The sequence below is a fragment of the Rhodococcus sp. 14-2496-1d genome (genome assembly GCF_002259365.1).
In the GTDB taxonomy this organism is placed as follows: domain Bacteria; phylum Actinomycetota; class Actinomycetes; order Mycobacteriales; family Mycobacteriaceae; genus Rhodococcoides.
In genome coordinates this window covers 1-57,449 of sequence record NZ_NPFV01000027.1, presented here as the reverse complement: position 1 = coordinate 57,449, position 57,449 = coordinate 1, and the positions used below count along the sequence as shown (strand labels likewise).

Below are 57,449 nucleotides of genomic sequence, written 5' to 3'. Positions count from 1 at the left end.
CAATTGTCCAACTGAACCAGGTGGTGGCCGAGATCGAACCGGGTAGGTCGTCGCCGACTGCATCGGTGAGATACACCGAGAACACGAACGTGAGAACAACGGCGTTGAACGCCGCCGAGCCCCAGTCCCAGAACCCCCAGGCGGTGACCTGCTTGCGCGTTGTAGCGACTCCGACGACAGCGGCCTCCGGCTGGGTTCCCATGTTTGCCAACACTAGTCCGCGTCGGACTCGCGCCCAGGTGCACCTAGTTGCATAAGCACCGCGTTGCATACATACTCTCGGGTGTGGCTTTGGAACACGCGATCCTGGTTTCCCTGACCGAGCTCAGCGGCTCGGGATACGAGCTCGCCCGTCGCTTCGACAAGTCCATCGGGTTCTTCTGGAGCGCAACGCATCAGCAGATCTATCGGACTCTGACGAGAATGGACGGGGCCGGGTGGATCACCGGCGAGGCGGTCGCGCAGGACGGCAGGCCGGACAAGAAGGTGTACTCCGTCAGCACTGCGGGCCGGGCCGAACTCGACCGCTGGATCGCCGCGCCGACCGACCCCTCGCAATTACGCGAGGAGCTGGCCGTCAAGATCCGCGGTGCGGCCAACGGCGACATCGAGGCTCTCAAGGTCGAGGTCGCCCGCCATCGCGATGTACATGCCACCCGCCTCGACGTCTATCGACTGATCGAGAAACAGGATTTTCCGGCTCCCGCTGCCCTCACCGGCACCGCGCTGCATCAATATCTGGTGCTGCGCGGCGGAATTCGCGTCGAAGAAGGATTCACCGAGTGGTGCACCGAGGTATTGGAGAAGCTGTGACGATCGAGCAGACCGCTGGCCCGTATCCGATTCTGTTGTCGCCGTTGGATGTCGGCGCAACCACGCTGAAGAACCGCGTGATCATGGGATCGATTCACACCGGCCTCGAAGATCGCGCCCGCGACACCGGCCGATTGGCGGCCTACTTCGCCGAGCGTGCCCGCGGCGGAGTCGCACTCATCATCACCGGGGGTTATGCCCCCAATCGCACCGGCTGGCTGTTGCCGTTCGGGGCCAAGCTGACCAATCGCATCGAAGCCCGCCGACATCGACGGATCACCGCTGCCGTGCACCGCGAGGGCGGCAAGATCGCACTGCAGATCCTCCATGCCGGGCGCTATTCCTATCAGCCGCTGAGCGTCTCGGCGTCGTCGATCAAGGCCCCCATCAACCCTTTTCGGCCCAGGCGACTGACCTCGCGGGGCGTCCGCTGGCAGATCCGCAACTTCGTGCGCTGCGCTCGGCTCGCCCAGAGCGCCGGATACGACGGCGTCGAGATCATGGGCGGTGAAGGCTACTTCATCAACCAGTTCCTCTCCGAGCGCACCAACAAGCGACGAGACGAGTGGGGCGGTTCGGCGGAGAACCGCCGGCGAATGGCCGTGGAGATCGTGCGGCAGACGAGGGCAGCCGTGGGCCCGGACTTCCTCATCGTGTTCCGGCTGTCGATGGCCGATCTGGTGGAGCAGGGCCAGAGTTGGAACGACATCGTCGCACTGGCGCAGGACGTCGAAGCCGCGGGTGCGAACATCATCAACACCGACATCGGCTGGCACGAGTCGCGAGTGCCGACCATCGTCACCTCGGTACCACGGGCTGCATTCGCGGACATCACCGGCAAGCTCGAGAAGCACGTGGCCATCCCCGTCGCCGCGTCCAATCGCATCAACATGCCCGAGATCGCCGAGAACATCCTCGCCCGCGGCGACGCACAGTTGATCGCAATGGCCAGGCCGATGCTCGCAGATCCGTTCTGGGTCGAGAAGGCCGCGACCGACTCGGCGGACCGGATCAACACCTGCATTGCCTGCAATCAGGCCTGCCTCGACCACGCGTTCGTCCACAAGAAGGTCTCCTGCCTGGTCAATCCTCGTGCCGGACGTGAGATCGACCTGCAGCTGCTGCCGACGAAGAAGACCAAGAAGGTCGCGGTCGTCGGAGCCGGACCCGCAGGCCTGGCTGCCGCACTCAATCTCGCGCAACGCGGACATGCCGTCAGCTTGTTCGAGGCCAGAAGCGAGATCGGTGGACAGTTCGGTATCGCGCGGCTCATTCCCGGCAAGGAGGAATTCGCCGAGACCATCCGGTATTTCTCGAGCGCACTGCGCTCCGCCGACGTCGCAGTGCACCTCGACACCAGGGTCACCGCCGCAGAACTGATCGCGGGCGAGTTCGACGAGGTGGTACTCGCCACCGGCGTCACTCCCCGGATTCCGAACATCCCCGGCATCGAGCATCCGTCGGTGCTGTCGTACGCAGAACTGGTGCGCGACGGCAGGCCCATCGGCGATCGGGTCGCGGTCATCGGTGCCGGCGGTATCGGTATCGACATCTCCGAGTTCCTCACCACCGACGCCTCCCCCACGTTGGATCTGAAGGAATGGAAGCAGGAATGGGGCGTCACCGAGCCCGAGGCCGCGCCGGGGGCGTTGACGACTCCGGTGCCCGCACCGTCTCCGCGTGAGGTGTACCTACTGCAACGCAAGCCGGGACGCATCGGGGCCGGGCTGGCGAAGACGACCGGTTGGGTCCATCGCGCTGCGCTGAAAGCCAAAGGTGTGCATCAGCTCTCGGGCGTCAACTACGAGAAGATCGACGACGCGGGGCTGCACATCTCCTTCGGTGACAAGCACGAACGGTCGCGCGTTCTCGAGGTCGACACCATCGTGATCTGCGCGGGCCAGGAGTCGGTACGCGACCTGGTCGACGAACTGAAGGCCGCGGGGACCACCACACACGTCATCGGCGGTGCGGACGTCGCAGCGGAGCTCGACGCCAAGAGGGCCATCGAGCAAGGCACCCGGCTCGCGGCCACGATCTGATCTTTTCCGCTAGCCTGTCTCACCGTGAGCCTGCCCAAGCCCAGTCCAGATGCCCGCGCCGTCGTCACCGGAGCCTCCTCCGGAATCGGTGAAGCCCTGGCCACCGAACTCGCCGCCCGTGGACATTCCCTGATCGTGGTGGCCCGACGCGGCGAGCTGCTCGAGGCATTGGCTGCCAAGCTCACAGCCGAGCACGGCGTGACCGTCGAGGTGCGTCAGTCGGATCTGTCGAATCGTCAGCAGCGACAGGAACTGGTCACCGAGCTGGCCGAGCGCGAGATCTCGATCCTGTGCAACAACGCGGGTATCGCGACGTTCGGACCGGTGGCCGGTCTCGATCCAGCGCACGAGCGTGATCAGGTCGAGCTCAATGCCGTTGCGGTACACGACCTCACGTTGGCCGTCATGCCCGGCATGATCGGCCGCGGAGCAGGTGGAATCCTCATCACCGGTTCGGCGGCAGGCAACATGGCCATCCCCAACAATGCGACGTACGCCGCGACCAAGGCCTTCGTCAACACGTTCTCCGAATCGCTCCGCGGTGAGCTCGCGGGCACCGGCGTCAACGTCACCCTGCTGGCTCCGGGACCGGTCCGCACCGAGACACCCGATCCGGCCGAGGCCTCGATCGTGGACAAGATGGTTCCCGACTTTCTGTGGATCGACAGCGCCTACACCGCGAAGCTGTCCCTCGACGGCCTGGCGAAGAACAAGATGCGCGTCGTACCGGGCCTGCTCAGCAAGGGCATGTCGGCGGCCGGGCAGTACAGCCCGCGTAGCATCTCCGCTCCGATCATCGGCAGCTTCTACAAGAAGCTGGGCAACTGATCTCAGCGCCTGCGGCGACGTCCGGTCCCGAAGATGCTGCGCGAAATTTCCCGCCCGGCAGCCGAGGCGGCCGAGCGGAGAAAGCTCTTGACGGCAGGGTTGCCCATGATGCGCTCGGCAGCCGACGGGCCGTCCGGCTCGCTCGGCGGTAGATCCGGCAGATCGGCCGGCAGCGGCGGGATGTCGAACTTCTCGGCCGGAGCGGGCGCGTTGGCCACGCGAGCGTTCATCCGCTCGTAGGCCGACTCACGTTCGACCGTTTCCCGGTACTTCGCGGACAGTGTGCTCGACGACGCGGCCGCCGCGATGGCGTCGTTGCCGATGGTGTCCATCAACGAGCGCGGCGGGCGAATCTTGGTCCAGGCCACGGGCGTCGGGGCACCTTTCTCCGAAAGCACCGTCACGATGGCCTCGCCGGTACCCAAGGACGTCAGTGCCTTCTCGAGGTCGTAGGCGTCGGTCTTGGGGTACGTGCGCACCGTCTTGTTCAACGCCTTCTGATCATCGGGTGTGAAGGCGCGCAGTGCGTGCTGAATTCGCGCTCCCAACTGGGAGAGAACGTCGTTGGGGACGTCGGTGGGTAGCTGCGTGCAGAAGAAGACGCCGACCCCCTTCGAGCGGATGAGCTTGACGGTCTGCTCCACCTGCTGCAGAAATGCTTTCGACGCGTCGGCGAACAGCAGGTGCGCCTCGTCGAAGATGAAGACCAGCTTGGGTTTGTCGACATCGCCCACCTCGGGCAGAGTCTGGAACAGGTCGGCCAGCACCCACATCAGGAAGGTGGAGAACATCACCGGCCGTGCTGCCTGCGCTCCGAGCTCGAACAGCGTGATGACGCCCCGTCCGTCCGGCCCGACTCGCAGCAGGTCCTCGGTCTCGAGCTCGGGCTCGCCGAAGAAGGTGTCGCCGCCGTCTGCTTCGAGGTTGACCAGCGCGCGCAGAATGACGCCTGCGGTTGCCGAGGAGACGCCGCCGATGCCTTTCAGGTCGGCCTTGCCCTCGTCGCTGGTCAGGTGCATGATCACCGATCGCAGGTCCTTGAGATCGAGCAGGGCGAGCCCCTGAGAATCGGCCCAGTGGAAGATCAAGCCCAGGGTGGATTCCTGAGTGGTGTTCAGCCCCAACACTTTACTGAGCAGAATCGGCCCGAAGGCGGTGATGGTGGCGCGGACCGGTACCCCGATTCCCTCGGTGCCGAGCGAGAGAAACTCCACCGGATGGCCGGTGGGAGCCCAGTCCGCAATACCGGTGTCCGCTGCTCGGCTGCGAATCTTCTCGTTGTCCGCTCCTGGCTTCGACAGGCCCGACAGGTCACCTTTGACGTCGGCCATGACCACGGGGACGCCTGCGGCGCACAGCTGTTCGGCAATACCCTGCAACGTCTTGGTCTTTCCGGTTCCGGTGGCTCCTGCCACGAGGCCGTGTCTGTTCAACGTGGCCAACGGGATTCGGATGCGGGCAGACGGATCGGTGACGCCGTCCAGCACCACGGTTCCCAATTCCAACGCGGCACCCTCCGAGGCGTATCCGGCGGCGATCTCGGCGGCTCTGCCGGTCGATGCCTGCGGCTGCCCCTTTTCCGCAGCCAGCGCTTCGGCTTCGGCGGCGTCGGCGGCGGCCAGCGCTTCGGCTGCGACCCGTGCTGCTTCGACGGCAGCGGCTTTGGCTGCCTTCGCCTTCTCTGCCGGGCTGAGCGTAGGTTCCGGCTGCGTCGGGTCGACTGTCATGTCCGCGTCCTCCATGAACGTGTGCTGATGCTGATCTGGCTCGATCGCCACCGCAAACCCTAGTGGCATCGCAGCTCGCACTAGTGTGGTGCGAGTGCAGGACAAACTCGTGTGGATCGATTGTGAAATGACCGGCTTGGACCTGAGCAAGGACAAGCTGATCGAAATTGCGGCGCTGGTGACCGACAGTGAGCTCAACATCCTCGGGGAGGGTGTCGACATCGTCATCCACGCCGACGACGACGCGTTGGCGAACATGCCTGCCGTCGTCACCGATATGCACGCCAAGTCGGGCTTGACCGACGAGGTGCGGGCGTCGACGGTGACGCTGGAGGAAGCCGAGCAGCGCGTTCTGGCGTACATCAAGGAGCATGTCCCGGTGGCCGGGACCGTTCCACTCGCAGGAAACTCGATCGCGACCGATCGCGGATTCATCTCCCGCGACATGACCGCGCTCGACACCTACCTCCACTACCGCATGATCGACGTGAGCTCCATCAAGGAACTCTCCCGCCGGTGGTACCCGCGGATCTACTACGGACAGCCTCCCAAGGGCCTTGCCCACCGGGCTCTGGCAGACATCAAGGAGTCGATCAAAGAGCTGAAGTACTACCGCCGCACGGCATTCGTGGCGCAGCCAGGGCCCTCTACCAGCGATATCGCCGCAGTCGTTCACGATCTCGACACGCAAGCAGGGGCGGATTAGCAACCCGGGATTCAACCCGCTAGTATTGTCGACGCTGCTGATGGAGAGCCCGAAACGGTTCTGCTGATGCGCATATGGTGGGTGTAGTTCAGCTGGTAGAGCACCAGGTTGTGATCCTGGGTGTCGCGGGTTCGAGTCCCGTCACTCACCCCATACGAACAAGGCCGGTCTCCTCGCGAGACCGGCCTTTTTCGTGCGTCCATCACCCAGCCCAGAGGGCCGCCCCGTCACCCCCACATCCACCCTGACCTCGAATTACGTTGTTGTAATTCAACTTTCAGGTTTCCTGTGGGGTTAATGTGACGTACGGTTACCAATGGCACTTTTGGGGAAGAAAAGTACCAATGTGATTCATGTGTTTTTTGCTACGTGAGTTCAGCGTGCCCCGAAGCGTCACCGAACATGTTCTTACGTCCTGCGCGCACCCATCCGACGGTGCGCGGAGGACGCAGACGAGGAGGCTTTTCGTGGGTCGCAGAATGCACAGAGTCATAGCGGGTTCGATCTTGTCGGCAGCACTGTGCATCGGCACAACCGGCGTGCTCAGCCCGGCGGTGGCCACCGCTCAACCCACGATCGAACTACCTCAGATCCCCATACCGCAGCCCGATGCGCAGCAACGGGCCGCCATTCTCGCTGCCGTTCTCGACGCCACCGGCGTGCTCATCAATCAGGTCGCAGCCATCGTTCTGGACAGCGACGTTCTCTCTGCACCCGACGTCGCCGACGCACCGTCCACGGCAGACCTGCCCGAGATCGAACTCCCGACCGCGCCCCCGACCGTAGGGCTCGGCGGGGCGGTGCTCCCCATCGACGCGGGCAAGTACCGCATCAGTTCGGGCTACGGCGGACGCAACAACCCGACCGGTAACGGAGCGCAGTACCACCAGGGCGTGGACTTCGCCGCAGACAGCGGAACGCCCATCCACGCGGTGACCGGCGGAACCGTCGTTCAGGCCGGAGACGCAGGCGACGGCTACGGCAAGCTCGTCCGAGTCAAGAGCGGCAACACCGAGACCTACTACGGCCACCAGTCCAGCATCGCCGTCGCCGTCGGAGACGAAGTGGCACCGGGCGACGTACTCGGCGCAGTCGGCAGTACCGGAAATTCGACCGGACCGCATCTGCACTTCGAGGTACGCAACAACGGTTCGAGCATCGAACCGGTGGCGTACCTGAAGACCCTGGGTATCGACCCGTCGTTGTACCAGACTCGCGACCGTAGCTGATCCGGCCGGGCCGGGTTCGAGATCAGACGGTGGTGGCGTTCCCGGCTTTCCACTCGTCCCACGGGATATTCCAGTCACCGAGGCCGTCGGTACCCGACAACGTTCCGCCGACGGTGTTCTTGACGACGACGATGTCCCCGCGCTTGGTGTTGTCGTAGACCCACTTCGCGTTGGTGGGACTCAGGTTCAGGCACCCGTGCGACGCGTTGGAATAACCCTGCTGTCCCACCGACCACGGTGCGGAGTGGAAGAAGATGCCGCTGTAGGACATTCGCGTCGCCCAGTCGACCGGAGTGCGGTATCCGCTGGACGAATTCACCGGCACGCCGTAGGTCGACGAATCCATCACGAGATGCTCGAAGCGGTCGCCGATGATGTAGACCCCGTTGTCGGTGGGGGTGCTGTCCTTGCCCATCGACGTCGGCATGGTGATGACGTCCTGGCCGTTGACGTTGAACGTCACCTGCTTGGTGTTGTCGTCGGCGGTGGCGATGACGGCGTCACCGATCGTGAACGACGTCGTGGCGTTCTCCTGGCCGAAGATGTCGTCACCGAGATCGCGCCCGTACACGTTCACCGCCACGTCGACCTTGGTGCCCGGTGCCCAGTAGTTCTGCGGACGCCAGCGAACTTCTTTGTTGTTGACCCAGTAGAACGCGCCCTCGACGGCGGGCGTGGTGGTGACGGTGATCGCGTTCTGCGCAGCGATCTTGTCGGTGATCGGTTCGTCGAACTGAACCGCGACGGGCTGCCCGATACCCACGACGTCGCCGGGGTTCGGCAATACGTAGGGCTTGGTGAAGTTACCGGGTTGGCTGGTGGTGAAGCTCGATACGGTGCTCGACGCTCCCCCGAGTCCGTATGCGTCGGCCTGAACGCGGTATTCGCGGTCGTAGCCGAGCGGTTCGGTGTTGGTCCACGACAATCCGTCGGGCGAGATCGCACCCGAGACCGGCTCGCCCTCCGGGTTGAGCATGGTCACCGAGGACAATTTGCCGTCGGCGACCGAAACGGTCACCGGGTCCGCCGGCGAGAATCCGACGGCACCGTCGAGAACGCTGGAGGTCAGCTTCGGCTTCATCAGCTCGGTCATCGGGTTGGAATCGATCGGCACCGACGGTTCGGAGATGTCCGAAGAGGAACTACATCCCGACAGGACTGCCACCGAAGCAACCACTCCCACCGCGGCGATGACGAATCCGCGATACACCCTCATGAACCACACCACTTCCCACTTCGTGCCCGACCGGGACGATTGTGCCAGCGAAGAATCGGACACTCCACTCGACAGCCCGTTCGATGAGTAACGTTCGAGTACCAATCGCAGACCGGGAAGTTCGTGTTACCTCACGTCCGCTTCCTGCGTTCCTCGGGCGCGCATCACCGCCTTCGGCGGAGCATGGTGAGGACAACGTCATATCCGGCTAACTGAGGTGTAATGACGGCGCACCCTGGGCCGGGCACTGTGGAATGCATGGTCACCACGGTGAAGACACTCTGCGCGTACTGCGGCGTGGGATGCGGCATGGTGCTCGAGGTCGGCGGCCCATCCCTGACCTCCGATACCACCGCGACCAGGCCTGTCGTCACCAAATCCGTCGGCGACAAGTCTCACCCGGCCAACTTCGGCCGGCTGTGCACCAAGGGAACCACCACCGCGGACATGCTCGCCGGACCCGGACGGCTCGAGAAGGCTCGAATTCGGCACCGCCGCGGCGAGCGCCCGGAGAGCACGGACACTTCGGTGGCGATCAACGACACCGCCCGGCGGCTGCGAGCGATCATCGACGAACACGGTCCCGATGCGCTCGCGCTGTACGTCTCGGGGCAGATGTCGATCGAGGCCCAGTACCTGTCGAACAAATTGGCCAAGGGTTTCATCGGCACCAACCAGATCGAGTCCAATTCCCGACTCTGCATGGCGAGCGCGGGAACCGGATACAAACAGTCGCTCGGTGCCGACGGCCCGCCTGGATCCTACGAGGACTTCGACCACGCCGACGTCTTCTTCGTCATCGGCTCCAACATGGCCGACTGTCACCCCATTCTCTTTCTGCGGATGATGGACCGAGTCAAGGCAGGCGCGAAGCTGATCGTCGTCGACCCCCGTCGCACCGCCACCGCGGACAAGGCCCACCTGCACCTGCAACTCGAACCGGGTTCGGACCTCGCGCTGCTCAACGGTCTGCTCGCGCTCATCGTCGAGAACGGCGACATCGACCCCGAGTTCATCGCGGAGTTCACCGACGGGTGGGACGCCATGCCGGAGTTCCTCCGCGACTACACCCCGGAGAAGGTTTGCGCCGCAACCGGTCTCGCTGAGCAAGACCTGCGGGCCGCCGCCGCGATGATCGGCGGCGCAGAGAACTGGATGAGCTGCTGGACTATGGGCCTGAACCAGTCGACGCACGGAACCTGGAACACCAATGCGCTGTGCAACCTCCATCTGGCGACCGGTGCCATCTGCAGGACCGGTAGCGGCCCGTTCTCACTGACCGGTCAACCGAACGCCATGGGCGGACGGGAAATGGGATACATGGGCCCGGGGCTGCCGGGACAGCGAGCGGTGGTCAACGACGCCGACCGCGAATTCGTCGAGGATCGATGGGGCGTTCCGCGTGGAACTCTGCGCACCGACGTCGGCGGCGGAACCATCGAGATGTTCGCCAAGCTCGCTGCCGGTGAGATCAAGGCCTGCTGGATCATCTGCACCAATCCGGTTGCCTCGGTGGCCAACAGAACGACGGTGATCGACGGTCTCGAGCGCGCCGAGCTGGTCATCACTCAGGATGCCTTCGCCGATACCGAAACCAACGAGTACGCCGATGTGATGCTGCCCGCTGCGTTGTGGACGGAAGCGCACGGAGTGATGGTCAACTCCGAACGCAACCTCACACTGTTCCAACCGGCGCTCGAGGCACCGGGCGGTGCGCTGCCGGACTGGAAGATCATCGCCGACATGGCGTGCGCGCTGGGGTACTCCGATGCCTTCACGTATGCGAGCGCCGAGGAGGTGTTCGAGGAGATCAAGCAGTTCTGGAATCCGAACACCGGCTACGACATTCGCGGAGTCACCTACGATCGCCTGCGCGAAAGTCCCATCCAGTGGCCGTGTCCGCCCGACGCGTCGACCACCCGGCACCCGATCCGTTACCTCAACGACGGGGTCAGCCAACGACGACGGGTGGCCGAGGACGGTTCGATCCCCGCGTTGTCCTTCCCCACCCCGAGCGGTCGGGCTCAGTTCTTCGCCAGGCCCAGCATGATGCCTGCCGAGATGCCCGACGACGACTACCCGTTTCTGCTCAACACCGGGCGCCTGCCGCACCAGTGGCACACCATGACCAAGACCGGCAAGGTCGCCAAACTGAACAAACTCGATTCCGGGCCCTTCGTCGAGGTGCACCCACACGACGCCGATCGGCTCGGTCTGATCGACGGCGACAGCGTCGAGGTCGCGTCCCGCCGAGGCCGAGCCGTCCTCCCTGCCGTCGTCACCGATCGAGTGCTCCCGGGCAGCTGCTTCGCACCCTTCCACTGGAACGACGAATTCGGTGAGTATCTCGCCATCAATGCCGTCACCAACGACGCCATCGATCCGTATTCTCAACAACCCGAGTTCAAGGCGTGCGCTGTCACGCTCACGAGAGTTGTTGCAGCCCGATCACCCTCACCCGCGGACGACGAGCATTCCCACGATCCGGTCGATGCACTCGCCACGATCGTCGGCCGCCCTGCGCGCCCTTCGGAACCCCTGACCACAATCGAGCAGCGTTACATCGCAGGACTTCTCGACGGTCTGGGCAGTGAGGCGGGCCGCAGCGCCGCCGGAACGCCCACCCTGCCGTCGCAGACTCCCCTGTCCCCCGAGACCCACGCATGGCTCGACGGCGTTCTCGCAGGACTGTTCTCGCGTAGGCCCGACACCGACGGTGCTGTCTCCGGCGTATCGGCCGATACTGCTGATCCAGGCGGTCGCCCGGTGCTGCTGCTCTGGGCCTCGCAGACCGGCACCGCCGAGGAGTACGCCCAGTCCTGCCTGGCCCACCTGCGGGGAGCCGGTCTGACGATAGCCGAACACTCGATGGATACGTTCACCGTCGATCGTGTGCCCGCCGAGGCCGATGTGCTGATCGTCAGCAGTACCACCGGTGACGGCGAAGCGCCCGACAACGGTGCGACGTTCTGGGACAGCCTCGCCGCCGAGTCCGCGGCGACGCTTCCGGGAATCCGTTATGCCGTACTCGCTTTCGGGGACTCGAGCTATGCGGACTTCTGCGGCCACGGACGCAGGATCGACGAGCGTCTCGCCGAGCTGGGTGGCCGGCGACTGCTCGAGCGCGTCGACTGCGAGCCCGACTACGAGAGCGAGGCGGCGGCGTGGCTCGATGCGGTGGTCGATCTGCTTCGGCGCGATGACGACACCACCATCGAGGAAGCACGGGTGGAGTCTGCCCGCACCGTTCCGCAGACCCGCGCGGAGCCGGAGCGGTACAGCAAGAAGTCACCGCTGGTGACGACTCTCGTACGAAATCGGGTACTGACCGCACGCGGATCGGTCAAGGATGTCCGTCAGTTCGGATTCCATCTGCCCGACGGCACGCTCGAGTACGAGGTAGGCGACGCGCTCGGAGTGTGGCCGCGAAACAGCGATGCCTATGTCGACGAGTGGCTCGACGCCACCGGCCTGGACAGCGATGCAGCCGTCGACCTCGCCGGACACGGCTCGATGTCGCTGCGCACGGCGCTGAGCCGCCACCTCGAGATCGCCCGTGCAACACCGGATCTGCTGAAGTTCGTCCATCGACGGACTGCGGACGACGATCTCGAGGCGATGCTGCATCCCGACAACAAGCATGCACTGTCCGACTGGATGTGGGGTCGTCAATCGATCGACGTGCTTGCTGCACACCCGGTTCGAGCCTCGGTGGACGACTGGCTGGGAGTTCTGAAACCGTTGCAGCCACGGCTGTACTCGATCTCGTCGAGTCCGAAGGAGAACCCCAACGAGGTACAGGTGACGGTCTCGGCGGTGCGGTACAACGTGCACGGAGTTCCGCGACGTGGCGTGTGCTCGACCTACCTCGCTGACCATGCGTCGAATCACGATGTGGGAATCTTCGTGCAGAAGACCTCGCACTTCAAGCCGCCGGACGACCCCACCACCCCGATGATCATGGTGGGCCCGGGTACCGGCGTCGCCCCGTTCCGCGCCTTCCTGCACGAGCGTCGCGCACTCGGGCACACCGGCCACAACTGGCTGTTCTTCGGTGAACAGCACGCCGACACGGACTTCTACTATCGCGACGAACTGACTGCGATGCTGAGCGACGGGTCGCTGAACCGCCTGGACGTCGCCTTCTCGCGTGATCAGAAGGACAAGGTCTACGTCCAGGATCGGATGCGCGAGCACGGGGCCGAGCTGTGGAACTGGATTCACCGCGGTGCCCACTTCTACGTGTGCGGCGATGCGTCCAGAATGGCGAAAGACGTGGACGCCGCGCTGAAGGGCGTGGTGGCACAACACGGCAAACTCGCTCCCAGCAGTGCCGAGGCCTACGTCAAAGCCCTTGCCGCAGAGAAGCGATACGTACGCGACGTCTACTGAGTCGGTGGAACCGTGCGGGTGAGGAACTCGATCTGATCAGCCACCACTCGCTCGAACGCCTCACCCAGGTAGATCTCGAAGTGACCGGCGTCGTAGGTCTTGATCTCGCCCTGCGGTGCCGTACGCGCGTAACGCAGAGTGGCCTTCGCCGGCGCAACCGAGTCCGTTTCGCAGACGACGAACAGGATGGGGCACCGAACGTCCTTGGCCCGACGCCCGGGCCGGTGCCGCACGATATGCAGCGCAACTCTGGCTGCGACTCGGTTGTGAAAGGTCTCGTCGGCGTCCGGCGCGAGTGCCAGGTAACCGTCGTAGCTGTCGGGTGAGGTCATCAGCGCGGTCGTCCCGGGTCGTCCGGCCGTGTTCACCATCAGCGGCGGTCGACCGATCACCGAACCTGCCAGGTCACCCAGTGCCCGGCCGGACAGCTTCATCGATGTCCAGGTGTTCGACGCGAGTCCCGAGGCAATTCCGTCGGTGAACGGACACTGCGAGATCACTGCCGCGACCTGCTGGTCTCGGGCGGCGGCGACGATGACGTGACCACCGCCGAACGACGAGCCCCACAACACGATTCGGGAGTTGTCCACATCTGCACGTGAGCGGGCATGAGCGATCGCCGAGGCCCAGTCCTGCAATTGCGCGTCGATGTCGAGCAGCTGTCGTGGCTCGCCGCCGCTGGCCCCGAAGTAGCGATAGTCGAACACCAGGCAGGCGTATCCCGCGGCGCGAAAGCGCTCGGCATAGGCGTCGAGCCGCATCTCCCGAGTTCCGCCGAGGCCGTGCCCCATCACGATCACCGGAGCCGGGCCGGTGTCCCTCGGAAGATAGAGCCACGCCGCGCAGGCGTCACCGTGAGAATCGAACGTGACATCGATGCGATCTGGGATCGAGCCCCCCGGCTGCGAATTCATGCGCAGACAATAGCTCACCAGGTCGAAGCAATGGCCGAGAGTCGGTCGATCAGCGTCCGGAGTGCTCGGCGGCGTAGGCGTCGACGCGTCCGTAGGCGATCTTGGGCGTCCAGTCGCGCTGCACCAAGCCGAAGTTCTGCTCGGTGTCTGCTGTATCGGTGCCGGCGTCGCGCAGGCTGTACACGTAGGCCGGTCCGAGCCAGTCGTTGCCGAGGACGGCATCGAGAACGATCCCTATGCTGTCCGCTTGCACCTGCTCGCTGACACTGTTGGGTGCGGTCCCGGTTGGCGCTCCGAACTCGGTGATCCAGATCTGTTTGCCGCTGTCGCCGCCTGCGATCATGGTGTCTCGCATGGACCACATCTTCATGGCGGTGTTCCACGACGCCGTGTCCGGGTCGTTGGGTAGGTACGGCCACGTGTAGGGGTGAACGTTGAAGGCGTCGAAGTACTTGTTGGATCCTTGCGCGTACATCTTCGACAGGAACGTCGTACCCGCGATGTTGCCGTCCTTGTCCTCGGAGGGTGCCATCCCGCCTGCGAGCACGGTGGAATCGGGTTGTACTTGCTTTATCGCCGTGTAGGTCGCTCGAAGCAGCGCCGAATAGGCCGCCACATCGGGAACGGGCTTGAAGAACGTCACGATGTTCGGCTCGTTCCACACTTCCCATATCTTGATTCGGCTCTGGTACCGCTGAACCACGGTCTTGGCGAACGCAGCGAAGGTCGCAGGGTTCGCAGGACGGGAGTGCGAATCGTTGACGGCACCGGCTACACGTGCCCATCGCGGTGTGTACGCGACGATGCCGTGCACGCACATCCCGTGGGCCACAACGGCATCGATCACCCGATCCGTTCGGCTCCAGTCGAACCTGCCCCGCGTCGACTCGATGGCAGACCAATCGATGTCGAGACGAACCGCGAAGGACCCCGCGTCGCGGGCGAGCGTCAGTTCTCGATCCAGATCCGTCGGAGACAGCGCACCTATCGAAGCGCCCGGTGACACTCCGATCCGAACGGCATCCGACTGCCGCGAACACGGCGGATTGTCCCCCGGTACCTGTTGCTCCCGCAGGACGGATGCGGCCGCCGGCATCGACCCGGCAGCCAGGGACAACAACACGACTACAAGCGCGGTTGCCGCTCGCCGCGGTGAACTCGGTTTCATCGGCAGATGTTAGCAACCTCGGTGAATTCGAAATCGAATACCGGCAATATTGCTTCGCAGCTGGGTTTGTCTCGGTCCTCGGCCGCAGAACCACGCCGAAAACCGAATTATGGAATGCAGTGACTCGGGCGTCGGTGAGACGTCACGGCCTGTACTACCATCTGGACAATGACAACAGGATTTCCCGGTTTCGACGACCGCCTGAACGAGTTGCTGGCCACACAAGCGGAGAAGTCGGGTCTGTCCCCCGAGGCATACATTCGACGCGCTGTGGTCGATCAGATCGTGCGAGAGCTGACCGAGGATCCCGATTCCGAGGTCGGTGCGCTGCTTCGAGTTCTACAGGAGGGCGTGGACAACGGTGTCGACCCGATCGAGGCCACCCGAGTGTTCGGCACCCCGATCGACGACCCGGACAGGCTTGCCGCAGTGACCCGAACGGGCTTGATGGACACCGACTCCGACGCCGGGTACGACCGGGTCGTCGCCATGGTGGCCGATGCCCTCAGCGTTCCGTCGGCTGCGTTCTCGCTGCTCGACGACAAACGTCAGTACTTCAAGAGCGCTCTCGGGCTGCCTGCGGAACTCGGTGGCGCGCAGGAGGTTCCTCTCGACGGATCGATCTGCCGCTACGCGATCGACCTCGGACAACCACTCGTCGTCGAGGACGCACGGCTCAACGACATGCTCAAGGATCACCCGTCGGTGCAGGGCAACCTGCTCGTGTCCTACCTCGGAGTCCCGCTCACCGACGACGAGGGCCATTCAGTCGGAACCCTCTGTGTATGGGATCAGCAGCCCCGTCAATGGACTACCGGCCACGTACAGATACTGCAGGATTTGGCGTGGATCATTCGCGAGCGAATTTTCGAATAACCGGCGAAATACCCATCGGGTATTAGCATTTTTCGGCCCACAACCGACTTCGAGTTTTTTTGACAAGTCGACCGGGTTGCCTCTTTCGTCCCGGTATACATTAAAAGGGATATTCGGGACCACCGATCCGAACTAGCCACCGGAAGTAGATGTGCCCAAAACCCTGGATTCATTGCGCACCAGCTCTCGGGCTGCCGAGGCGGACACAGTCGTAGACTCTCGAACACTCGTGGATCGACTCCGAGTCGATCCGTGGCACTCGGCGATCACCGTGGCCGTCGACGTCCTCGCTGCTGTCGTGGCCGTGGTTGCAGCACTGCTGTGGTATTCGGGGAGTCTCACCGAGACCGGCTGGCTGCCATGGCTTTTCCTGCCGCTCCTCGTCGGCATCCTCGCCGCCAAGTCGATGTATCGCCGCGGACTCCGGCGCAACTTCCTCGACGAGATCGGGCCGGCCGAAACCGCCGTCGCATTCGCATCACTGGCGTTGATGGTCTCGATGTTCGTGGCCGACACCGACTATCGGCCGAGTGCCGTCGTACTGCGAATCTGGGTGGCGAGTGCCGCGACGATCGCCGTTGCTCGCTTGATCCGTGTCGTCGTGCAGCGGTTGATTCGAACCAGGTACGGCTCCGCCGCACCGACCATCGTGTTGGGCAACGATCCGATTGCCCACCAACTCGTTTCACGGACACGGCAATTCCCGGAGTACGGTCTGCTTCCGGTCGGTTACGTGGGCGAGGCACCGGTCACCGACCTGTCCTCGGCGGGCGACCCGGCCGATCTGCCTCACCTCGGAGTTCCGAGCAACTTCGAGACCATCGCTCGCAGAACGGCAGCAGAAGAACTGATCGTCGCGTTCGCACCGACGGAGGATCGGGAGCTCCTCGGTGCCATAAGGACAGCGCATCGACTCGGCATGCGAGTGTGGGTGGTGCCGAGGCTGTACGACGCAGTAGGTGTCAATGCCCGCGTCGAGCACATCGGCGGTCTGCCGTTGATGGTGCTACCGCACGTGAACCCCAAGGGGTGGCAGTTCGCACTCAAGGGAGTTCTCGATCGGGTTCTGACCGCGCTCGGCCTACTGCTGCTCTCCCCCGTCTTCCTGACGCTGATGCTGCTCGTGCGCCTGAGTTCCCCTGGACCGATCTTCTTCAAGCAGGAGCGAATCGGGCGCGACGGATTGCCGTTCGATTGCCTGAAGTTCCGTTCCATGCGGCCTCCCCGTGCCTCCGACGCCGAGTTCGAGCGGAAGGCCGGTGACGCGCCCGGCGGCGTCGAAGGTGTCGATCGACGAACGCGCGTGGGAAAGATCATGCGACAGACCTCGATGGACGAACTTCCGCAGCTGCTCAACGTCCTTCGCGGCGACATGAGTTTGGTCGGTCCGCGGCCGGAGCGCCCCGAGTACGTCGACCTGTTCGAGATGCAGATCCGTCGGTACGGAGAGAGGCATCGCGTGAAGGCAGGTGTTACGGGATGGGCACAGGTGCACGGCCTTCGCGGACAGACGTCCATCGCCGACCGCGCCGAGTGGGACAACTACTACATCGAGAACTGGTCGGTGTGGCTCGATGTCAAGATCCTGTTTCTCACGGTTCTCGCCGTTCTGAAGCGCGCCGAGGACTGATCGTGGTCTACGCCGAACACGACCGCGTTCGGGGCACCGCGTGATCACGTACGTCGCGCTCGGTGTCGGCGCAGCGCTGGTGCTCGCGCTGGGCTGTGCGGTGGCCTCGGCGATCTACCGTCGGCCACAGCGCGGGGTTCTCCTGCTGGCCGGACTTGTTCCACTGCACGGACTTCTGGTTCTCGTTCCCCTCCCCGGGATCGTATCGGGCTGGAAGGAGGGTCTCGTCGTCTTCACGGTCCTGTGCGCGTGGTTGCGTCGACCACGGCACGTCCGCGGCTCGTCGCCTCGAGTGTTCGTGCCGTGGTGGCCGGCCGCTGCGGTCTTCGTCGTGTTCGGCAGCGTGTCGGCGTTCGCCACGTACGGAGTCGTGGGCGTGTTCGGCATCAAAGTCACCTTCTTCTACATCCTGCTGGTGGTCGTCATGTGGCTCGCACCGTTCGACGCCACCGATCGGGACCACCTCGTCTCCGTTCTCATGGGCATGGGCGTGTTCACGTCGGCGGTCGGCATAGCGCAACTGGTGGCCGGTCCCGCCGCACTGGTGTCGCTGGGGTACGAATACGGCACGCAGGTCCGAACATCGGGCGGACTGCTGCGTACGTTCAGCACGTTCAATCTGCCGTTCCCCTTCGGCCTGTACGTGATGTTGGCGTTGCTGGTCGGAGGTGCGGTAGCGCTGGCCGATCCGCGTCGGCGGCGAAACCTGTTGTTCCTCTGCGCGACTCCGATGATGGTGATCGCGATGTCCAGCTCGATCGTGCGAGGCGCGATCCTCGGACTCGCCGTCGGGGCCGTCTACTTGATCGCCGTGCGTTTCCGCTACCTCGCCGCGCCGTTCGCGCTGGCGGCAGTGGCCGTCGCCGTCACGGTCCCCTTCGTACCCAAGATCACGTCGGTCTTCTTCTCGTCGAGCAGCCTGGGTCAACGCGGCGACGGCTGGGCCAACATCATCGCCAGCATTCTGGTTCATCCAGTCGGGACGGGGCTGGGATCGAGTGGGTCTGCAGCAGACCGCATTTCCACCGCAGAGGGTCAGGCGTTCACTCGATCCGGACTGTCGACCAACTATCAACCGGACAACTACTACGTCAAGGCGCTGCTCGAACTGGGGCCGATCGGCCTCTGGGCCGTCGTGGCGCTGTTGGTGACGTCGTTGCTGTGGTGCACCCGCCTGTCCCGGGCACTACCGGGTAGCGACGGTGCGCTCGCCCTCGGAGTCGGTGCGTCGATCGTCGCCGCGATGTTCGCCAGTCTCGTCTCCACGTATTTCGAGATCTTTCCGATCGATGTCTATTTCTGGCTCTTGTTAGGAGTGGTGGGATGCGCAGCAGCGCAACACGAATCGTTTTCGGGGCGCTCGCCCTCCGACCGGGCGGAAGCGGCGTACAGACCTACATTCGCGAACTCCTGAACGAGCTCCCACATTGCCTACCGGGTACCGATCTCGCCGCGTGCGTGCAGCGCGACGCCGTCGGCGATCTGCCACCCTCGGTCGCGGCGATGGAGAGGCCGGTCACCAGCGGTGCGGCTCGCGCTGTGCTCGGTGCCCTCCCCGTCGGTCGTTGCGATGTGGTGCACGGCCTCGACGTCGACCTGCCGTTCCTCACCAAGGCCTTCACCGTTGCGACGGTGCACGACCTCTCGGTCATCGACATGCCGTCGGCTTCGAGTCGATTTCGCGCACTGGGTGAGCAGAGACTGGTACGGCGCGCACTGCGTCGCGCAGATCTGCTCATCGCGGTCTCGCAGTTCACCGCCGATCGAATCAAGGCGGTCAGCGGGCGCGACGCCACGGTGGTCGGCCTGGCACCCGCAGCGTGGGCTCGCGTCCCCAGCGAGGGCCGCGTGGACGCCGTTCGACGCAAGTACGACCTGCCGGACCGTTTCGTCATGCAGGTCGGAACGGTGGAGCCTCGCAAGAACGTTCAGCTGGTGGCGGACGCAGCGGAGAGTCTCGGACTACCGTGCCTGCTGGCCGGGGCCGGCTCCACCGGCCCCCACGCCCCCCGCAATTCCCAGGGGCTCGGGTACGTGGACGTCGAGGATCTGCCCGGCCTCTACGCCGCCGCGACCATCACTGCGTACGCCTCTCGGTACGAGGGCTACGGACTCCCGCCCGTCGAGGCTATGGCCTCGGGCGGCGCGGTCGTCGCCAGTGCCGTCGGTGCCCTCCCCGATGTCGTCGGCGACGGTGCCGTTCTCGTCGAATCGGAGAACGTGAACGACTGGGTACAGGCGATGAAACCCATCGCTTTCGACGGAGATACCCGCGCAGCCCTCGTCGACGCGGCAGCCGTGGCAACCCGCGAGATCAGCTGGCGTCGAACGGCAGAGCTCACCGCCGGCGCATATCGAGCCGCAGGCGTGGTCTGATGGCCGAGGACCTCGCACTCGACGGCACCGAGCAACCTCCCGACTACCGTGCAGTGGCCGCGGATCCGAAGGCCGCTGCCAAGGCCACGATTGCCGTCCTGATCAGCCGAGTGATCATCGCAGCCCTGGGATGGGCAGGCAGCGTCGTGGTCGCGCGGTCCCTCGGACCGGACGATTGGGGTCAGTTCAGCTTCGTCTTCGCGCTGCTCGGCTTGATGTCCGTCGTCACCGATCTGGGTGTCGGACGCGTCGTGCTGGCGAAGTTGATGGACGACGATCCCGAGGAAATCGGTCGAACGGCATCGTCGTTCCTGGCTCTGCGGACCGTCCTCGGGCTGCTGGGGTACGTGCTGGCCGTCGCATACGTTCTCCTGCTGCAGTATCCGAGCGAAGTGGTTCTCGCCACGGTCGTGGGTGGACTGGTTGTCGTGTTCGCCACGCCTGGCCACGCCCTGAGCGTCCTCTTCCAGAGCCGTCATCGCCTGGTCCTGGTGGCCGTCGCCGAAAGCGCAGGCCAAGCACTCCAATTGGCCTTGACCGTCCTGGCGGCCGTGCTTGCCCCCACCCTGCTGATCTTCGTTCTCCCGGCCGTGGCCAACGAAGTGTTCAAGTTGGTGACCAAGGGCTTCGGCATCGGCAACCGTTCCATGGGTCTGCGACCGTCACGGCACATCGAAATCCGTCGCTGGGGGCCCTATCTGAAAGAGGCCGTACCACTGGCGATCGGCTTCGCTCTCACCATCGCCATGCTCAAGATCGACATGTTGATGCTGAGCCTGCTCGACACGTTCGAGGCCGTGGGACTGTACTCCATCGGCTACAAATTCTCGGACATGATCGACACCTTCGTGTTGGCCGCGGTGGCACCGATCAGCACCCTGCTCGTCGCGTCGTGGCCCCACGACACGACAGCATTTCGAGCGCGCACACGTTCGGCTGCACTGCTGTTCGCACTGTTCGGGGCGATGGCTGTCGCGGCGTTCGTACCGTCCGCCGAGCCGCTGATCGGCTTGCTGTACGGCGACCGTTTCGTCGACGGAGCTCACGCAGCCCGTCTGCTCGTGATCGGCGCTGCGCTGATGTCGTTGGTGATGCTGGGCATTTTCGTGCTCGCATCGGCCGGAATGCAGCGACACTACCCCGTGGTGGCGTTGGTCGGCCTGGCCCTGAACGTCGGGTTGAACCTCGTTCTGATCCCGCGAATGTCGTACGACGGAGCTGCAATCTCCACGGTAGCGACGATCGGAACCACGCTCGTCCTGCTGTGGGCAGTGATCGCGCGGAGTATGCCGATTTCCAAACTGTTTCCTGTGCGGTCGATTTCGGTCGTCGTCGTGATCGCGGCAGCTGCAACGGTCGGCGGCTGGTTCCTGGTGCAGTACCACCCCGGCCTGTGGCTGCTCGTCTCCTCTGCGGCGGCGCTGCTGGTCGCGATAGTGCTCTACGCGCTCGTTGCGATCGGACTCGTCGAGTCACCACTGCCGGGAGCGGCAGAGAAAGGACGGCACCGTGCGCGATCCGAGTGAGAACCACGGAAACAACGGACACATCGCCCGATTCGGGCAGCTCGGTCCGGACTCGAAGTTCGGTTTCGCGATCGCAACAAATCACCGTGCTTGTTATTCCAATGTTGTTGATGTGCAATTTCATTCACGGGCGGCACGGCTACGCGACCGACACCCGACCCCGGCTATCATCGAGCCCGTCGGCTCCACGAATCGCCGAAGCGGTACATCCGCTCGCATCAACGACGGAAGGATATGCGGTTGATGTCCGTCCACGATGCCGTACACCGAGGCGACGTACCCCCACCCATCGACCTGGCCGGCCACATGCGTGAGCTGGGCCGAGCATTTCTGCCAGCCCTCGTCATCGCGCTGCTGGTCGGTGCAGGGGTGTTCTACCTCAGGACCGAACTCACCGACAAGCAGTACGCCGCGTCGGTCGTCACCGAGATCGAACCGGCCCAGACTCTTGTCCCCGGTGACGCGTTCATCGAGCAGATGCGCGCGCCGTTCATGGAACTGGCAACCGATCGCAGTGTTCTCGACGAGGTACTCGCTCAGGTCGATCCCGGTATGGACGCAGCGGAACTCGCCTCGAGCGTGGAGCTCTCCCCCGGCACCTCGCCTGCACTGCTCATCGTGACAGTGACAACCCGATCTCCCGAACTCGCCGCGGATCTGGCCGAGGCGATGGTGTCGACCATGGCAAGCACCAGCACTGCCAATGCAATTCGCGACTCCGGCGATCGTACGAGCGATGCACAGTCCGCAGTCGACGCGCAACAGGCTCGAATCGATGCCCTGGCACCCGACGATCCGAGTCGGCCCGCGGCCGTCTCCGAGCTGGCCGATCTGCGCGCCCGCCTGAGCGAGGTTCAGGCCACAGCGGGCGGAGATCGACTCGTCGTGCTGTCGAACCCCGACCAGAGCACCACTCCGGTATCGCCGAAACCGGTCTCGGAGGCACTCGTCGCAGCGCTCGCTGCTCTCATCGTCGCGGCCGAACTGATCGTGCTGCTCCGAGGACGCCTCGGACGCAAGCCCTCTCGCTCCTGGGCCCGTCGGGTCTCGCGCAAGTACGGTGCACACTTCGACCCGAAGTCGGGCGATACGGTGCCGCCTGCCGTAGCTGCGCGGATCGCTGCGCTCGAACGCGGCGACCGGACTGCCTCGAGAGGCGCTCGACACGCTGCTCCCAAGGGCGAGAGCGTGATCGTCCTGTTGGTCGGCGAGGGTGCCGTGTCGGAGTCGGATCACGATCAGGACCGGACAACCGAACCTCGCCGAGCCACCGCAGAATTCGGCGTATCGGACCAGTGGTGGCAGCACCTCGACGTGGGTGACGTCGAGACCGTGGTGGTGCTGGTTTCGAAACGCGGACGAGACAAGAAGGCGGCAACCGCCGCACTGCGGCTGCTCGACGACTTCGACATCCCCGTACATCTGGTCCTGCAGAGCGGTAAGTCGACCCGACGGGTGGAACGGACCGCACAGACGATCGCGCCGGAAGGCCAGAGACATGCCAGCTGACAGAATTGCCGTCGTACACGAAAGATTCACCGAGATCGCCGGATCCGAGCACGTCATCGAACAACTTGCTCTGCACTGGCCTGCGGCCGAGGTGTTCGCGCCGATCTCTCGGCCGTCAGGGGTACCGGCCGGAATCAGTCGCGAGCCGCACACGACCGGCCTCAATCGGGTGTACAACGCGTTGGGCCAACGGTCGTACGCGCCCGTTCTTCCGCTGATGCCGCTGGCCTTCCGCCGAATGCCGCTCACCGGTTTCGATGCCGTGGTCGTCAGCCACCATGCCTTCGCTACCCAGGCCGTGTTCGCCACCGACTCCCCGGTGATCGCCTATGTACACAGCCCGGCACGGTGGGCCTGGGACCCCGAGTTGCGCGCAGGCGAGGGTGGCGGTCGAGCCGGAGCGGCGATACTGACGGCATTGTCGGCCGTCGCACGTCGATGCGAGATAGCCGCCGCACCGAAACTGACCACCGTGGTGGCCAATTCGAGTGCAGTTGCGCGTCGTATCGACAACTGGTGGGGACGCGACGACGCAGTGGTTGTCCATCCTCCCGTCGACACCGAGGGATTCACACCGGATCCGTCCGTCGAGCGAGAGAACTTCTTCCTGCTCGCGGGACGCCTTGTCCCCTACAAGCGTCCGGACATCGCTGTCCGCGCTGCCGCCGAAGCCGACGTTCCCCTCGTGGTGGCAGGAGACGGTCGCGCAATGAACGCCTGCCGAGAACTCGCCGGACCCAAAACGACCTTCTTGGGACGAGTTTCACACGAGAAGCTTCTCGAACTGCACCGCACGACGCGAGCCCTTCTGATGCCGGGCGTAGAGGACTTCGGGATCGTCCCCGTCGAGTCCATGGCAACCGGAACACCCGTCATCGCCCTGGGCGACGGCGGTGCGATGGACTCGGTGGTACCCGGGAAGACCGGGGTGCACGTATCTCCAGGCTCCGACGACGACGTGATCGCCGGATTCGCCGAGGCCATGCGCTCCTTCGACCCTGCGGACTACGACCGCGCCGCCATCCGTACGTGGGCGGAAGGCTTTTCTCGCTCCAACTTCCGCAGTCGAATGCAGGAGGTCGTCGATGCCGTCCGCTGAGCACCGCTACCGCGCGACTGCGCTGGATCGAGTGTTCGCCGACACCCGAATAATCACCGCTGTCGGTCCGGTTCGTGGTCTCGACGTCGGACGTACGAGACGAACGCTCACGGCCGCCGAACAGGCCGATGCCGAGGCACACCTCGCACTGGAACCGCGGTCGGACACTCGGCATTGGCGCTACCGCACCGACATCGCAGGTGACAACGTCACCGCGAGTAGCGGCCCCGCGGACGACCTGGGTCGGATGCTCACCGAGATTCGATCCCGAGACGGCAAGCGCAGCCCGCTCGACGTGATCGTGTTCGACGACCATCTCGCCATCGACTACTCGCACGGAATCGGAGATGGCCAGATCGGCGTGATGATGTTGGCGGCATTCTGCGACGATGCCGACGGGACACTGGTTCCCGGGCTCGCGTCAGGATTGCCCGCGAGTTCGACGTGGAAAGCGTTGTGGCGTCACTATTCTCGGAACCCCAAGACCATCTTGGACTTCCGTAGGCTGCGCGGACGCCATAGACCCGAGGTCGACGACGGGTCTGCTCCCCGCCGAAGAATCGAGAACTGGGAAACCGCGAAAGTCAGCCGTGCCGGGTACATGAGCCGAGCACGGGTGGACGAACTCAAGCACTGGACGGCCGAGAACATGCCGGGTGCGACAGCCGCGTCGATCTCGATCGCGCTGTGGAGCGCGGCACTGCGCGCAGAGGGCGTCGACGTCGCCGAGCACATCATGGTCTTGTTCAACAGTCGACGCTACCTCGATCCCGCACAACAGAATTCGCACGGGAACTTCGCCGTCGGTATTCCACTTCACTTGCCGTCGGGCACGACACCCGTCGCTATCGCTACGACGATGCGTGAGGTGATCGAATCCGGTTGGCCCATAGCGGTACTGGGGATGTCGCAGCTCCGCGACATCGCAACGCGAGTTCGGTCGTCCGCTGGACCGCAGGTCGACGATTCGGTCGTCGACGTTCCTGGGACATTGAGGTTGGCCGTCAGCGACCTCGGGCGAGTGCGAGTGTTCGATCACCTCGACTGGGTCGACGACGGCAGGCCACCGCAGATGGCCGCATCACTCGAGCCGGACGGCCCGGACGGCTGCACGATGCTCATTGCCGAAATTGCCGGTGGGCGGACCTACACGGCATCGTTCTGCAGCAAGATGATCGACGTCGCGGTCGTCGATTCAGCGCTGCAGAGGATGTGCGGAGACCCCGTCGCTCTACTGCACCATGCCTGACGAGTCACGAGTTCGCTTTCGCGAACCACCCTTGCCACACAGACAGGCCAACACATGACCGACGAGTCGACCGTGCTCTTTCTGGCCCACACCGGACAGGTTTCCGGTGCGGAGAAGGTGCTGCTCAATTTGATCGACGAGGCCGAGCGCCGCGGCCACAGAACTGTGATCGCCTGCCCCGCGGGACCATTGGCGCGTCGCCTGCCGAGCGGAACCCGGCACATTCGGATCGACGAACTCGGTCTCGGGGGTGAGCACGGTGCCGCACGCGGTATCGCCGCGCTGCGCCTGCTCGGAAGGTGGATCGGTGCCGCACGCGCAGTGCGCTCCGTCGTGCGCGCGCCCGACACGACAACTGTCGTCAATTCCCTGTTCGCGCTCCCGGTCGCACGATTGTGCCGGCCGACTCGCGGTGCGTCCTGGCTCGTTCACGACACCATGAACTCTCTCAAGCAGCGCGTGGTGGTTCGATTCTCCCGCCCGGCAATTCGGGTCGCGGTGTCGGTCTCGGAAGCAACGGCCGTTCCGCTCCGCGCGGCAGGCCTTCCGGTGGTGGTGGCACACAACGGAGTGCCGTGGCCGGTGACCCGTTTCGGCGGCGAACTTCACACCCCACCGGTGGTCGGCATGTTGGCGTTGCTGACACCCTGGAAGGGGCACCGAGTTCTCCTCGATGCCGTCGCCACACTCCCCGACATCCGAGTCGAGTTGGCCGGCGGAAGCTTTCCCGGCGATCGCGACTACGTATCGGAGCTCCACGAACGTGCCGCCGAATCGGACCTCGCCGGCAGGGTGGAGTTTCTCGGGCACACCGATGCAGAGTCCGCACTCCGCAGGTGGGATGTCGTGATTTCGGCCAGTACGTCCCCGGAGGCCGGACCGTTGTCGGTACTCGAGGCAATGTCGCACGGGCTGCCGGTGATCGGAACGGATCACGGCGGTACCCACGAATTTCTCTCCGACGGCGCGGGGGTACTGGTCGAACCCGGTGACTCCGCGGCTCTGGCCGAGGCGATCTCGACCGTCATCGGTGACGCGGATCGACGGCGCCGACTCGGTGACAGCGCTCGCTACCGCGTGGCCAGTCGCCACGACATCGGCGAAACGCTTCCCGAACTGTTACACCGGCTGATCGGCTGAACGCCGCTTCGATCGCCGGACGCATCAGCTGGTGAAGTGCAGAAACATGATCCTCGTCACGGTCGCGTGTGATTGAATCCTGAAGCGGTCGACGGAAGGGGACACACGTGACACGCGCTTCGTACCGGCCGAACGAGCACTATCACTGGGGTGTCGGAGTAATGGCCTCCCTCGCGCTGACCACGGGGGTCAAACGGGTCGTCTCGGCTGCGAGTCTGGCCATGGCCGTCGTGGTGACCCTCGAGATGGCATTCGGTTACGGTGCCACCACCCCGATCCCGTCGATAGTGCAGTGGACGTGCATGATCGCCGCGTACATCATGGGCGCATTCTGGTGGTTCGGTCCATGGCCGACGCTCCGGCAGGCCTTCGCGTTCGTCGTCATCGCCGATATAGCGATTTTCGGGGCCACCATCACCGCGGACTTCGAGCCCGAGGTGACACTCGGAAAGTGCACGTTTCTCATACCCCTCGGCATGCTGGCCGGTTTCCTCTTCGACAAATGGAGGCTGGCTGCACACATAGCGCTGTGTGTGCTGGCTACCTCCATCGTCGCGGTGTACATCGTGGTGGACAGAGGTGTCGACACGTTCGTCGCCGTCGTCCTGTGGGCACCGATCGTGGTGACTCTCACCGGCTTCGTGCTCATCTTGCAGATGACGAGTCAATCCATGCGACTCGAGTTCGAGTAGTCGAGCTCTGTTCGATCAGAACGTCAGTACGACCTTGCTCGAACGCGATGCATCCGCCGCCAGCGCGAATGCGTCGAGCGCCTCGGTGACGGGATATTCGGCCGTGACGACCGCTCCGACGTCGAGGGAACCGTCGGCCAATGCCTCGATGACGTCGTCCATCTCGTCGTTGAAACGGAAGGAACCGACGAGGTCGATCTCACGCGTGATCGCCAACGACACCGGGACCGGCTGATCACCGGCCGGGGGTAGCCCCACCATCACGACGCGGCCGCCGCGCATGGTGCCGTTGATCGCCGACGCCAGACCGCGGTGATTACCTGAGCACTCGAACGTGACGTCTGCCTCGACGGAGGCGATCGCCACGCCGTCGCGAGCATCGATCGTCCGGTGCGCACCGAGTGCACGTGCCACTTCGAGCGAGTAATCCTGCAGGTCGACCGCGACGATGTTCGCCGCACCCGCCCGCGCGGCCACCGCCACGATGAGGGCACCGATCGGACCGGTACCGACGACGAGGACAGTTGCGCCCCGAACGGTTCCGGCGCGTTCGACAGCGTGCCAGGCCACGCTCGCGGGCTCGGCCAGCGCCGCGATTCTCAGATCGAGTCCTGCCGGCAGGGCTCGGAGCATTCGCGTCGGGACGGCGACGTGTCCGATGAACAGCCCGTCGTTGTGCGGTACCTGTGCCGCGCTGCCCATGTACCGACAGCCGGGCGACAGGTTGGGGCGATCGGCCGGGTATTTCGCGCCCGTTCCGCCGGGCGTGGCCGGATGAACGGTCACCGGGGTGCCTTCGGCGGGACCGCTGCCGTCCTCGGCACGACGAACCACCGTTCCCGACGCCTCGTGGCCCAACCGCATCGGCGCTTTCAACACCGACTGACCCGCAGCACCGTGCTGCCAGTAGTGCAGATCCGATCCGCAGATCCCGCCGTAGGCGATGGCGATGATTGCTTCGTCCGGTGCCGCGGGTGTCACAGCGACGGTGTCGAGACGCAGATCGTCGGCGGCATGGGCGACCAGGGCGACGGTCTTCTCGGGAATGCGCGGTACTTCGGTCATGGTGGTACTCGTCCGTCCGTTCTCGTTCATCGGGTGACAGCCTCCTCCGAGGTGAGCAGGTCGAGCTCGTCTCGGCGCGGCATACCCTCCCAGTCGCCGGGGACCGTGCACGCGAAGGCACCCACGGTCGTCGCCGTTCGCAGCCGCTGGTCGATCGGTGCATCGACGAGCCGTTCGGACAGATAGCCGGCCACGAAACCGTCCCCTGCGCCGACCGAGTCGACCACGTCCACCGGCACTGCAGCGCAGACGTATTCGGTGCCTCGGGCCCGTACCAGTGCACCGCGATCGCCGAGCTTGATGACGGCCTCGTCCGTGCCGAGCTCGCACAAACGTTCCGCCAACTCGGAGGCAGTGCCGTCACCGACGGCGATGGCTGCCTCCTCGGTACCGGCGAACACGATGTCGGCCCGCTCGATGATCTGCCGATACACCGGTGCCGCTTCGGTTCTCGTCCACAGTGCCCGGCGATAGTTCAGGTCGAAAGACACCGCGATGCCGCGCTCGCGGGCTCGCTCGACGTAGAACAGCGTCGCTTTGCACGCCGTATCCGACAACGCCGGGGTGATTCCCGTGACGTGCAGCGCCCTGACTCCGTCCCAGAGTGTCTCCGGGATGTCACCGATACGGAAGCGTGAGCCTGCACTCCCCACTCGGTAATACCAGACCCGAGTCGAAGTGGAAGTACGGCGTTCCTTCACCATCAGGCCGGTGGGTGCATCGGGGTCTCGAACGACGTGTGCGTCGAGTCGTTCGGCGTGCAGTTCCCTGGCCACCCGGTCACCCAGGCTGTCCGAACCCACTCGGCCCACCCAGGTGACCGGAACTCCCAACCGCCGCAGTGCTATTGCGAAATTCGTCTCGGCTCCTCCGATACCCAGCCGCATCGTCGAGACGTGTGCGAGTGGACCGGGGTCCTGGGCGGTGGTCAAAGCCATGGTTTCGCCGAAGGTCAGTACCGACACTGCAGATCAAGCCTTGACGAGTACAGGATCGGTGGCGTTGGCCGGATCGGTCAGGTCTCTGTCGCGGGTTTCCGGAGCGAACGACGCGGCCACGAGTACCGAGATCGCCATGATCATCATGTACACGGCGACGGGAACCCAGGAGCCGGAGAACGCGGTGATCAGAGCCGCGCACAGCAGCGGAGCGATGCCGCCGCCGAACACCGAGGCGAACTCGCGACCCAATGTCACCCCGGCGTAACGGTATCGGGCACCGAACATCTCCGGGAAGTAGCTCATCGTGACGCCGACTGCTCCCTGGCATGCCAGGATGAATCCGATGATCATCACCAGGGTGATCAACGTGTGCGAGCCCGTGTTGAGCGCCATGAAGGTCGGGACCGGCAGAACGACGAGCAGGCTGACGATGCCGATGTACACCGGCTTGCGACCCACCTTGTCCGAGAGCCATCCGAAGCCCCAGGCCGCGATGCCGCCACAGATAGCTCCGATCAGCAACACCTTCGGGATGAACGTGGGGTCCACGCCGACGTCGTTCTTCATGTACGAGGCCATGAACACCTGGTACGTGTAGGACTGTGCACTGATGCCGACGGTCATGAACATGACGATGAACAGCGGCCGCTTTCCGTTGGCGAACACTTCCTTCACCGGTGCCTTCGGGCGCTCCTGGGCCGCTTTGAGCTCCTGGAAGACCGGAGACTCGTTGAGCTTGCGCCTGATGATGAACGCGGCAACGGTGACCAGAATGCTGCTGAGAAACACCATTCGCCAGCCCCAGGACATCAGTTGGTCATCGGGGAGCAACTGGGCCAGAATCCAGGCGATGGCTCCGAGCGCGGTGCCGAGTGCTGCTCCGGTCATGACGAGGGCAGCCAATCGGCCACGTTTGCCGATTTCCGCAGTCTCGGTGAGAAGTGTTGCGCCACCGGACTGTTCGGCTCCCGCTCCGAAGCCTTGGAAGAACCGACACAGTACCAGCAAGACCGGGGCAAGTAGGCCAACCTGTTCGAATGTCGGCAGCAGCCCGATGGCCATCGTCGCTCCTCCCATCAACATCAGGGTCGCCACGAGCACCCATTTGCGACCGAGCCGGTCACCGTAGCGAGAGAAGAACAGCCCGCCCAGCGGACGAGCAAGGAACCCGACGGCGTACGCGCTGAAACTGGCGATGATGCCCGCGGCCGGAGAGATGTTGGGAAAGAACAGTTTGTTGAAGATCAGCGCAGATGCCGTGCCGTAGATGACGAAATCGTACTGTTCGAGCGTGGTGCCGATGAGGCCGGCCCACGCCGCGCGTCGTACCGCGGTCGGATCATGCTTGGCCGGAGCGATTCTCGGAGAATCCGACGGTTCTGTGGTCGTGTCCATGGTTGTCCTCGGGTGAAGTTACGGCCTGAGCCGAACGAAGGAAGAAGGAAGGAGTCAGTCGAGTGTGGTCCGGGATGCTGTGACGACAGGGCGGGGCGAAGAACTCCCCGCTTCGACGGCTGCTGCCATCGGACCATGACGGACAACAGTATTCATCAAATCCGCTGTGCGTGTGATGAATTCGGGATATTCGGCCAGTTCGACGGGGAGGATGTCGCCACGTTCGAGAACCGATCGAACGACATCTTCACTGGACGCTGCCGAGGCGGCAAGTCCTGCCAATCGCGCACGTGCTGGGTCGGCCATCGCACGTGCGTGCGGGCCGGGATCGAAACCTTCGGGAGGGCATACGCAGCAGAGATACGCGGCCAGGGTCAACGAGAGATGTTGCGGTACAACGCCGTTGCGCAGGTGATACAGCACGGGGGTCGGGATTCTCTGCGCCAGCTTCGCCGAGCCGTCGGAACCGACCTGTGCCGTTCGATGGCCCAGAGCGGAATTGGACCACCGTACGAACAGCTGAGCGATGTAGTCCTCGATGTCCACGTCGTCCGGAACGGGCACGGTGGGGAGGTATTCGTCGACGAGTACCGCTCGCGCCGCGGCCTCGACGAACGGCCGTCCGATCGAATCCGGGATGGTCGCGCGACCGTCCAGAGCGCCGAGATAAGCAATGAGAGAGTGCGTTCCGTTGAGCAGCCGCACCTTCATCAGCTCGTAGGGTTCGACGTGCCGAGCGAATACGGCACCGCCGGCCTCCCACCGCGGACGACCTGCGACGAAGTTGTCCTCCATCACCCACATCGTGAACGGCTCGGCCGGGACGGCGATGGTGTCCACTGCACCCAATCGGGCACTGGACTCTGCGTCGTACGACTCGCTGCTGGACGGGACGATGCGATCGACCATGGAGTTGGGGAACGTCACCGACGTCGCCAACCAATCGATCACGTCGTCGGCACCGCAGCGGGTGAGGAACTGGCGCACGAGAGCCGCCGTGCGGTCCCCGTTACCCAGCAGGTTGTCGCAGCTGGCCACCGTGATCGGAGTTCCGTGACTTCGAGCCCGCACCGACAACGCTCGCGCGAGCTGTCCCACGGTCGTCGTCGGCGTGTCCGGCCGGGCCAGATCCTGCTGCACTGCAGTCGATTCGAGATCCAGTTCACCGGTCAGGGGCGAGAACGTGTAGCCGAGCTCGGTGACGGTGATCGTGACGATCCTGACGTCCGGGTCGGCAATGGCTCGGACGACGGCCGCGGGGTCGTGCGCGGCAACCATGACTCCGGTATGCGCTCCCGGCACACTCACGCGCGAGCCGGACGGAGAGATCTCTACGACCCCGTAGAGCAGGTCCTGCGCGAGCATGGCATCCGTGATCGCCCGAGATCTGTTGGCCACACCCAGAATTCCCCAGCGTCCGCCGTCCTGCGCCAGCGCGGCCGCGGTGTACACGGCCTGGTGTGCGCGGTGGAAGTTCCCCAGTCCCAGGTGCACGATTCCGGTTCCGTCCGGCCGCGTGGGGGCGAGCCCCGAGCCGGCGAGTGCGGAACGGGACAGTCTCGCTTCACTCATCTCGTCACCAATCCGTCATGGAACCGTCGAGGCGACGCGCAACCGGTAGATACGCGGGTTCGTACGGATAGCTCGCCGCCAACGATTCGTCCATGTCCACGCCGAGGCCAGGCGCATCACCCGGGGTGAGATAGCCATCTGCGAACGACCATGCGTGTGGAAACACTTCGTCGACCAGCGGGTCGTAGCCCATGAATTCCTGAATTCCGAAGTTGGGCGTCGCCATGCCCAGGTGCACACTCGCGGCGAGGGTGATCGGCGAGACATCGGACGGTCCGTGCGGCCCGCAGCGAACCTGGTGCACCTCGGCGAGCGAGAAGATCTTGCGCACATGACTGATGCCGCCGGCATGCGCGATGGCGACGCGAATGAAGTCGATCAGCTTCTCGGAGATCAGCTGCTGGCAGTCCCAGATGGTATTGAACACTTCACCGATGGCGAGCGGAGTCGTGGTGTGTTGGCGCACCAGCCGCAGGGCGCTCTGGTCCTCGGCGGTGGTGACGTCCTCGAGCCAGAACAGATCGACGTCCTCGAGCGACTTGCCCAGTCGCGCAGCCTGTTGCGGAGTCAATCGATGGTGCGCGTCGTGCAACAGTTTCAGTTCGGATCCGACGTGTTCACGTACCGCTGCCAGTACGCCGGGGACATGATTGAGGTAGGCGTCGGTATCCCACACTTCCTCGACCGGAAATGCACCGCGCCCAGCAGGTTCGTATCCCTGCGCCCCTCGGTGCACGCCGTACACCGAGTCGAGACCGGGAACTCCCGACTGGGCACGCACGGCGCGAAAGCCCTGTGCCCGACGCCGGTCGACCGAGTCGATCAGTTCCGCGGTGTCCCATCCGGTGGCATGGGTGTACGAGAGGATGCGATCCCGGACGGCTCCGCCCAGAAGTTGGAAGACCGGCTGCCCCAGCGATTTTCCCTTGATGTCCCACAGTGCGAGGTCGACTGCCCCGATCGCGGCCATCGTCACCGGTCCGCGTCGCCAGTAGACACCGCGGTAGAGGTACTGCCAGGTATCCTCGATGCGCGCCGGATCTCGGCCGATCAGCAAAGGCGCGACGTGATCGCGTAGGTACGACGCCACCGCGAGTTCCCGGCCGTTCAACGTTGCGTCGCCGTAGCCCACGACGCCGTCCGCGGTGGTCACCTTGAGGGTGACGAAGTTGCGGGTGGGGCTGCAGACGATCACGTCGGCAGCGATGATCCTGTCGGTCACGAGATCACTGCCTCTGCCATGAAGTTCTTGCCGGCAACGATATTGATCAGTGGTTCGTGCGCTGCGAGTCGACCGATGTTGGCGGTGATGTCGTCGACTCGGCCTTCGAAGGTTTCGCCGGTGATGCCGGACGAGTGGGGTGTCATCAGGATGTTCGGCAACGTGTGGAACGGATGCGGCGATGGTGCACCGACACCGTCCGCCGACGGGTAGTCGTACCAGACGTCGATGGCGGCTCCCCCGAGCGAACCGGTCGACAACGCCTCGAACAGCGCATCCTGTTGGACGAGTGGTCCGCGTCCGACGTTGATCAGGACCCCCTCGGCTCCCAGGGCCGCAAGTTCCGTGGAGCCGATCATTCCGGTGGTGCGCTCGTTCAGTGGTGCGGATACCACCACGACGTCGGCCTCGGTCATCAGGTCGGAGAGGCGGTCCGTCGAGGCAGCCCAGGTCAATCCGTTCTCAGCGGCGTCGACCGAACCGCTGCCCGTGACCGCGATACCGGTGCAGCCGAATGCGCGCAGCAGTGCCCAGGACTGCGCGCCGATGTGGCCGAAGCCCACGAATCCGACGGTCGCCGAACCCAGTGAGCTGGACTGCCGAAGCGTCCGGTCGTAGACCGGCGACGCCCATCGGTCTTCCCGCAGTTGCCGGTCCTGTTCGAGGAATCGGCGGCGTAGCACAACCGCGGTGGCGGCAACGTACTCCGCGATCGACCGCTCGTGGTGAAAGGTGTTGGCCACCAGTGTCTGCGGGCTCAGAGCATCGAAGGCCACGCCGTCGGTGCCGGCTCCGGCGACGTGCACCAACCGCAGCTTGGGCGATGCTTCGGCCAGCGCGGCCGGGAACTTTCCGCCGACGTACACGGTCGCGTCGGCGACGTCGGCGGCAATCGCATCGACGTCGAAGTTCTCGTGCCACGACAGGGCGACGTCGGAGGAAATCCGATCCTCGAATCGGGCGCGATGGGGCAGCAGGTTCGAATCTGCGATGACGACCTTCACTTCGATTCGTCCTTTCCCGGAACGAGAGTGCGTGTGTGGACGGGGCCGGACGAGGCACGGACCACGAGTTGGGTGGGGAGATGGATGGTGCGCGCGGGCGAATCGGGCTCGGCTGCGCGTTGGAAGACCAGGTCGGAGCTGACGAGACCGGCGCGACCCATCGGCACGCTGATGCTCGTCAGAGCAGGATGCGCCAGTTCGGCAAGAGGTGAGTCGTCGATGCCGACGACGCTGAGATCCTCGGGAACCGCCAGGCCCATCGACCGGACTCCGTTCATGACTCCGATGGCCATGGGATCGTTGTGGGTCATGACCGCGGTGGCCCCCGTCGCGACGACGCTGGCGGCGGCGGCGTGACCACCCGCAAGGGTTTCCTGCTGCCAGCCCAGCACGTCCAGCACGATTCCTCGTGCGGCACAGAACTGTTCGACGGCGTCGACACGTCGCGCGTTGGACCAGGATTGTGGCGATCCCTGGACGTACGCGAGGTGCGAGTGCCCCAGAGCTGCCAGGTAGTCCACGGCTTGCCGAATTCCGTCCTCCGAATCGGCGACGACGCAATCACATTCGTCCGAGGACCGGTTGACGAGCACGAGCGGGGTGTCGCCCGCCAACTGAACGATGTCCTCTGCGGGCAGGCGCGGCGCACAGACGATCAATGCGTCGACTCGCCCCTGCAACTCCCCGATCACCTCACGCTCACGGTCGGCGCTTCCGTCGGTGTCGGTCAGGACGATGGTCTGCCTGCGATGCCAGCCCTGGGCCTGGGCAGACTTGACGAAGCTTGCGAAGACGGTGTGGCCGATGTCGGGTACCACGACCGCGACGGTGGTCGCCGCAATGCGAGTGTCCGACGATCGACCCGAGGCGGCGACGTAGCCGATGTCGTCGGCGACCGCGATGATCCGGGCGAGTGTGTCGGCACCGATACGGTCGGGATTGCTGAACGCGCGCGATGCCGTCGACAGGGATACGCCTGCTTGCTGTGCCACCTGCGTGAGCGTTGGTGCCATGGTTCACCTCGGGGGTTCGTTGTGATGCTGAGCACAACGATTGCAGATGTTGCACAAACTTGTCAATACCTTGCACAAGCCCTTCCGTGTCGACCGCGCGGCGGACTTTGACAGACTCCATGGACCGCTTCGTCGACGAGCAGGAGATTTCACGGTGCGTACATTCCCCCTCCCCCACACCGGAACAGAAGTCTCGAGCATCGTGCTGGGGTTCATGCGCATCACCGACGTGGACGACGACCGGATCAGGAGGTTGGTGGACACTGCCCTCGATGTGGGCGTGACGGTGTTCGATCACGCGGATATCTACGGCGGTGCCCCGCACACATGCGAGAAGCGATTCGGCGACGCGGTGACACTGACCCCGTCGCAGCGTGAGGCCATCAGCATTCAGAGCAAGGTCGGTATCCGCGACGGCTGGTTCGACTTCTCCGAAGAACACATCGTCACCACGGTCGAGGCGTCACTCGCGGCCCTCGGTGTCGATCACCTGGACACACTTCTGCTGCACCGACCGGACGCCCTCGTCGAGCCGGAGGAGGTCGCAGCAGCGTTCGATCACCTGCACGAGTCGGGCAAGGTCCTGGGCTTCGGCGTCTCCAATCACACACCCGGCCAGATCGAGTTGCTGAAAACCGCTGTGAAACAACCGATTCTCTTCGATCAAGTACAGCTGAGCATCGTGCACTCGCCGTTGATCGCGTCGGGGCTGACCGCCAACATGGGCACCGAGGATCAGTCGATCGACCGCGACAACGGTCTGCTGGACTACGCGAGAACGCGCGGCATCACCCTGCAGGCATGGTCACCGTTCCAGAGCGGGACGTCCTCCGGTGTGTTCGTGGGTGACCGCGAGAACTACCCCGAACTCAACGTGGCGCTCGACGAGATCGCCGACGTACACGGCTCCACCCCGTCGGCAGTGGCAACGGCCTGGATCACCCGGCACCCGGCCGACATCCAGGTCGTGCTCGGCACCACGAACCCCGATCGAGTCGTCGAGGCCGCCGGAGGTTCCGATCTACGCCTGACCAGGCAGGAGTGGTACCGCCTGTTCCGGACGGCAGGCCACACACTGCCCTGAACGATGCTCAGCGCCGTCACATCTGCCGTTACCTCTTCGTTACCGACTAGCTATCGATCCGTGATGATCAGTCTTCGATTCGGTGACGTTGCGCTGTCAGGATTACTGCACGGCATGCAACGGAACCTGTAGCCCTCGGGTTCCACCCAGCGCATGTCGGTCGTTAGGCCATCCGAACTGAGAGGTTCGCACCGTGACTGTCACCGACCACTTCGATTCCCGCTTCGCAACCGCCGAGACCGCCGATGCTCGCTTCTCGATCGGTATCGAGTCCTACTCGCCTCGCCTGACGGTGGTTCGTGCCGGCGGCGAACTCGATTTGACATCGCGCTCCAGCTTGGCTGGGGAACTCGACGAGGCGCTGCGCGGCGAATCGGTTGTGCTGCTGGACTTGTCGGCGGTGTCGTTCATGTACTCGGGCGCAGCGAGCGTGATCATCGACGCTGCCGCTCGCGCGGCAGACCGCCTCGAGATCTTCGCTCCGACGCGGCCCGCACGCATGGTCCTCGACGCGCTGGGTTTGGCGACGATCGTCGACGATCCTCGCGCAGCCTGACCTGTCGAGGTTTACCAGTTCGTCGTTTCGGTGACCCTGGGCTGACATGGACTCACAAACGGCTGCGGCCGTGAGTCGTCTCCACTGAACCGAAGCGGCTCGTTCGACTTGCCGCGTGGAGCATTTCACGCACACCGAGGCAAGGATCGACAATGTCCGACCAGTTCAGCAAGTCCGACCCGACCACCGCATTTTCGATGCCCGACCGGGCCGAGCAAGCTCGCCTCGAGCACCCGGGACTGACCCGCGACATGGTCTCCACTCCCGATCACGGCGAGAACTCCTACCGTGGATCGGATCGACTGCACGGCCGCAAAGCACTGATCACCGGCGGCGACTCGGGCATCGGCCGTGCTGTTGCACTGGCATTCGCACGCGAGGGTGCCGACGTGGTCATCGCACACCTCGAATCCGAAGGTCCGGACGCGCAGACCACTGTCGACCTCATCGAAGGAGCGGGGCGCGCCGGTAGAGCCATCGCCTGTGATCTCACCGACGAGTCCCAGTGCGTGCAGCTGGTCGACACCGCCTCCGAGGTCCTCGGCGGGCTCGACATCGTCGTCAACAACGCCGCTTTCCAGATGGCTCAGTTGGGCGGCATCGCCGATATCACCACCGAGCAGTTCGATCGGGTACTCAAGACCAACCTGTACGCCTTGTTCTGGATCTCCAAACGCGCTGCCGAAATCATGGACGCAGGATCGACGATCATCAACACGACCTCGATTCAGGCATCGAATCCCTCTCCGGAACTGCTGGACTACGCGACGACCAAGGCAGGAATCGTGGCCTTCACCAAAGGCCTCGCCGGCGATCTTGCAGAGCGTGGCATCCGTGTCAATGCTGTTGCACCCGGACCGATCTGGACGCCGCTCATTCCCGCGACGATGCCGGCCGAGAAGTACGAGAAGTTCGGTGAGACCGTACCGCTCGGACGCCCGGGCCAGCCCGCGGAGTTGGCTCCGTCCTATGTGTTCCTGGCATCGAACGAGTCGAGCTACATCACCGGCGAGACCATCGCCGTCACCGGCGGAACGCCGTTCAACTGACCCCGTCGGCGTCCTTGGATGCACGCCACGCCAGAAGCACACCGCTCCCCTCGGGGCGTCGCCACGGCAGGAACAGCGCAACAGCGATCGCGCACGTCATCGCAGCCGCGACGGTGACAAACGACGCGAGCTGGAAGCCCTCCAACGAGGCCGCCTTCATCGCGTGGATCAGGTCGGCCTTCTGCGTCGCAAAGATCGGGTTCGTGGATGCCTTCACGATCTCGATGACGCTCACGACGGTCTCGCGAGCGAACGCCTTCTGATACGGCTCCATGATCGCGTCGGGAATCGCATCGATCTTCGGACTCACCTGTGCGGTGTAGACCGATGCGACGATCGACCCGAGCACGGCAACTCCGAGAGTTCCGCCGATCTCGCGGGTGGTGTCGTTCACCGCGGATCCTGCACCTGCCTCGTCGAGCGTCACCGAGGACATGATCGACTCGGTGGCAGGGCCCTGCACGATCGCCAAGCCGAGGCCCATCAGAACCATCGAGACGAGAACCGGCCCCAGATAGGGCGTTTCGACCTTCACCTGCCCTGCGATGAACATGCCGATGCTCATCACCACCAAACCGAAGACGATCACGGCCGTGGTTCCGATGCGTTGGGCGATGATCGTCGCCAGCGGCGCACCGATTGCGATGGATATCGCGAAGGGCAGCGAGTGGACACCGAACTGCAGTGGGGTCAACTCCATCACACCCTGGAAATACTGGGTGATCATGAACAGGAAGCCGAACATACTGAAGTACGCCACGGCAATTGCCAAGGCGGGCAGTGAGAATCGCCGGTTCCGAAACAGGTTCAGATCCAGCACCGGAGACGGTGTTCGCAGCTCCCACCAGACGAATGCGACGATGGCAGCCGATCCTGCCAGGTAGGCTCCGATGCTCGTAGCAGACAACCAACCGTTGTGTGGCGCTTCGATGATCGCCCAGACCAACACCGTGATGCCCGCCAACGACAGCGCGATGCCCAGAGGATCGTACTTACCGACGTGCTCTGCTTTCGACTCCGGCACGCAAGCCAGCGCAGCCACCAGAACGAGCAGTGCCACAGGGACATTGATCCAGAACACCGAGTGCCACGAGAAATGCTCTAGCAGGAATCCGCCCGCCGTCGGGCCGATGGCGATGGCAAACCCGGCCATGGCAGTCCAGGCCGCGATGGCCAGCGCTCGCTCCTTGGCGTCGGTGAAGATGTTGATGATAAGGGCAAGGGTCGCCGGAAACACCGCGGCCGCACACACACCCATAGCTGCTCGGGCCGCGACCACCTGCCCGAGATCGGCGGCCACGGCACCGCCCACCGACATCACCGCGATACCGGCCAGCCCGACCACCATGATCTTCTTCCGACCGTAGCGATCACCGAGATGCCCGAACGCAAGCAGCAATCCCGCGAACGTGAGCGTGTAGGCGTCGACCACCCACTGCAACCCACTGATGTCGGCACGCAGCTGCAGCCCCATCGAGGGCAGGGCGACATTGACGACGGTGTTGTCCAGCACGACGAGCAGCTCGGCCGCGCAGATGACGATCAGCGCGAGGTATCGCCGTCGAAATTGCGGCACATCCGCCAGATGACGGGAGGTGGTAAGAGACGACATCTGATTTCCTTCCACTATGACGATCGGCATAGTTATTGAAGGAAAGTTAGCTGTAACTGTCAGTTATAGCAATACCGGCCGCCCATCCTGACCGACGTCAGCGGCCGGCCGACGCCTCCAGTACCGCCTCCAGCAGGGCCGACAGCTCCCCCTCGGTCCGATCCAACGCCGCCGTGGAGCGCTGCGCCTTGGCCATGATCAGCGCACCTTCGATGGCGGCGATCGCGAATGTCGCCAACGAGTACGATCGCTCGCGAGTCAATCCGCGCTGCCACAGCGACGCCGCGATCACGTCCTCCCAGGACGAGAAGGACTCACCTGCCGCGGCCACCGCCTGCGGCGCATGCAACCCCTCGAGCGCAGCAGGCGCGACAGGACAGCCCGCCACGAAATCCGTGGCCAGCAGTTCGCCGCGGAATCCGTCCAGAATCGCCCGCGCGGTCGCAGACGGACCGGCCGAAGCCAGGCCGGCCGAGATCATGGCGCTCATCGCGGCGCCCGCAGTACGGGTCGCCTCTTCCACCAACTGAGGTTTGCCGCCCGGAAAGTGGTGATAGATCGAGCCGCGCGGTGCGCCCGCGTGATCGATGACGTCCGCCAGCGAGGTCGCCTCCACACCGCGTCGACGAAACAGGTGTGCGGCGCTGCGCAACATGTCGTCCCGAGCACTGCTTCGATTCGCCATCCCAACCCCTCCCGAGGACGCCACAATGATTGACGTGACGACTCGTTACATCTACAGTCCCTCTGTAGCTATGTTGTCCATCATAGCTGGAGCCGCAGTCCAGGAACCGGAGCAACGCCATGTCCCCTGACACCGACGTGATCGACCTGAGCAGCCCGCTCACCCTCGCCTGCGGGCAGATCCTGCCGAATCGCGTGATGAAGGCAGCTCTCAGCGAAGGACTGTCCACCGCCGAGCACGGCCCGGACTCGCGCCTCGAAACGCTGTACCGCCGGTGGGGTGCCGGCGGCTACGGCCTGGTGGTGACCGGCAACGTGATGGTCGACCGGTCCCATCTCGGCGAACCGGGCAATGTCGTCATCGAAGACGACCGCGACCGCGATGCGCTGGCCCGCTGGGCGAAAGCGACGTCCGACGGCGGTGCACCCATCTGGATGCAGCTCAATCACCCCGGTCGACAGGCCAATCCGCTCGTCACCCGCACCAAGCCCGTTGCGCCATCTGCCATCGCACCCAACATTCCGGGGATTCCGGCACCTCGGGCGTTGAGCGAGAACGAGATCCACGACATCATCGGTCGATTCGCCACCGCGGCGGCTGTGGCCGAGACGGCCGGCTTCGACGGCGTCCAGATCCACGGGGCGCACGGCTACCTGGTGTCGCAGTTCCTGTCGCCACTGTCCAATCGACGCGACGACGCCTGGGGCGGCGACCTCGACGGACGGATGCGATTCGTGCTCGAAGTCGTCCGCGCAATCAGAGCGGCGGTGTCGCCGAGTTTCGCAGTGGGAATCAAGCTGAATTCGGCGGACTTCCAACGCGGCGGGTTCAGCGAGGAAGAATCACGCATCACCGTCGAGCATCTCGTTCGGGAATCCATAGATCTCATCGAAATCAGCGGTGGCAGTTACGAATCACCGGCGATGATGGGCACCGCGAGCACCCGCGATCGCGAGGCGTACTTCCTGGAGTACGCGCGGACGGTGCGAGACGCGGCCGCAAGCGTGCCACTGGCGGTCACCGGCGGCTTCCGTACCCGCTCGGTGATGAATGCGGCAGTGCAATCGGGTGAGTGCGACATGGTGGGCCTCGGCCGTCCGACCGCCCTCACCCCTGCCGTCGCGAACTCTCTGGTCGACGGCACTCTCGACCGGGTCGAATCGCCGCGCGTGGCTCTGCGCGTCCCGTCGAAATCCAGTGCGTACAAGCAGATCAACGGCGCTCTCGATCTGCAGTGGCACACCGACCAGTTACAGCTCATCGGTGCTGGGCGGCAACCGAATTCGAGCCGTCCGGCATGGAAGACTGCGGCTACGATGATGCAGCGCAACGGCTGGGACGCGTTCCGCAATCGCCGGGGCTCCGCTCGGGTCGAGACATCTGCTGCCGCGACGAAGTTTCGCCGCGAGCGCTGGATCGGCAAGCACATCGCGAATCCGGTCGTCAACGGACTCACGTCGATCGGCGTCCGAACCTCCCTGGTCACCGATATCGAGACCGTCGGCCGCAAGTCCGGCCTGCGCAGGCAGGTACCCGTGTCGGCAGTGTTCGACGAGACCGGAGCCTGGCTGATCTCCCAGCACGGAACCCGATCCGGTTGGGGAGCCAACATCACCGACGAACCCAGAATCAGAATTCGTGTGGGCAGCCGATGGCGTACCGGCACAGCAACGTTCGTTCCCGACGACGACGTCGCGCTCCGAGCGCGATCCTTCTCAAACAATCCGGTGCTCGGACGCCTCATCGGCGCGGGCTTCCGAGCGCTCCAGACCGACCCGGTGTCGGTGCGAGTCGAGTACGACGATTGAGTTCGTCGTCCGACACCCGTCGGACGGCACCGCTTGCACTTCCTCCATACGACAAGTGACACAGGACACAATTGTGCCGACTATGGGTTCATGACCAATTTCCCCACTCTCGACCCCGAACTCGCCGCAGCCGTCACGATGCTCCCGAGTGTCGATTTCGGCGACCTTCCCGCAGCACGATCGACCTTCACCGCACTTGTCGACGCCATGCTCGCCGACCTGTCCATGGACGGAGTTTCCCTGCGCGAGCTCGCCGTCCCTGGACTCGACGGTGCACCGGACGTTGTCGTTCGATTCTTCACACCGGAGCACGTCGACGGACCGTTGCCCGTGCTGGTGTGGATCCACGGCGGCGGATTCGCCATCGGGACAGCCGCGTCCAGCGATCCCTACTGCGTGGACGTCGTCCGTGAACTCGGTTTCGCAGTAGCCAACGTCGAGTACCGGCTCGCCCCCGAGACGCCGTTCCCCGGGCCGCTCGACGACTGCTACGCGGCGGTGGCGTACATCCACTCTCATGCGGACGAACTGGGCGTGGACCCGGACAGAATCGCGGTGGGCGGTCAGAGCGCCGGTGGCGGCCTGGCGGCAGGAACGGTGCTGCGGGCTCGAGACGAGGGCGTGGTGCCGGTGGCGTTCCAATTGCTCGAGATTCCCGAACTCGACGACCGACTGCACACCGTGTCGATGACGGAATTCGTCGACACACCGATGTGGCACCGGCCCAACGCGATTCTGTCGTGGCAGTACTACCTGGGCGAGTCGTACAGCGGACCGGACGACCCGAACGTCTCGATCTACGCCGCTCCCGCTCGTGCCACCGATCTGGCCGGACTCCCACCGACGTACGTCTCGACCATGGAGCTCGATCCGCTTCGTGACGAGGGCATCGACTACGCGGTGCGGTTGCTGCAGGCAGGCGTGAGCGTCGAATTGCATTCTTTCCCCGGCACTTTCCACGGATCCGCGCTATTGGCGACAGCAGAGGTGAGCAAGCGCGGACATGCGGAAGCGTTGGACGCCCTGCGTAGGGGCTTGCGCCTTCGCGTACCCGCCTCGTAGCGTCGCTTCATGCAAGGACTGATGTACCGGCTCGCGGAGCTCGATGCCGACTCCGCGGGCCTGGTGCGCGTGATCGACTATTTCGACGCACTGATCAGACACGGCGCCGACACCACCGCGATGCTCCGCGCCAGCGCTGCTCTCGCCGATTGCGTGGTCGGAATCGACGTCGTCGGGACGTCCGGCGGACACCGCCAGCGTGCGCGGTGCGATCCGAAGGGCCGCTGGCTGACTCAGGCCGCGGGCGAGCGGTCGGCAGCCAAAGACGTTGTCGTCGACGACGTCGTGATGGGCTCGGTGTGGATCGAGCGCGCAGGTCCCGCGCTCGCTCTCGACGACATGCTCGTCGATCGAATGGCCCTGACCGCAGCCGTCATTCTGGTACCACGGCACAGTCCGTCCGCTGCCGAACACACCCGTTCGGTGTTGTTCCCTGTGGACGACATCGCACTGCTGAGCTCGCTGACCGCCTTGCACATCGAACCGACCGACCGAGTGAGAGTGGCCATGGCAGCCGCGGACTCACCGCCGGGACCTGCCTCGCCGACGGCCGGTCGGTCGGTGCCGATCACGGTCGACGACCACGTCCTCTACCTCCTGACGGACGAACCGCCCGCACCGCCGGTCGGCTGCTGCCATCTGGGTGTCTCCCTTGCCCTGCGCGCCGACGATCTCCATCGACACCTCGGGAATGCTCGATTCGCCCTGGCGCAGGCAAGTGAGTACCGACCCGTCGTGATCGCTGATCGGCTCGGTGCACTGAACCTGCTGGACAGGGGAAGTTCGTTGACACTCCGCGACGTTCCCGACCTCGTGCGCGCGAACGAACTGCGCGCCACGCCTCACGGCCGGGAGTTGCTCGGCACGCTTCGCGCGTACCTGGGATCCGGAAGCCTTCGGGCGACAGCAGACCGAACGCACCTGCACCACAGCAGCGTGGCGCACCGACTTGCGAAGGTCTCCGAAGCAGTGGGGTACCCGGTCGATTCGATCGAACACCGTGCCCGCGCGACCGCAATGATGATGGTGCTCGACGGCAGCGACACCGCAGTCGCATAATCAGTCGATGGAACCGACGCCCACGGGCACGCTGCGCAGCACCGACACCGGCTTCGCTCTCGAGCTGACCAGGACCATCGCCGCTCCGCGCGAGGACGTGTGGGCCAGCATCACCGAATCGTCGCGAACGGCAAGGTGGTTCGGGCCGTGGGAGCGCATCTCGGAGAACACCGTTCGCGTCACGATGCGGTTCGAGGAGGGCGAGCCTGCATCGGACATGGCGATCGAAGCGTGCGAGCCGCCCGGCCGGCTGGCCGTGCGAACGCTCGACGTGATGCAGTGGCCGCTCGAGGTTCGCCTCGACGACAGGGACGGCTCGACGGTCGTCGTTCTGGTGCACAGTTGCGAGAGCACGGACGGTCTGGGCGACATCGGTCCCGGCTGGGAGTACTACCTGGATATGCTCGTCGCATCCAGGGACGACGCCCCGCTGCCGAGTTTCGACGACTACTACCCGTCGCTGCAGGAGTACTACGCGTCGCTTCGCCCGCAGTGAATCAGTGACTGCGTAGCGCGTCGATGAGCTCTTCCTTGTTCAGCTTCGAGTAGCCCTCGAGACCCAATTCCCTGGCTCGGTCGGTCAATTCGTCGACCGTCCAGTCCTCGTAGGATCCGGATTCTCCGCCCTTCTTGCCGACCTGGTCTCGCCCCTTATTCGCTGCGGCATTCGAGATGCGGGCGGCTTTCTCCTTCGAGTTTCCGTCCTCGCGCAATTTCTCGTAGAGATCCTGGTCCTTGAGCTGTGGTTGATCGTCGTTGGTCGGCATACCGGCCCTCCGTTCCGTCGATAGTGCTCGTACAGCTACCCGCTTCGCCCCCGGGCAAACACGGACGCTTCCCTCGTTGTGAGCTAGAACAACAGAAAATGGGTACGTTCGGGATATGCCATACCTGGAACGATTCGACGACGTATTCGTGCTGAACCTCGGCAGTCGAGGTGTGGACGATACCGAGAACCGCATCAGCCCGAACTGGGTTGCCGAGATCAACGCGCTTTTGGACGAAATCGAGACCGGAACGGGTCCTGCTGCGCTGGTCACGACGGCGACGGGAAAGTTCTTCTCCACGGGAGTCGATCTGTCCTGGGGTGCCGAGAACCTCGACCAGATCAACCGATTCATCGGGACGGTGCAGGAGATGTTGGTGCGCTTCCTGACATTTCCGATGCAAACCGTCGCGGCAATGCAGGGACACACCTACGGTGGTGCCGCGTTCTTCGTGATGGCGCACGACTACCGGATCATGCGATCCGATCGCGGATTTCTCTGCTTCCCCGGCGTGAACATCGGTGCGACGTACAGCCCGGGAACCGTCGACATGGTGCGTGCCAGGTTGGCTCCACATGCGTTCCACGAGGCTCTGACGACCGGCCGCCGGTACGGCGGTGGCGACGCCATGGCGCTCGGCCTGGTCGACGCGGTCTCGACGCAGGAGCGGGTGCGCGAGGACGCCATCGCGCGCGCAGCCGAGTTGGCCGGCACCCGCGGTGACGTCCTGGGCGAGATCAAACGCACCATGTACTCGGCCGAGATCCGTTCTCTTCTGACGCCTGTCGCAGGCGTCGACGAAATGGAATGGGCCTCGAACTGACCGAGCCGCCAGCGCAGCGCTAACTACCTGCGACCAGAGGAGCGACCTCGGTGCCGAGGAGTTCGATCCCGCGCAACAGGTCACTGTGCGCCAGTCGCGGATTGGTCATCTGCAACGACAGCCGGTCCACACCTCCCAGTTGATCGCTCACTCGCAGGATCTTGTCCGCCACCGTCTTCGGATCTCCCATGAAGAACGCACCGTTGGGACCGGAGGTGGCATCGAACTGCTGCCGGCTGGGCCGAGCGAATCCACGTTCCCGAGAGATCTTGGTGAACATCTCGTTCCAGCCGGGGTAGATGGTGTCGGCTGCGGCCGTCGTGGTCTCGGCGACGAAGCCGAACACGTGCAGGCCCACCTTCAGCTGCTCCGGCGGGTGGCCCGCCTGCGCTCCGGCGCGACGGTACAGATCGACGAGCGGGGCGAACTGTCGAGGTTCTCCGCCGATGATGGCAATCATCAGAGGGAGCCCGAGAAGCCCTGCGCGAGCGAAGGATTCAGGCGTTCCACCGACGCCGACCCAGATCGGCAACGGATCCTGTAGTGGACGCGGGTAGATGCCCTGACGGGTCAGTGCCGGGCGGTGCCGACCGGACCAGGTGACCTCGACGTTGTCGCGGATCTGCAGCAGGAGGTCGAGCTTCTCGGCGAAGAGCGAGTCGTAATCGGCCAGGTCGAGGCCGAACAGCGGGAAGGATTCGGTGAAGGATCCACGTCCCACGACCAGGTCGATCCGGCCCTTGGAGATCAGATCCAGGGTGGCGAACTCCTGGAACACCCGTACCGGATCGTCTGCGCTGAGCACCTTGACTGCGCTACCGAGTCGGATGTTCTCGGTGCGCGCGGCTGCCGCGGCAAGAATGATCGACGGAGCCGAATCGTAGTACTCGCTGCGGTGATGCTCGCCGATGCCGAACGAGTAGAGCCCGACCTGATCCGCGAGGGCGATCTCTTCCAGCAGGTGACCCATTCGCTCCTCGGGAGCGATCACCCGGCCGTCGGTCGGATCGGTCACGGAAGAGACGAAGCTGTCTACGCCCAGATGCATGGTGGGACCTTTCGATTCGGGTTGGTCGACTCCATCAGCATCGGTGAAGATTCAATTATTCCGATCTGGGTCGAGCCGGCGACTACTCACCCCATCGTTTCAGCTCGTCTGCCGCGTAGTACATCTGCTGGGAAGCGCCGAAGCGAACGAGCAACTGTTGCTTGTCCTCGTAGAACCAGACCACGGTTCCGTACATACCTGCCATGGGCCCGGTCAGCGGTGTGACTCCGTCGCCTACCTCGAATCCGTCCATCCCTGCACCGTACCGACCGAGGGTGCCGAAATCGGACACCCACCATTCGGCCTATCGCTGTCCGCGCTTGCGTGCGCGCCGTTCGTCCAGCTTGCGCTTGCCGTAGCCCCAAGTGATGCGGCCGAGACCCTCGAAGAGTCGGCTGGAGAGACTTCTGCGGTTGCTCATGGTGTGGCCTCGTTTCCAATGGTGATCATGTTCTGTCGGTCCGCTATCTGATGCAGCAGGCTTTCCGGTACGCCCTGCACCTGGTAGCTGTCGAAAGTGAGTCGAATCGAAGGCGAGCAAGCGCACATCGGTCACGGGTGATCTACGTCACTGCAACTGCTACGCGTCGCATCACGCCCGCGCGACAAGTCGATCGATCCATCCGATCACCTCGGGGTAGGCAGCGACGTTCGTGGCCGTGTGGTCGAACTCCGGAACGAGCTCGGTTCCGAAATCGAACTCGCGGACGGTGATGTCCACGGCACCCGCGGCGCGCCAACGCTGCGCGAGCAGTCGGCTCTGCTCGATCTCGACGGACGCGTCGTGGACGCCGTGCACGATCATCACGGGCGCGACGGGCGCGGTGAACCCGACGGTGTTCGCCTTGGTCAGTGGCCCGAGCACGGGCCCGGTCATCAGTTCTCCCAGGGACGAGCCGTCAGCAGTCAGATCCTCGGATCGCAGCGGTCCGTACGCGAGCGCGTCGGTGGTGCAGAAGTCCTGTGCCGCATCGAGAGCCGCGCGTCCGCGATCGTTGAAGAGGGCGCGGATCCGGTCGGCGAGGTCGGGGTGTGCGCCGATCAGACCGTCGATCGTGTACAGCATCGTCGCGGCCCATGCGGAGCCGTCCTGGCCTTCGACGCGGACCACCGGATCGGTCGGAGCGGCACCGACGAAGGCCCCGACCACGGACAACTCGGGCGCGTAGGTGGATGCGAGCTCTGCGGCGGCGGCCGATGCGACGCCGCCCGCCGAGTATCCGTAGAGCACGACGGGCGCGCCGGTCTCATGTGCTGCGGCCCGTGCCGCGTCCAGCAGTGCACGGCCGCCGGCGACCCGGCCCAGGAACTCGTACTCACCCGGGGTTCCGAGCCCTTGGTAGTCCGTCGTGACCACCTGGTACCCCTGCGCCAGCAGTGGAAGCAGTGCCGGCATCGTGGTTGTCAGTCCCTGCTCGGTCGACCCCGAGCAACGATCGGCAACCCCGTAACTTCCTGGCGCATAGGCGATCACGGGCCGGGGTCCTGCACCGTCCCAAGCCCGAGTCGGTGTCACCAGAAGCCCCGACACCGCCACCGCACGATCGCGGGGATCGGCCGATCGATATAGAATGCGTTCGGTGCGTGCTCCCAGGAGGTCGAGCTGCGGCACTGATTCTCGGCGCACGATGGACCCGGGTGCGTACGCCTCCAGGCCGACGACGGGCGCTCCGTAGACATCGGCAGCGACGGGAGCCGCCGAGACGGGTGCAGCCGACATGACGAGCGCCCCGGCAAGGGCGAACGAAGCGAAGGTGACCCGTGGGAGTTTCATCTCGCGAGCAAGTATGCGGCGCTGCGCACCAATCCGCATTCGCTGCTCCGCCGCAACAAGTGCGGTGGCCGCGTGCACGGATCGCCATCACGATCATGGCGCTACTTACCTACTTGATCCACGTCGGGACGAGGCTGCGCACCTGTGGTGCGCCGGCCAACAGCGGTGCCACTTCACGTTCGTACGCCCGGTAGGCGGGGTGCTGGAGAAACGTGAGCGCGTCTTCGGCGGTGCGGTAGTGCTGGAAGGCTGTGATGCCATCGGGATCGTCGACGTCGAGACCGTAGTAGTAGGCGAGGTGTCCGGGGTTGTCGAGTACGGCCGGTGCCATGTGCTTTTCCCAGAGAGCTCGGACGGCGTCGCGTTGGTTCGGCAGGGTCTTGTGAGAGACGATGACGGTGACACCGGACAGGACGGCGGTTTCGGCTGCCATGGAGAGCTTCCTTTCGACTGACCATCAGTTGCGGTTCACGGCGATCATGCAGCATGGGTCGGACAATCGACGATGGTGCGGATCCGTGACGGACTGGGCACGCTACTGGCAGCCGCAGGACGAAGAAAATATTCGGTTCGCCATACCGGAAACTGTTGCCGTACTGCGCCCGAGTGCATCTGCGATGCGGGTAGCCGCAGCCGACTGCGACATGTGCAAGGTACCCGTTCGACCAGTCTCGTCAGCACTCCTCGTCTGCGTGGCAAGGACATTCGACAGCCCCACCCGGGATTGTCTTCGCCGCGCTCGACTTCACTTCATCGTGCGCAAGAGTCCACATCCCCGCTTGATCAGGACAGACGCGGAGCTCCATGTGGATTGTCTGAAAACGTCAACATGAGACCGTGTGGTATGCGATTGTTCGAGGATTACATGTTCATTCCTGCCCAGTACGAGGGCTGGATCGGAAGCGGATACGTCTCGACGATAGTGTGCGCGGCGTCGCCATCGGAAGCCATCCAGGCGCTTCAGGCCGACGACCGTGAACGTGTCACGGCATCGGGCGTCAAGGGTGTTCAATATGGTTGCCGTACTGGCGCACCCACAGAATCCCAGCGAGGGAGACCACGTGGCACTCAACAATCGCTTCGACAAGTCGTTGTGACGCACCGAGTCAGTCTGTCAGCCCAGTGGGTCCGCGCCCGACGTCGCGGGCGCACCCCCAGCCTGCCTCATTCCTCGCGAACTCGGAACAATACGACCGAACTTGATATGCAGCGTTACCTGTAAGCCCTGCATATACTGCGCCACAGCATCTTTCGCGCTGTCACCGTGCAACCAAGCTCCAGTTCATGCAGTACTCGAAAGCCATCCGAAGAACGAATTCTTCTGCCGCCGTGGCCACCCGGTAGGGAGAATCGACTGCATGCTCCCGCCTTTCTGGTGTCATCGGCGAGCGTCTCGATTCGGTTCGTCGCGGGATTGGGTTTATGGCAAAGACACGCTTGGACACCAATCCCCGTGACAGCATCGAACCGATCAGTCTTGATCGCCCATAGCAAGGAGCCCCTGATGAATTTCGCCGCCCGCCGCCTGGCTGCCGCCGCTGCCGTATCCGGCGCGACCGCCCTTGCCCTGATTGCCAACCCCGCCCTGGCTGGAGCCGTCGTTTTCGCAGGCAACGCCGAGGTGACAGCCGAAGGCAATGTCATCACCGTCCAGTTCGCCAACGTCAAGTCCGACGGAGTCCTCTTCGGCTGCGAAGTCTGGGTAACCGACGACCCCGCGACCACGGTGATCGTCGACCAGCAATTCGTGCCGGTTGTGGGCGGATCCTTTGCCCCGGCCGTGGGCGGGACGGCTACCTACACCACGACACTGCCCGACGGTGACTACCTTGTCGCCGCTCTCTGCAGAGACTCCGATACCGGTCTTACTCTGACCCCCGATATCCCGCCTATCGCTTCATTCAACCTCGGTGACGGCGTACCGGTCACCCTGGTCACGCCCCCGCCTCCCGGCGGCGGGTTCTTCGGCAGCGTGGAGATGGGGAACCTGTTCGGCAGCTCGTAGCCGCCCACACCCTCATCACCCCACCCGGAGACCGACACGGACGTGGGTGTCGGGTGGGGACGGTGGCTGATTGCCCACGACAGCGACAGCCGCGATCGTCTATTGTCTGCGCTTACGGATACGAAGGCCCCAACTCGGGTTGGAATAGTTTCTGCGCTAGGGCATTCAGACGAGTTCGAGAACGACGACTTCGGGGCTGCTGCCCGGGTATGCCCGCGGAGCGGCGAGAACATCGCTCCAGATGTGCGCCCCGATCACAGGATGAACGAACGCATCTGCAATAGGCGCGGACATCATCCTGCTGTGTGCTCTCGCCCCGGCAGTACGTGCGCCGTCCCCACGATCACCCCCGAGACGGGTGAACAATTCCTCCGCAAGTCGGTACTGTCCTTCGTTGATGCGCGACCCATCCGCAACGCGCTCATCTCCGGATTTGAACGGTGTGAAATGTAAGAGCACGTCCGCCACCACGTCGGCGATGTCGGGAGGTATCAATGGCGGCACCAACGTGAGGTCGCCGTGCACGGCCGACATGTAGCCCAAGCAAGCGATGGGAAATCTGCTCCAGTCGCTTTCCCCCACCACTACGGCCGTGGCGGCAAACACGAAGTCGTCGAACAGATCTCGGTGCACCGGCGGTAAGCGACGCATCGCGTTCGCGTCGGCCAGCGAGACACCGTCGTAGATGAATTGTTCGAGGACTCGACCCTCTACTTCTTGCAACCACATATGAAAACCCGCGAACTAGGAGGACCGCCAGACGAAGCCGACGGACGCGGGGTCACCGAGCGCCAGTAAACACGCCCGGCCGTTCCTCCACAAGCCACGGCCTGAGGCGTCGTGGTCAGCTCGCCCTCGTCAGTTGCCGCGCTGTTGCCTTCGTGGTGGCAGGCGAATCAGAGTTCGGGCGCGGGCGGGTTCACTCTGTCGCACACAGGCGTGACGGGATCGGTGGGAGTAGTCCGAACGGCCTGTAGGTCCACCTGGGTGAGTCGCCGCCTTGCACGGTTCACTTGCGTTCGATTGCGAGGGTTCAAAAAGATGAGTAAGTGATGACTGGAGCATCCACAGACGTCCATCAGCTACCCGGCGGTGCGAATCCGGCACACAACTCGCAGGTCAGCGGCATAGCAACCGGGACCTGACTCCCGGTATTTGCGATTGGGAGTCAAGTCTCTGAAACGTCCTCCGCCGCTTGAAAACCCGCAGGTCAGGGAGTTGCGATTTTCGCGAAGCTTGCGGTCGGCTACACATAACCAGACAACAAAAAGTGCCCCTGACCAGCAAATATGCTGTTCAGGGGCACCTGTTGTGCGCCATCAGGGATTCGAACCCCGGACCCGCTGATTAAGGGACACTGCGGCGGTGACCAGCATCGTTGCGCGCAGGCGGTTCGAGATGCCCGAATCGATCCCCGCATGACCGGGGGCACGGGTTTGGTGAGTGGTACCAGCGTCCCAGAATTGTTTTGGTGTGACTTCACCACTGAACCTAACGTTGAGGTATAGAGATGGTTACGAACCAACCGAACCGCCCAGTACGTTTGCTGTCCGCAGTACCGATGAGCGGTATGAACATGCTCATCGTGCAACCACAATGGCTCGACGCAATCGCCGACTGGGAACAAGAACTCCGCCACGCGGGCCGGTCGAAAGACACCCGCTACACCCGGACCTACCACCTGCGCAGACTTGCCCACGACCACCGCAACCACTCCCCCTGGGATCTGACTCGACACGATCTCGTCGAGTGGATGGCCGACCACGATTGGGCTCCCGAGACCCGGCGCAGCTACCGCTCGTCGCTCGCAACGTTCTACCGCTGGGGCCACGCCATGGGACACATCACCGTCGACCCCGCATTCACACTCGCACCCGTCAAGATCCCGAGAGCCCGGCCACGGCCGGCACCGAACGACGTCGTCGACGACGCCCTGCGACACGTCGACCTCCGAGTCCGAATGATGATCCTCATCCTGGCGTTCACCGGCATGCGCCGCGGCGAGTGCTCACGGCTGCACACCAAGCAGCTCGAGCGCGACCTACTCGGCTGGCAGCTCCGCGTCATCGGCAAGGGCGGCACCGAACGGCTGATCCCCATCGACGACCAACTCGCCGCAACACTGCGCCTCCTTCCGAGCGGCTGGGTCTTCCCCGGCCAGATCGACGGACACATCAGCGCCCACTACCTCGGCAAGCTCGTCTCCCGCGCCCTCGGAGACGGCTGGACCGCACACACACTCCGCCACCGATTCGCCAGCCTCGCCTACGCCGTCGAACGCGACATCCGCGCCGTGCAGGAACTGCTCGGCCACGCATCGGTCACCACCACGCAGATCTACACATACGTTCCCGAACAGTCCATGCGCCGCGCCGCCGCCGGTGCCGGGGTCGGACTGTTCGCGGCCTGACACAGGAGAACCCATGTCCCGCTTCCCCTCTGCGGCATCGATCGCAGGCACAATCCTCATCGCGCTCGGCGCATTCTGGCTCAGCTTCACCGCGCTGCGCGATCTCGCCGACCGATCCGGGGTACCGACTTCACAGTCTTGGGTCTGGCCGCTGATCGTCGACGGCCTGGTGCTCGTCGCCACCGTCGCCGTCGTCGCACTTCACGAACACCGCTGGTACGCGTGGTCACTGCTCGCGACCGGTGCGGTGATCTCGTTGGCCGGCAACACGTTGCACGCGACCTACACCGGCGATCTGCCAATCGCTGTCCGCGTCCTCGTCGCAGCCGTGCCGCCGCTGTCCCTGCTGGCCGTCACCCACCTGACGTACTTACTTTCACGTCGGCCACGGTTAATCAATGAAACGAGTTCTGCCATCACGACCATCGCCCCGACGCCCATACTGCCCAGGTCCAAGGGATTCGAGAGCGAGGTGCCTGACCTCGGTGCCTCGTTTCGCAACGCCCGCCGCGCAGGGTAGACGGACAGAACCTCTTGCATTGGCGGACTCAACGCCGTTCATTCAGCCGAATGAACGGCGTTGTCGGGTTCCTCCCTAACTGGTAGACAGACCAGCGTGATGCAACGGAACAAGGCGTGGATCCTCGTAGGCATTCTCGTGCTCGTCGGTGGCGCTGTGATTTTCTGGGGCGTCAATCGTGAAAGCGATAAGGCGGACGCACAAGAGTCTGTCATGAAGTCTTCCTGCGAACGAAGCGTGAACCTGAAACTATATGGACTCACTTCGCAATCACGGGTCGACGTCGTCGACATCTCGTACGACCGGTCGTCTGCAGTCGTCAGCGGCACATTTCGTGATGGCACGTCTACCAATGCGGCGCTCTACACGTTCAGGTGCAGTGGCATCAACACCGTCGAGTACGAACGCGTGCAGGGAAATTAAGCGACAGCACCCAGGTATGCCGCCAACGTGTGCGATGCGTGGGTATCGAGGTTGCGACGGCCTCGGTCGTAGATCCCAATCGTCGTCGAGATGTCCGCGTGCCTGGCGGCGAGCTGCACCTCACGCAGTGGAACTCCGGCGTCGATTGCGTTGACGATCATGCTGTGCCGGAACGTATGTGGTGAGACGTTCATCGTGATCCCGGTCGCGCGAGCAACACGTTTGCACACACGATCGGCGGAGCGTCGGGTCATACGAGTCCCGTCTCGCCGCAGCAGTAGTGGCCCGGTCGTGCGCCCGTCGACTACTGCATCGATCGCGCGCATGACCACGGGGGGTTGCGGCACGATCGCCTGCGCTCCACCCTTCTGCACGAACGTCATGATCCGGTGGCCACGCGAATACGACAGGACGTCGCCGACGTCGAGGCCGCACACTTCCGAGACACGTAATCCCGTGTAGCCCATGATGACTACGAGCGCGTAGTCGACGGGCGATGATTCGTACGCCGTGCGGCACACTGCCTGCAATTCGTTCCGGTCGAGGTGCACCTTCTCGTTCACGGATCGATGGATCTTCGGCATCTTCAACAGGCGCGCAGGGTTTTTCGTCACGAGGTCGTCGTCGAGTGCAAGCTCGTAGAACAGCTTCAGCGTGCCGAGTCGGTGATGGACTGTCGATGGGCAGTTGCCCCGCTCGTCGGCGAGATACCGCATATACATTTCGAGGTGCTGACGACGGATCGCGAACACATCGAATCCTTTTGTGTCACACCACAGTAGAAACATCGTCAGGTCTGCACGGTAACTGATGCGGGTGTTCCCGTCCCAGCGCTGCAAGAAAGACTCGACGTAGAATTCGCGGTCGATTACGGGCATAGGCTGCGCTGCAGAGTGCAGCACGGTACCGTTCAGCACGGTCACGCTCCAATGTATCGATTGGTGGGTGGCAAGGCCTCGATCGGTGTTCCCGCACCGGCCGGGGCCGCTTCTAATTCTCGCCACAGTACGCCCGAAACGGACACAGTGGTACTGGTTTCGGACACGAAAAAGCCCCACCCGGAACGGATTCCGGGTGGGGCTTCGTTCACGCAGACCGGTTCAGGTCAGAGCGTGGTCTCGTCGGTCTGCACCGCCTCGGTCTGACCCGAGTCGTTCACACCGGACGCACCGGGCTCGAGAGTGCCGCCCGTGTCGCCGGCACCATCCTCGACCGCCTCGTCGGGGATGATCCCCTTCACGGGTGCGAGCAACGTGCGGATCTCGGCGGCGGTGTCCGCGTCTGCTCCGGTCGCCTCGATGATCTTCGTCGCTGCCTGATCGACCTCGGCGGCCACTGCCTCGCGAACCTCGGCGATTGCCTTGGCGGATTCGATTCCTACTGCCATGATGGTGCTCCTTCTCGTGAATTCGTTCGATGCGAGCACGGCCGCGAGTGCGACCGCTCCGCCTATCTGCCACCACACAGGGCGACACCTCCTCCTGTTGAGAAGCGTTGCGATCGGGCGATACTCACCGATCAGTTCGTGGGCCACCGACGCCGCGGCGACGGCTCGCGCACGCCCAGACCTACGCAATCGGGACACTGCTGATCCGGCCACGACGACACCGATTTGCCATGACGCATTTCTCCGGCAGGAATGCGGCCGACACCTCGGCACCAGACACAATCGACAGCAGTCATCAGCGCCACCACCTCACGTATCCATTCGCACGCGTGTTCGATTTCTGTTAGCGTGACTGTCAGCGGGGCGCGGTCGGGAAGGGAAGCCTGAATCGTGTCCCGCGACTACGTTCGGGAGGGCGTTTGTGGAGCTGTACCGGATCGGCGATCGATGGGCCGAGCGCGCGCCTAGTCACTGCCCAGCGGGGCACGAACTTCGCGGCTGCCGGGTGCTCGTCGGGTCTCAGGTCTGCTCCTGCGAGATCCACCACCACCGGACTCATGCGTGCCGGGAGTGCGGCCAGGTCGTCTACACACCGCCGATGACCGGCGAGTGCACAGACAGCAGCTTCGATGGCCGCAGCCGATAGGTCAGCGCGTTACCGAGAACCCCGCGGCGGTCAGGCACCGACCTATGAACCGGGCCATCTCCTTCGAGTCGTTGCCACCCGCGCCGAGATATGTGTTTCCGTCCAGATGAAAGAGGCAGGCTTGCATGTAGTGCTCTATGGCGTCCTGAATGAGCCCGCGCGAGTCGGATCCCGCGGCGTACCGCGCGCCCAGCTCACGCTCCGATGCCGCCAAGGCATCATGCCAATCGCTCATAGCTACTCCCCCGCGGGTTCCTTGTGGATGATCACGTCATCCGAACCTTCGTATCGGTAACCGCGACGGCCGTCCGGAAGTAGAACCCACCCGGCCTGGCCCTCGTCGTCAGGCGGAGTAAATGACACGGCCTCTGCCATCGCTACTCGCTCTCGTCGACTGCGAGGTCCGGCAGGGACATGAATGTGAACGACTCTCGACCAGTGCTGGTGCCGGCGTATCGACGGAAGCTGTGGACGTCGACGTTGTGGGCAGCGATCTCAGGTGCATCGAAGTGGTCGCCAGGCTGTGCGCCGGTCACGTCCTTCACGACGATGAAGTTGCATCCCACGTGACCGCAGGACCACGTCACGGTACGACGGCCGGTTGGCGATTCCTGTAAGAGCATGCGCTCAGCATACGGCGAACTCACCGAAAGCTCCGGACAGTTCGACCCTCGTGAATTGATCTGAGATCCGCCAACTCGAACGGCACAACCTGACCCCAGAACGGACCCGACTCCACCTTCACGATCGCGCCCGGAACCAACGGCTCCTGAACGAACATGGTGTGGATCGGAGTGATCTCAGTGATGACACCCACGCTGTCGACACAGCCAGGCCAACTGCGGCACACCAGATCTCCCACTCGAAGCTTGTTCATCGTCAATCTTCCTCGCTTCGTTGTGTGAATTGGGAGCCTTCACTCGATGGGCGGCCGCCAGTAGATCCAATGGCCACACGGCGGCGATGTGAGCCTGCTGCGCGCGAAGACCATAGGCGCGGGTGTGCCAAGGTCTGTGACCGTCCGATCTCCGTACAGCCTCAGGTCGATGTCGCAGCACGTCGTCGTCGCCGGTTCGACCATGAGCGTGCGTGTGTAGTCGTTGAACAGGCCAGAGAAGGTCCTGGTCCGCTCCCGCACTTCCTTCAACAAGTCAGCGTTCTGGTGTCGATAGACCCAGTCCCCGAATTGGACGTCGAGCTTCGGCTTCGGCGGCGCTTCGGGTGCCAGGTATTCCATCGCCCCAGGATACGGCCAACTCATCGGGAATTCCGAACAGTTGGACCCGCCCATAAATGCTCGCGCTGATGTCGCGTCAGCCGCGACGCTTCGGTCGTTCGATGATGGGAAGACTGGCGAGTGAGTAGTCCCCCGGAGGCACTTCGGGGA

The 57,449-nt window shown here is 64.1% G+C and carries 53 protein-coding genes and 1 tRNA gene (1 of these 54 running past the window's edge); 29 read left to right on the top strand and 25 right to left on the bottom strand.

Going from position 1 to position 57,449, the window contains the following annotated elements; genetic code table 11:
- Nucleotides 1-202, bottom strand: the 5' end (the start) of a protein-coding gene (locus CH296_RS19240; RefSeq protein ID WP_094631044.1) for an MFS transporter. The gene continues 1,121 nt to the left of window position 1, outside the view; 202 of the gene's 1,323 nt are visible here — the first part of the coding sequence; it begins with the start codon at nucleotides 200-202; its stop codon lies beyond the left edge, outside the window.
- Between the two features lie 83 nt (nucleotides 203-285).
- Here CH296_RS19240 and CH296_RS19235 point away from each other — a divergent pair, with 83 nt between their 5' ends.
- Genes CH296_RS19235 through cmrA form a run of 3 tightly spaced genes read left to right on the top strand, consistent with a single transcriptional unit; the run spans nucleotide 286 to nucleotide 3,683 of the window.
- Nucleotides 286-813, top strand: coding sequence for a PadR family transcriptional regulator (locus tag CH296_RS19235; RefSeq protein ID WP_045194555.1), 528 nt, complete (start codon nucleotides 286-288; stop codon nucleotides 811-813).
- Nucleotides 810-2,855, top strand: a complete 2,046-nt coding sequence (locus tag CH296_RS19230) for an NADPH-dependent 2,4-dienoyl-CoA reductase (protein WP_179272910.1) — start codon at nucleotides 810-812, stop codon at nucleotides 2,853-2,855. Before CH296_RS19235 ends, CH296_RS19230 begins: the two co-directional genes overlap by 4 nt.
- Nucleotides 2,856-2,879: 24 nt before the next feature.
- Complete coding sequence (gene cmrA / locus CH296_RS19225) at nucleotides 2,880-3,683, top strand: mycolate reductase (RefSeq protein WP_094631042.1); 804 nt, start codon at nucleotides 2,880-2,882, stop codon at nucleotides 3,681-3,683.
- A gap of 2 nt (nucleotides 3,684-3,685) precedes the next feature.
- Here cmrA and CH296_RS19220 read toward each other — a convergent pair whose 3' ends face one another.
- The gene (locus CH296_RS19220) at nucleotides 3,686-5,410 is read right to left on the bottom strand and encodes a helicase HerA-like domain-containing protein (protein WP_094685604.1); all 1,725 of its coding nucleotides are present in this window, start codon (nucleotides 5,408-5,410) and stop codon (nucleotides 3,686-3,688) included.
- Between the two features lie 94 nt (nucleotides 5,411-5,504).
- On the opposite strand from CH296_RS19220, the gene orn reads away from it, so the two are divergent.
- The 3 genes from orn to CH296_RS19205 all read left to right on the top strand — a co-directional run bounded on the left by orn (nucleotide 5,505) and on the right by CH296_RS19205 (nucleotide 7,345).
- On the top strand, nucleotides 5,505-6,116 hold the full coding sequence (gene orn, locus CH296_RS19215) for an oligoribonuclease (RefSeq protein ID WP_094658041.1): 612 nt from the start codon (nucleotides 5,505-5,507) through the stop codon (nucleotides 6,114-6,116).
- A 77-nt stretch (nucleotides 6,117-6,193) separates the two neighbouring features.
- Nucleotides 6,194-6,269, top strand: a tRNA-His gene (locus CH296_RS19210).
- Between the two features lie 314 nt (nucleotides 6,270-6,583).
- The gene (locus CH296_RS19205) at nucleotides 6,584-7,345 is read left to right on the top strand and encodes a M23 family metallopeptidase (RefSeq protein WP_032394623.1); all 762 of its coding nucleotides are present in this window, start codon (nucleotides 6,584-6,586) and stop codon (nucleotides 7,343-7,345) included.
- 22 nt (nucleotides 7,346-7,367) lie between these two features.
- On the opposite strand, the gene CH296_RS19200 is transcribed toward CH296_RS19205, so the two are convergent.
- Nucleotides 7,368-8,561: an Ig-like domain-containing protein gene (locus CH296_RS19200; protein WP_032394794.1), complete on the bottom strand. Its 1,194-nt coding sequence runs from the start codon at nucleotides 8,559-8,561 to the stop codon at nucleotides 7,368-7,370.
- 258 nt (nucleotides 8,562-8,819) lie between these two features.
- On the opposite strand from CH296_RS19200, the gene CH296_RS19195 reads away from it, so the two are divergent.
- Nucleotides 8,820-12,953, top strand: a complete 4,134-nt coding sequence (locus CH296_RS19195; protein ID WP_094685538.1) for a bifunctional nitrate reductase/sulfite reductase flavoprotein subunit alpha — start codon at nucleotides 8,820-8,822, stop codon at nucleotides 12,951-12,953.
- Here the strand turns inward: CH296_RS19195 and CH296_RS19190 are convergent.
- Both CH296_RS19190 and CH296_RS19185 read right to left on the bottom strand, forming a co-directional pair.
- Nucleotides 12,947-13,867 (bottom strand): alpha/beta hydrolase, encoded by a 921-nt coding sequence (locus tag CH296_RS19190; RefSeq protein ID WP_032394625.1) that lies wholly within the window; start codon nucleotides 13,865-13,867, stop codon nucleotides 12,947-12,949. The two genes, CH296_RS19195 and CH296_RS19190, sit on opposite strands and share 7 nt — an antisense overlap.
- Before the next feature lie 49 nt (nucleotides 13,868-13,916).
- On the bottom strand, nucleotides 13,917-15,035 hold the full coding sequence (locus tag CH296_RS19185; protein WP_094631039.1) for an endo-1,4-beta-xylanase: 1,119 nt from the start codon (nucleotides 15,033-15,035) through the stop codon (nucleotides 13,917-13,919).
- Nucleotides 15,036-15,203: 168 nt separating this feature from the next.
- Here CH296_RS19185 and CH296_RS19180 point away from each other — a divergent pair, with 168 nt between their 5' ends.
- The 10 genes from CH296_RS19180 to CH296_RS19135 all read left to right on the top strand — a co-directional run bounded on the left by CH296_RS19180 (nucleotide 15,204) and on the right by CH296_RS19135 (nucleotide 27,132).
- Entirely contained in the window at nucleotides 15,204-15,911 is a 708-nt protein-coding gene (locus CH296_RS19180; RefSeq protein ID WP_094685537.1) for a GAF domain-containing protein, read from the top strand.
- 229 nt (nucleotides 15,912-16,140) lie between these two features.
- Nucleotides 16,141-17,541 carry a sugar transferase gene (locus CH296_RS19175; protein ID WP_256980510.1) on the top strand — a complete coding sequence of 467 codons (1,401 nt, stop codon included), beginning with the start codon at nucleotides 16,141-16,143 and terminating at the stop codon, nucleotides 17,539-17,541.
- A 40-nt stretch (nucleotides 17,542-17,581) separates the two neighbouring features.
- A complete protein-coding gene (locus CH296_RS19170) occupies nucleotides 17,582-18,955 on the top strand; it encodes an O-antigen ligase (protein ID WP_032394628.1) in 1,374 nt (457 codons plus the stop codon).
- A complete protein-coding gene (locus tag CH296_RS19165) occupies nucleotides 18,865-19,917 on the top strand; it encodes a glycosyltransferase family 1 protein (RefSeq protein WP_094685536.1) in 1,053 nt (350 codons plus the stop codon). The genes CH296_RS19170 and CH296_RS19165 overlap by 91 nt, the downstream gene beginning before the upstream one ends.
- The gene (locus CH296_RS19160) at nucleotides 19,917-21,443 is read left to right on the top strand and encodes a flippase (RefSeq protein WP_094631037.1); all 1,527 of its coding nucleotides are present in this window, start codon (nucleotides 19,917-19,919) and stop codon (nucleotides 21,441-21,443) included. The genes CH296_RS19165 and CH296_RS19160 overlap by 1 nt, the downstream gene beginning before the upstream one ends.
- A 243-nt stretch (nucleotides 21,444-21,686) precedes the next feature.
- Nucleotides 21,687-22,952: a hypothetical protein gene (locus CH296_RS19155; RefSeq protein WP_094685602.1), complete on the top strand. Its 1,266-nt coding sequence runs from the start codon at nucleotides 21,687-21,689 to the stop codon at nucleotides 22,950-22,952.
- The gene (locus tag CH296_RS19150) at nucleotides 22,942-24,051 is read left to right on the top strand and encodes a glycosyltransferase (RefSeq protein WP_094685535.1); all 1,110 of its coding nucleotides are present in this window, start codon (nucleotides 22,942-22,944) and stop codon (nucleotides 24,049-24,051) included. Before CH296_RS19155 ends, CH296_RS19150 begins: the two co-directional genes overlap by 11 nt.
- On the top strand, nucleotides 24,038-25,300 hold the full coding sequence (locus CH296_RS19145; RefSeq protein ID WP_256980509.1) for a hypothetical protein: 1,263 nt from the start codon (nucleotides 24,038-24,040) through the stop codon (nucleotides 25,298-25,300). Before CH296_RS19150 ends, CH296_RS19145 begins: the two co-directional genes overlap by 14 nt.
- A 54-nt stretch (nucleotides 25,301-25,354) precedes the next feature.
- The gene (locus CH296_RS19140) at nucleotides 25,355-26,440 is read left to right on the top strand and encodes a glycosyltransferase family 4 protein (protein WP_094647496.1); all 1,086 of its coding nucleotides are present in this window, start codon (nucleotides 25,355-25,357) and stop codon (nucleotides 26,438-26,440) included.
- A 107-nt stretch (nucleotides 26,441-26,547) separates the two neighbouring features.
- Complete coding sequence (locus CH296_RS19135; RefSeq protein ID WP_032394633.1) at nucleotides 26,548-27,132, top strand: hypothetical protein; 585 nt, start codon at nucleotides 26,548-26,550, stop codon at nucleotides 27,130-27,132.
- Nucleotides 27,133-27,147: 15 nt separating this feature from the next.
- Here the strand turns inward: CH296_RS19135 and CH296_RS19130 are convergent, their stop codons facing one another.
- From CH296_RS19130 to CH296_RS19100, 7 genes are read right to left on the bottom strand one after another with little or no spacing between them, the layout of a single operon-like run.
- Nucleotides 27,148-28,197: an L-idonate 5-dehydrogenase gene (locus CH296_RS19130; protein WP_256980508.1), complete on the bottom strand. Its 1,050-nt coding sequence runs from the start codon at nucleotides 28,195-28,197 to the stop codon at nucleotides 27,148-27,150.
- A 26-nt stretch (nucleotides 28,198-28,223) separates the two neighbouring features.
- Nucleotides 28,224-29,162 carry a sugar kinase gene (locus CH296_RS19125; protein WP_094685533.1) on the bottom strand — a complete coding sequence of 313 codons (939 nt, stop codon included), beginning with the start codon at nucleotides 29,160-29,162 and terminating at the stop codon, nucleotides 28,224-28,226.
- Between the two features lie 6 nt (nucleotides 29,163-29,168).
- Complete coding sequence (locus CH296_RS19120; protein ID WP_032394635.1) at nucleotides 29,169-30,533, bottom strand: MFS transporter; 1,365 nt, start codon at nucleotides 30,531-30,533, stop codon at nucleotides 29,169-29,171.
- A gap of 54 nt (nucleotides 30,534-30,587) precedes the next feature.
- On the bottom strand, nucleotides 30,588-32,105 hold the full coding sequence (locus CH296_RS19115) for a mannitol dehydrogenase family protein (RefSeq protein ID WP_094685532.1): 1,518 nt from the start codon (nucleotides 32,103-32,105) through the stop codon (nucleotides 30,588-30,590).
- A gap of 4 nt (nucleotides 32,106-32,109) precedes the next feature.
- Nucleotides 32,110-33,327, bottom strand: coding sequence for a D-mannonate dehydratase ManD (manD, locus tag CH296_RS19110; protein WP_094685531.1), 1,218 nt, complete (start codon nucleotides 33,325-33,327; stop codon nucleotides 32,110-32,112).
- Nucleotides 33,324-34,331 (bottom strand): 2-hydroxyacid dehydrogenase, encoded by a 1,008-nt coding sequence (locus CH296_RS19105; protein WP_094631031.1) that lies wholly within the window; start codon nucleotides 34,329-34,331, stop codon nucleotides 33,324-33,326. Before CH296_RS19105 ends, manD begins: the two co-directional genes overlap by 4 nt.
- The gene (locus CH296_RS19100; RefSeq protein WP_094657831.1) at nucleotides 34,328-35,344 is read right to left on the bottom strand and encodes a LacI family DNA-binding transcriptional regulator; all 1,017 of its coding nucleotides are present in this window, start codon (nucleotides 35,342-35,344) and stop codon (nucleotides 34,328-34,330) included. Before CH296_RS19100 ends, CH296_RS19105 begins: the two co-directional genes overlap by 4 nt.
- Before the next feature lie 154 nt (nucleotides 35,345-35,498).
- Here CH296_RS19100 and CH296_RS19095 point away from each other — a divergent pair, with 154 nt between their 5' ends.
- The 3 genes from CH296_RS19095 (at nucleotide 35,499) to CH296_RS19085 (ending at nucleotide 38,033) form a co-directional block, all read left to right on the top strand.
- A complete protein-coding gene (locus CH296_RS19095) occupies nucleotides 35,499-36,428 on the top strand; it encodes an aldo/keto reductase family oxidoreductase (protein WP_094685530.1) in 930 nt (309 codons plus the stop codon).
- Nucleotides 36,429-36,621: 193 nt separating this feature from the next.
- Entirely contained in the window at nucleotides 36,622-36,984 is a 363-nt protein-coding gene (locus tag CH296_RS19090) for an STAS domain-containing protein (protein ID WP_094631028.1), read from the top strand.
- Between the two features lie 152 nt (nucleotides 36,985-37,136).
- Complete coding sequence (locus tag CH296_RS19085) at nucleotides 37,137-38,033, top strand: glucose 1-dehydrogenase (protein ID WP_094685529.1); 897 nt, start codon at nucleotides 37,137-37,139, stop codon at nucleotides 38,031-38,033.
- On the opposite strand, the gene CH296_RS19080 is transcribed toward CH296_RS19085, so the two are convergent.
- The gene (locus tag CH296_RS19080; RefSeq protein WP_094685528.1) at nucleotides 38,026-39,645 is read right to left on the bottom strand and encodes an MFS transporter; all 1,620 of its coding nucleotides are present in this window, start codon (nucleotides 39,643-39,645) and stop codon (nucleotides 38,026-38,028) included. The genes CH296_RS19085 and CH296_RS19080 overlap by 8 nt on opposite strands.
- Nucleotides 39,646-39,742: 97 nt before the next feature.
- Nucleotides 39,743-40,330, bottom strand: a complete 588-nt coding sequence (locus tag CH296_RS19075) for a TetR/AcrR family transcriptional regulator (RefSeq protein WP_256980507.1) — start codon at nucleotides 40,328-40,330, stop codon at nucleotides 39,743-39,745.
- A 119-nt stretch (nucleotides 40,331-40,449) separates the two neighbouring features.
- Here CH296_RS19075 and CH296_RS19070 point away from each other — a divergent pair, with 119 nt between their 5' ends.
- From CH296_RS19070 to CH296_RS19055, 4 genes are all read left to right on the top strand, one after another.
- Nucleotides 40,450-42,138 (top strand): nitroreductase family deazaflavin-dependent oxidoreductase, encoded by a 1,689-nt coding sequence (locus CH296_RS19070; protein WP_094685526.1) that lies wholly within the window; start codon nucleotides 40,450-40,452, stop codon nucleotides 42,136-42,138.
- Nucleotides 42,139-42,228: 90 nt separating this feature from the next.
- Nucleotides 42,229-43,200, top strand: a complete 972-nt coding sequence (locus CH296_RS19065) for an alpha/beta hydrolase (RefSeq protein WP_094685525.1) — start codon at nucleotides 42,229-42,231, stop codon at nucleotides 43,198-43,200.
- 9 nt (nucleotides 43,201-43,209) lie between these two features.
- Nucleotides 43,210-44,259, top strand: a complete 1,050-nt coding sequence (locus CH296_RS19060) for a helix-turn-helix domain-containing protein (protein ID WP_256980506.1) — start codon at nucleotides 43,210-43,212, stop codon at nucleotides 44,257-44,259.
- 7 nt (nucleotides 44,260-44,266) lie between these two features.
- Nucleotides 44,267-44,755 carry an SRPBCC domain-containing protein gene (locus tag CH296_RS19055; protein WP_094647472.1) on the top strand — a complete coding sequence of 163 codons (489 nt, stop codon included), beginning with the start codon at nucleotides 44,267-44,269 and terminating at the stop codon, nucleotides 44,753-44,755.
- Between the two features lies 1 nt (nucleotide 44,756).
- Here CH296_RS19055 and CH296_RS19050 read toward each other — a convergent pair whose 3' ends face one another.
- Nucleotides 44,757-45,026 (bottom strand): Rho termination factor N-terminal domain-containing protein, encoded by a 270-nt coding sequence (locus CH296_RS19050; RefSeq protein ID WP_094685524.1) that lies wholly within the window; start codon nucleotides 45,024-45,026, stop codon nucleotides 44,757-44,759.
- Between the two features lie 115 nt (nucleotides 45,027-45,141).
- Here CH296_RS19050 and CH296_RS19045 point away from each other — a divergent pair, with 115 nt between their 5' ends.
- Complete coding sequence (locus CH296_RS19045) at nucleotides 45,142-45,849, top strand: enoyl-CoA hydratase-related protein (RefSeq protein ID WP_045194528.1); 708 nt, start codon at nucleotides 45,142-45,144, stop codon at nucleotides 45,847-45,849.
- A 19-nt stretch (nucleotides 45,850-45,868) separates the two neighbouring features.
- Here the strand turns inward: CH296_RS19045 and CH296_RS19040 are convergent, their stop codons facing one another.
- The 4 genes from CH296_RS19040 to CH296_RS19025 all read right to left on the bottom strand — a co-directional run bounded on the left by CH296_RS19040 (nucleotide 45,869) and on the right by CH296_RS19025 (nucleotide 49,104).
- Nucleotides 45,869-46,897, bottom strand: coding sequence for an LLM class flavin-dependent oxidoreductase (locus tag CH296_RS19040; RefSeq protein ID WP_032394649.1), 1,029 nt, complete (start codon nucleotides 46,895-46,897; stop codon nucleotides 45,869-45,871).
- Between the two features lie 82 nt (nucleotides 46,898-46,979).
- Nucleotides 46,980-47,150: a hypothetical protein gene (locus CH296_RS29015; protein WP_155290791.1), complete on the bottom strand. Its 171-nt coding sequence runs from the start codon at nucleotides 47,148-47,150 to the stop codon at nucleotides 46,980-46,982.
- A gap of 339 nt (nucleotides 47,151-47,489) precedes the next feature.
- Nucleotides 47,490-48,671, bottom strand: coding sequence for a lipase family protein (locus tag CH296_RS19030; protein WP_179277776.1), 1,182 nt, complete (start codon nucleotides 48,669-48,671; stop codon nucleotides 47,490-47,492).
- A 109-nt stretch (nucleotides 48,672-48,780) separates the two neighbouring features.
- Nucleotides 48,781-49,104, bottom strand: coding sequence for a putative quinol monooxygenase (locus tag CH296_RS19025; protein WP_218830266.1), 324 nt, complete (start codon nucleotides 49,102-49,104; stop codon nucleotides 48,781-48,783).
- A 1,071-nt stretch (nucleotides 49,105-50,175) separates the two neighbouring features.
- Between CH296_RS19025 and CH296_RS19015 the strand changes: the two genes are divergently transcribed.
- A complete protein-coding gene (locus CH296_RS19015; protein WP_094631400.1) occupies nucleotides 50,176-50,676 on the top strand; it encodes a hypothetical protein in 501 nt (166 codons plus the stop codon).
- A gap of 165 nt (nucleotides 50,677-50,841) precedes the next feature.
- Here CH296_RS19015 and CH296_RS19010 read toward each other — a convergent pair whose 3' ends face one another.
- Nucleotides 50,842-51,399 (bottom strand): hypothetical protein, encoded by a 558-nt coding sequence (locus CH296_RS19010; RefSeq protein WP_143546390.1) that lies wholly within the window; start codon nucleotides 51,397-51,399, stop codon nucleotides 50,842-50,844.
- Nucleotides 51,400-52,237: 838 nt separating this feature from the next.
- Between CH296_RS19010 and CH296_RS19005 the strand changes: the two genes are divergently transcribed.
- From CH296_RS19005 to CH296_RS18995, 3 genes are all read left to right on the top strand, one after another.
- Complete coding sequence (locus CH296_RS19005) at nucleotides 52,238-53,086, top strand: tyrosine-type recombinase/integrase (protein ID WP_179277775.1); 849 nt, start codon at nucleotides 52,238-52,240, stop codon at nucleotides 53,084-53,086.
- A gap of 13 nt (nucleotides 53,087-53,099) precedes the next feature.
- Nucleotides 53,100-53,606 (top strand): DUF2637 domain-containing protein, encoded by a 507-nt coding sequence (locus tag CH296_RS19000; RefSeq protein ID WP_094685519.1) that lies wholly within the window; start codon nucleotides 53,100-53,102, stop codon nucleotides 53,604-53,606.
- A 96-nt stretch (nucleotides 53,607-53,702) separates the two neighbouring features.
- Nucleotides 53,703-54,029, top strand: coding sequence for a hypothetical protein (locus tag CH296_RS18995; RefSeq protein ID WP_143546389.1), 327 nt, complete (start codon nucleotides 53,703-53,705; stop codon nucleotides 54,027-54,029).
- Here the strand turns inward: CH296_RS18995 and CH296_RS18990 are convergent.
- The 5 genes from CH296_RS18990 to CH296_RS18970 all read right to left on the bottom strand — a co-directional run bounded on the left by CH296_RS18990 (nucleotide 54,026) and on the right by CH296_RS18970 (nucleotide 56,939).
- Nucleotides 54,026-54,907, bottom strand: a complete 882-nt coding sequence (locus CH296_RS18990) for a tyrosine-type recombinase/integrase (protein WP_256980516.1) — start codon at nucleotides 54,905-54,907, stop codon at nucleotides 54,026-54,028. The two genes, CH296_RS18995 and CH296_RS18990, sit on opposite strands and share 4 nt — an antisense overlap.
- 227 nt (nucleotides 54,908-55,134) lie before the next feature.
- Complete coding sequence (locus CH296_RS18985; protein ID WP_143546388.1) at nucleotides 55,135-55,416, bottom strand: hypothetical protein; 282 nt, start codon at nucleotides 55,414-55,416, stop codon at nucleotides 55,135-55,137.
- A gap of 647 nt (nucleotides 55,417-56,063) precedes the next feature.
- Complete coding sequence (locus CH296_RS18980) at nucleotides 56,064-56,297, bottom strand: hypothetical protein (RefSeq protein WP_094685515.1); 234 nt, start codon at nucleotides 56,295-56,297, stop codon at nucleotides 56,064-56,066.
- Between the two features lie 142 nt (nucleotides 56,298-56,439).
- Entirely contained in the window at nucleotides 56,440-56,607 is a 168-nt protein-coding gene (locus CH296_RS29010) for a hypothetical protein (protein WP_179277774.1), read from the bottom strand.
- 98 nt (nucleotides 56,608-56,705) lie between these two features.
- Nucleotides 56,706-56,939, bottom strand: a complete 234-nt coding sequence (locus tag CH296_RS18970) for a hypothetical protein (protein ID WP_094685513.1) — start codon at nucleotides 56,937-56,939, stop codon at nucleotides 56,706-56,708.
- Nucleotides 56,940-57,449 lie beyond the last annotated feature (510 nt).

What these genes read in the sequence shown, in the direction of transcription:
- CH296_RS19220 (WP_094685604.1), bottom strand. Translation starts at nt 5,410, where the DNA reads ATGACAGTCGACCCGACGCAGCCGGAACCTACGCTCAGCCCGGCAGAG.
- CH296_RS19200 (WP_032394794.1), bottom strand. Translation starts at nt 8,561, where the DNA reads ATGAGGGTGTATCGCGGATTCGTCATCGCCGCGGTGGGAGTGGTTGCT.
- CH296_RS19195 (WP_094685538.1), top strand. Translation starts at nt 8,820, where the DNA reads ATGGTCACCACGGTGAAGACACTCTGCGCGTACTGCGGCGTGGGATGC.
- CH296_RS19190 (WP_032394625.1), bottom strand. Translation starts at nt 13,867, where the DNA reads ATGAATTCGCAGCCGGGGGGCTCGATCCCAGATCGCATCGATGTCACG.
- CH296_RS19185 (WP_094631039.1), bottom strand. Translation starts at nt 15,035, where the DNA reads ATGAAACCGAGTTCACCGCGGCGAGCGGCAACCGCGCTTGTAGTCGTG.
- CH296_RS19180 (WP_094685537.1), top strand. Translation starts at nt 15,204, where the DNA reads ATGACAACAGGATTTCCCGGTTTCGACGACCGCCTGAACGAGTTGCTG.
- CH296_RS19165 (WP_094685536.1), top strand. Translation starts at nt 18,865, where the DNA reads ATGCGCAGCAGCGCAACACGAATCGTTTTCGGGGCGCTCGCCCTCCGA.
- CH296_RS19160 (WP_094631037.1), top strand. Translation starts at nt 19,917, where the DNA reads ATGGCCGAGGACCTCGCACTCGACGGCACCGAGCAACCTCCCGACTAC.
- CH296_RS19155 (WP_094685602.1), top strand. Translation starts at nt 21,687, where the DNA reads ATGTCCGTCCACGATGCCGTACACCGAGGCGACGTACCCCCACCCATC.
- CH296_RS19150 (WP_094685535.1), top strand. Translation starts at nt 22,942, where the DNA reads ATGCCAGCTGACAGAATTGCCGTCGTACACGAAAGATTCACCGAGATC.
- CH296_RS19145 (WP_256980509.1), top strand. Translation starts at nt 24,038, where the DNA reads ATGCCGTCCGCTGAGCACCGCTACCGCGCGACTGCGCTGGATCGAGTG.
- CH296_RS19140 (WP_094647496.1), top strand. Translation starts at nt 25,355, where the DNA reads ATGACCGACGAGTCGACCGTGCTCTTTCTGGCCCACACCGGACAGGTT.
- CH296_RS19130 (WP_256980508.1), bottom strand. Translation starts at nt 28,197, where the DNA reads ATGACCGAAGTACCGCGCATTCCCGAGAAGACCGTCGCCCTGGTCGCC.
- CH296_RS19120 (WP_032394635.1), bottom strand. Translation starts at nt 30,533, where the DNA reads ATGGACACGACCACAGAACCGTCGGATTCTCCGAGAATCGCTCCGGCC.
- CH296_RS19115 (WP_094685532.1), bottom strand. Translation starts at nt 32,105, where the DNA reads ATGAGTGAAGCGAGACTGTCCCGTTCCGCACTCGCCGGCTCGGGGCTC.
- CH296_RS19100 (WP_094657831.1), bottom strand. Translation starts at nt 35,344, where the DNA reads ATGGCACCAACGCTCACGCAGGTGGCACAGCAAGCAGGCGTATCCCTG.
- CH296_RS19085 (WP_094685529.1), top strand. Translation starts at nt 37,137, where the DNA reads ATGTCCGACCAGTTCAGCAAGTCCGACCCGACCACCGCATTTTCGATG.
- CH296_RS19080 (WP_094685528.1), bottom strand. Translation starts at nt 39,645, where the DNA reads ATGTCGTCTCTTACCACCTCCCGTCATCTGGCGGATGTGCCGCAATTT.
- CH296_RS19075 (WP_256980507.1), bottom strand. Translation starts at nt 40,330, where the DNA reads ATGGCGAATCGAAGCAGTGCTCGGGACGACATGTTGCGCAGCGCCGCA.
- CH296_RS19070 (WP_094685526.1), top strand. Translation starts at nt 40,450, where the DNA reads ATGTCCCCTGACACCGACGTGATCGACCTGAGCAGCCCGCTCACCCTC.
- CH296_RS19065 (WP_094685525.1), top strand. Translation starts at nt 42,229, where the DNA reads ATGACCAATTTCCCCACTCTCGACCCCGAACTCGCCGCAGCCGTCACG.
- CH296_RS19060 (WP_256980506.1), top strand. Translation starts at nt 43,210, where the DNA reads ATGCAAGGACTGATGTACCGGCTCGCGGAGCTCGATGCCGACTCCGCG.
- CH296_RS19055 (WP_094647472.1), top strand. Translation starts at nt 44,267, where the DNA reads ATGGAACCGACGCCCACGGGCACGCTGCGCAGCACCGACACCGGCTTC.
- CH296_RS19050 (WP_094685524.1), bottom strand. Translation starts at nt 45,026, where the DNA reads ATGCCGACCAACGACGATCAACCACAGCTCAAGGACCAGGATCTCTAC.
- CH296_RS19045 (WP_045194528.1), top strand. Translation starts at nt 45,142, where the DNA reads ATGCCATACCTGGAACGATTCGACGACGTATTCGTGCTGAACCTCGGC.
- CH296_RS19040 (WP_032394649.1), bottom strand. Translation starts at nt 46,897, where the DNA reads ATGCATCTGGGCGTAGACAGCTTCGTCTCTTCCGTGACCGATCCGACC.
- CH296_RS29015 (WP_155290791.1), bottom strand. Translation starts at nt 47,150, where the DNA reads ATGGACGGATTCGAGGTAGGCGACGGAGTCACACCGCTGACCGGGCCC.
- CH296_RS19030 (WP_179277776.1), bottom strand. Translation starts at nt 48,671, where the DNA reads ATGAAACTCCCACGGGTCACCTTCGCTTCGTTCGCCCTTGCCGGGGCG.
- CH296_RS19025 (WP_218830266.1), bottom strand. Translation starts at nt 49,104, where the DNA reads ATGGCAGCCGAAACCGCCGTCCTGTCCGGTGTCACCGTCATCGTCTCT.
- CH296_RS19015 (WP_094631400.1), top strand. Translation starts at nt 50,176, where the DNA reads ATGAATTTCGCCGCCCGCCGCCTGGCTGCCGCCGCTGCCGTATCCGGC.
- CH296_RS19005 (WP_179277775.1), top strand. Translation starts at nt 52,238, where the DNA reads ATGAGCGGTATGAACATGCTCATCGTGCAACCACAATGGCTCGACGCA.
- CH296_RS19000 (WP_094685519.1), top strand. Translation starts at nt 53,100, where the DNA reads ATGTCCCGCTTCCCCTCTGCGGCATCGATCGCAGGCACAATCCTCATC.
- CH296_RS18990 (WP_256980516.1), bottom strand. Translation starts at nt 54,907, where the DNA reads ATGCCCGTAATCGACCGCGAATTCTACGTCGAGTCTTTCTTGCAGCGC.
- CH296_RS18985 (WP_143546388.1), bottom strand. Translation starts at nt 55,416, where the DNA reads ATGGCAGTAGGAATCGAATCCGCCAAGGCAATCGCCGAGGTTCGCGAG.
- CH296_RS18980 (WP_094685515.1), bottom strand. Translation starts at nt 56,297, where the DNA reads ATGAGCGATTGGCATGATGCCTTGGCGGCATCGGAGCGTGAGCTGGGC.
- CH296_RS18970 (WP_094685513.1), bottom strand. Translation starts at nt 56,939, where the DNA reads ATGAACAAGCTTCGAGTGGGAGATCTGGTGTGCCGCAGTTGGCCTGGC.